The 56,746-nt window shown below is 41.2% G+C and carries 61 protein-coding genes, 3 pseudogenes and 1 other annotated feature (2 of these 65 running past the window's edge); of the genes and pseudogenes, 49 read left to right on the top strand and 15 right to left on the bottom strand.

Annotation, left to right across the window (positions count from 1 at the left end):
- Positions 1–211, top strand: partial view of a CD1845 family protein gene (locus C7E02_RS19820; protein ID WP_242978815.1) — the 3' portion only. Its footprint begins 65 nt before the window's first position; only the last 211 of its 276 coding nucleotides appear in the window; the start codon falls outside the window, past its left edge; its stop codon occupies positions 209–211.
- 73 nt (positions 212–284) lie between these two features.
- Here C7E02_RS19820 and C7E02_RS12420 read toward each other — a convergent pair whose 3' ends face one another.
- On the bottom strand, positions 285–1,748 hold the full coding sequence (locus C7E02_RS12420) for an ATP-binding protein (RefSeq protein WP_330406780.1): 1,464 nt from the start codon (positions 1,746–1,748) through the stop codon (positions 285–287).
- On the opposite strand from C7E02_RS12420, the gene C7E02_RS12415 reads away from it, so the two are divergent.
- Positions 1,729–2,931: a relaxase/mobilization nuclease domain-containing protein gene (locus tag C7E02_RS12415; RefSeq protein WP_105309703.1), complete on the top strand. Its 1,203-nt coding sequence runs from the start codon at positions 1,729–1,731 to the stop codon at positions 2,929–2,931. The genes C7E02_RS12420 and C7E02_RS12415 overlap by 20 nt on opposite strands.
- Positions 2,932–3,272: 341 nt before the next feature.
- Here the strand turns inward: C7E02_RS12415 and C7E02_RS12405 are convergent, their stop codons facing one another.
- Positions 3,273–3,581: a helix-turn-helix domain-containing protein gene (locus C7E02_RS12405; protein ID WP_105309701.1), complete on the bottom strand. Its 309-nt coding sequence runs from the start codon at positions 3,579–3,581 to the stop codon at positions 3,273–3,275.
- 264 nt (positions 3,582–3,845) lie between these two features.
- On the opposite strand from C7E02_RS12405, the gene C7E02_RS12400 reads away from it, so the two are divergent.
- The 11 genes and pseudogenes from C7E02_RS12400 (at position 3,846) to C7E02_RS12350 (ending at position 14,567) form a co-directional block, all read left to right on the top strand.
- Positions 3,846–5,642 carry an ABC transporter ATP-binding protein gene (locus C7E02_RS12400; RefSeq protein WP_005338343.1) on the top strand — a complete coding sequence of 599 codons (1,797 nt, stop codon included), beginning with the start codon at positions 3,846–3,848 and terminating at the stop codon, positions 5,640–5,642.
- Positions 5,635–7,389 (top strand): ABC transporter ATP-binding protein, encoded by a 1,755-nt coding sequence (locus C7E02_RS12395; protein WP_105309700.1) that lies wholly within the window; start codon positions 5,635–5,637, stop codon positions 7,387–7,389. Before C7E02_RS12400 ends, C7E02_RS12395 begins: the two co-directional genes overlap by 8 nt.
- 164 nt (positions 7,390–7,553) lie before the next feature.
- Positions 7,554–8,540, top strand: a complete 987-nt coding sequence (locus C7E02_RS12390) for a helix-turn-helix domain-containing protein (protein WP_105309699.1) — start codon at positions 7,554–7,556, stop codon at positions 8,538–8,540.
- Positions 8,541–8,670: 130 nt separating this feature from the next.
- Positions 8,671–9,279 carry an MptD family putative ECF transporter S component gene (locus C7E02_RS12385; RefSeq protein WP_005338340.1) on the top strand — a complete coding sequence of 203 codons (609 nt, stop codon included), beginning with the start codon at positions 8,671–8,673 and terminating at the stop codon, positions 9,277–9,279.
- Positions 9,279–10,031, top strand: a complete 753-nt coding sequence (locus tag C7E02_RS12380) for an energy-coupling factor transporter transmembrane component T (RefSeq protein WP_005338338.1) — start codon at positions 9,279–9,281, stop codon at positions 10,029–10,031. The genes C7E02_RS12385 and C7E02_RS12380 overlap by 1 nt, the downstream gene beginning before the upstream one ends.
- The gene (locus tag C7E02_RS12375) at positions 10,028–11,488 is read left to right on the top strand and encodes an ABC transporter ATP-binding protein (RefSeq protein ID WP_105309698.1); all 1,461 of its coding nucleotides are present in this window, start codon (positions 10,028–10,030) and stop codon (positions 11,486–11,488) included. Before C7E02_RS12380 ends, C7E02_RS12375 begins: the two co-directional genes overlap by 4 nt.
- Before the next feature lie 48 nt (positions 11,489–11,536).
- Positions 11,537–11,847 (top strand): annotated as a pseudogene (locus C7E02_RS12370) (23S rRNA (uracil-5-)-methyltransferase RumA); the annotation flags it as partial.
- 31 nt (positions 11,848–11,878) lie between these two features.
- Positions 11,879–12,250 (top strand): TnpV protein, encoded by a 372-nt coding sequence (locus tag C7E02_RS12365; protein WP_005338333.1) that lies wholly within the window; start codon positions 11,879–11,881, stop codon positions 12,248–12,250.
- A gap of 322 nt (positions 12,251–12,572) precedes the next feature.
- A complete protein-coding gene (locus tag C7E02_RS12360; protein WP_105309697.1) occupies positions 12,573–13,334 on the top strand; it encodes a helix-turn-helix domain-containing protein in 762 nt (253 codons plus the stop codon).
- Positions 13,335–13,708: 374 nt separating this feature from the next.
- A complete protein-coding gene (locus tag C7E02_RS12355) occupies positions 13,709–14,125 on the top strand; it encodes a YjdF family protein (protein ID WP_005338329.1) in 417 nt (138 codons plus the stop codon).
- A 61-nt stretch (positions 14,126–14,186) separates the two neighbouring features.
- The gene (locus C7E02_RS12350; RefSeq protein WP_105309696.1) at positions 14,187–14,567 is read left to right on the top strand and encodes a DUF4825 domain-containing protein; all 381 of its coding nucleotides are present in this window, start codon (positions 14,187–14,189) and stop codon (positions 14,565–14,567) included.
- 266 nt (positions 14,568–14,833) lie between these two features.
- Here the strand turns inward: C7E02_RS12350 and C7E02_RS20480 are convergent.
- Both C7E02_RS20480 and C7E02_RS12340 read right to left on the bottom strand, forming a co-directional pair.
- Positions 14,834–14,974: pseudogene (locus tag C7E02_RS20480) on the bottom strand (ATP-binding protein); the annotation flags it as partial.
- Positions 14,949–15,662, bottom strand: a complete 714-nt coding sequence (locus C7E02_RS12340; RefSeq protein WP_105309695.1) for a replication initiator protein A — start codon at positions 15,660–15,662, stop codon at positions 14,949–14,951. The gene C7E02_RS12340 and the pseudogene C7E02_RS20480, both read right to left, overlap by 26 nt.
- Before the next feature lie 259 nt (positions 15,663–15,921).
- On the opposite strand from C7E02_RS12340, the gene C7E02_RS12335 reads away from it, so the two are divergent.
- The 6 genes and pseudogenes from C7E02_RS12335 to C7E02_RS12310 all read left to right on the top strand — a co-directional run bounded on the left by C7E02_RS12335 (position 15,922) and on the right by C7E02_RS12310 (position 20,434).
- Entirely contained in the window at positions 15,922–16,461 is a 540-nt protein-coding gene (locus C7E02_RS12335; protein WP_005348545.1) for an RNA polymerase sigma factor, read from the top strand.
- Entirely contained in the window at positions 16,448–17,227 is a 780-nt protein-coding gene (locus C7E02_RS12330; RefSeq protein ID WP_105309694.1) for a hypothetical protein, read from the top strand. The genes C7E02_RS12335 and C7E02_RS12330 overlap by 14 nt, the downstream gene beginning before the upstream one ends.
- On the top strand, positions 17,211–18,095 hold the full coding sequence (locus C7E02_RS12325; protein ID WP_005335539.1) for an ABC transporter ATP-binding protein: 885 nt from the start codon (positions 17,211–17,213) through the stop codon (positions 18,093–18,095). The genes C7E02_RS12330 and C7E02_RS12325 overlap by 17 nt, the downstream gene beginning before the upstream one ends.
- The gene (locus tag C7E02_RS12320; protein WP_105309693.1) at positions 18,088–19,278 is read left to right on the top strand and encodes an ABC transporter permease; all 1,191 of its coding nucleotides are present in this window, start codon (positions 18,088–18,090) and stop codon (positions 19,276–19,278) included. The genes C7E02_RS12325 and C7E02_RS12320 overlap by 8 nt, the downstream gene beginning before the upstream one ends.
- Positions 19,279–19,430: 152 nt before the next feature.
- Positions 19,431–19,784, top strand: a pseudogene (locus C7E02_RS12315) (recombinase family protein); the annotation flags it as partial.
- Between the two features lie 104 nt (positions 19,785–19,888).
- A complete protein-coding gene (locus C7E02_RS12310) occupies positions 19,889–20,434 on the top strand; it encodes a TIGR00730 family Rossman fold protein (RefSeq protein WP_005338316.1) in 546 nt (181 codons plus the stop codon).
- Positions 20,435–20,541: 107 nt separating this feature from the next.
- Here the strand turns inward: C7E02_RS12310 and C7E02_RS12305 are convergent, their stop codons facing one another.
- The 4 genes from C7E02_RS12305 to C7E02_RS12290 all read right to left on the bottom strand — a co-directional run bounded on the left by C7E02_RS12305 (position 20,542) and on the right by C7E02_RS12290 (position 24,839).
- Entirely contained in the window at positions 20,542–21,132 is a 591-nt protein-coding gene (locus C7E02_RS12305; protein ID WP_105309692.1) for a nitroreductase family protein, read from the bottom strand.
- Between the two features lie 327 nt (positions 21,133–21,459).
- Entirely contained in the window at positions 21,460–22,746 is a 1,287-nt protein-coding gene (hydF, locus tag C7E02_RS12300; protein ID WP_105309691.1) for a [FeFe] hydrogenase H-cluster maturation GTPase HydF, read from the bottom strand.
- 95 nt (positions 22,747–22,841) lie between these two features.
- Entirely contained in the window at positions 22,842–23,891 is a 1,050-nt protein-coding gene (gene hydE / locus C7E02_RS12295) for a [FeFe] hydrogenase H-cluster radical SAM maturase HydE (RefSeq protein ID WP_105309690.1), read from the bottom strand.
- A gap of 126 nt (positions 23,892–24,017) precedes the next feature.
- Positions 24,018–24,839, bottom strand: a complete 822-nt coding sequence (locus C7E02_RS12290) for a putative hydro-lyase (RefSeq protein WP_105309689.1) — start codon at positions 24,837–24,839, stop codon at positions 24,018–24,020.
- Positions 24,840–25,078: 239 nt separating this feature from the next.
- Between C7E02_RS12290 and C7E02_RS12285 the strand changes: the two genes are divergently transcribed.
- A complete protein-coding gene (locus C7E02_RS12285) occupies positions 25,079–25,249 on the top strand; it encodes a hypothetical protein (RefSeq protein ID WP_005332490.1) in 171 nt (56 codons plus the stop codon).
- A gap of 3 nt (positions 25,250–25,252) precedes the next feature.
- Here C7E02_RS12285 and C7E02_RS12280 read toward each other — a convergent pair whose 3' ends face one another.
- From C7E02_RS12280 to C7E02_RS12260, 5 genes are all read right to left on the bottom strand, one after another.
- Positions 25,253–25,720: an HAD family hydrolase gene (locus C7E02_RS12280; RefSeq protein ID WP_029731196.1), complete on the bottom strand. Its 468-nt coding sequence runs from the start codon at positions 25,718–25,720 to the stop codon at positions 25,253–25,255.
- A gap of 12 nt (positions 25,721–25,732) precedes the next feature.
- Entirely contained in the window at positions 25,733–26,464 is a 732-nt protein-coding gene (locus C7E02_RS12275) for a phosphate ABC transporter ATP-binding protein (protein WP_005339094.1), read from the bottom strand.
- A gap of 1 nt (position 26,465) precedes the next feature.
- The gene (locus C7E02_RS12270) at positions 26,466–27,299 is read right to left on the bottom strand and encodes an ABC transporter permease subunit (protein WP_105309688.1); all 834 of its coding nucleotides are present in this window, start codon (positions 27,297–27,299) and stop codon (positions 26,466–26,468) included.
- Positions 27,289–28,164 (bottom strand): phosphate ABC transporter permease subunit PstC, encoded by an 876-nt coding sequence (pstC, locus tag C7E02_RS12265; RefSeq protein ID WP_105309687.1) that lies wholly within the window; start codon positions 28,162–28,164, stop codon positions 27,289–27,291. Before pstC ends, C7E02_RS12270 begins: the two co-directional genes overlap by 11 nt.
- 264 nt (positions 28,165–28,428) lie before the next feature.
- Positions 28,429–29,361 (bottom strand): phosphate ABC transporter substrate-binding protein, encoded by a 933-nt coding sequence (locus C7E02_RS12260; RefSeq protein WP_005339091.1) that lies wholly within the window; start codon positions 29,359–29,361, stop codon positions 28,429–28,431.
- A 590-nt stretch (positions 29,362–29,951) separates the two neighbouring features.
- Here C7E02_RS12260 and C7E02_RS12250 point away from each other — a divergent pair.
- The 19 genes from C7E02_RS12250 (at position 29,952) to C7E02_RS12165 (ending at position 48,235) form a co-directional block, all read left to right on the top strand.
- A complete protein-coding gene (locus C7E02_RS12250; protein WP_005339087.1) occupies positions 29,952–30,449 on the top strand; it encodes a DNA-deoxyinosine glycosylase in 498 nt (165 codons plus the stop codon).
- A 276-nt stretch (positions 30,450–30,725) separates the two neighbouring features.
- Positions 30,726–31,529, top strand: a complete 804-nt coding sequence (locus C7E02_RS12245; RefSeq protein ID WP_105309685.1) for a protein-ADP-ribose hydrolase — start codon at positions 30,726–30,728, stop codon at positions 31,527–31,529.
- Between the two features lie 61 nt (positions 31,530–31,590).
- On the top strand, positions 31,591–32,535 hold the full coding sequence (locus tag C7E02_RS12240) for an AEC family transporter (RefSeq protein ID WP_005339085.1): 945 nt from the start codon (positions 31,591–31,593) through the stop codon (positions 32,533–32,535).
- A gap of 221 nt (positions 32,536–32,756) precedes the next feature.
- Positions 32,757–34,328 (top strand): AAA family ATPase, encoded by a 1,572-nt coding sequence (locus C7E02_RS12235; RefSeq protein WP_105309684.1) that lies wholly within the window; start codon positions 32,757–32,759, stop codon positions 34,326–34,328.
- Between the two features lie 61 nt (positions 34,329–34,389).
- Entirely contained in the window at positions 34,390–34,791 is a 402-nt protein-coding gene (locus C7E02_RS12230; RefSeq protein WP_105309683.1) for a hypothetical protein, read from the top strand.
- Positions 34,792–35,073: 282 nt separating this feature from the next.
- Positions 35,074–35,300, top strand: a binding site (T-box leader).
- Between the two features lie 211 nt (positions 35,301–35,511).
- Positions 35,512–38,166 carry a valine--tRNA ligase gene (locus tag C7E02_RS12225; protein WP_105309682.1) on the top strand — a complete coding sequence of 885 codons (2,655 nt, stop codon included), beginning with the start codon at positions 35,512–35,514 and terminating at the stop codon, positions 38,164–38,166.
- Positions 38,167–38,181: 15 nt separating this feature from the next.
- Complete coding sequence (locus C7E02_RS12220) at positions 38,182–40,335, top strand: LTA synthase family protein (protein WP_105309681.1); 2,154 nt, start codon at positions 38,182–38,184, stop codon at positions 40,333–40,335.
- Positions 40,336–41,655 carry a bifunctional folylpolyglutamate synthase/dihydrofolate synthase gene (locus tag C7E02_RS12215; RefSeq protein WP_105309680.1) on the top strand — a complete coding sequence of 440 codons (1,320 nt, stop codon included), beginning with the start codon at positions 40,336–40,338 and terminating at the stop codon, positions 41,653–41,655.
- Complete coding sequence (locus C7E02_RS20100; RefSeq protein WP_005332466.1) at positions 41,649–41,783, top strand: hypothetical protein; 135 nt, start codon at positions 41,649–41,651, stop codon at positions 41,781–41,783. The genes C7E02_RS12215 and C7E02_RS20100 overlap by 7 nt, the downstream gene beginning before the upstream one ends.
- Positions 41,784–41,828: 45 nt before the next feature.
- The gene (locus C7E02_RS12210; protein WP_105309679.1) at positions 41,829–43,217 is read left to right on the top strand and encodes a tetratricopeptide repeat protein; all 1,389 of its coding nucleotides are present in this window, start codon (positions 41,829–41,831) and stop codon (positions 43,215–43,217) included.
- A 422-nt stretch (positions 43,218–43,639) separates the two neighbouring features.
- Positions 43,640–43,951 (top strand): STAS domain-containing protein, encoded by a 312-nt coding sequence (locus C7E02_RS12205; protein ID WP_005332457.1) that lies wholly within the window; start codon positions 43,640–43,642, stop codon positions 43,949–43,951.
- Complete coding sequence (gene spoIIAB / locus C7E02_RS12200) at positions 43,952–44,407, top strand: anti-sigma F factor (protein ID WP_005332456.1); 456 nt, start codon at positions 43,952–43,954, stop codon at positions 44,405–44,407.
- Positions 44,386–45,120 carry an RNA polymerase sporulation sigma factor SigF gene (sigF, locus tag C7E02_RS12195; RefSeq protein WP_022278747.1) on the top strand — a complete coding sequence of 245 codons (735 nt, stop codon included), beginning with the start codon at positions 44,386–44,388 and terminating at the stop codon, positions 45,118–45,120. Before spoIIAB ends, sigF begins: the two co-directional genes overlap by 22 nt.
- Before the next feature lie 128 nt (positions 45,121–45,248).
- A complete protein-coding gene (locus C7E02_RS12190) occupies positions 45,249–45,554 on the top strand; it encodes a hypothetical protein (RefSeq protein ID WP_242978813.1) in 306 nt (101 codons plus the stop codon).
- The gene (locus tag C7E02_RS12185) at positions 45,541–46,215 is read left to right on the top strand and encodes a stage V sporulation protein AA (protein WP_105309677.1); all 675 of its coding nucleotides are present in this window, start codon (positions 45,541–45,543) and stop codon (positions 46,213–46,215) included. The genes C7E02_RS12190 and C7E02_RS12185 overlap by 14 nt, the downstream gene beginning before the upstream one ends.
- A complete protein-coding gene (locus tag C7E02_RS12180; RefSeq protein ID WP_029731209.1) occupies positions 46,175–46,597 on the top strand; it encodes a stage V sporulation protein AB in 423 nt (140 codons plus the stop codon). The genes C7E02_RS12185 and C7E02_RS12180 overlap by 41 nt, the downstream gene beginning before the upstream one ends.
- 108 nt (positions 46,598–46,705) lie before the next feature.
- The gene (locus C7E02_RS12175) at positions 46,706–47,164 is read left to right on the top strand and encodes a SpoVA/SpoVAEb family sporulation membrane protein (protein ID WP_029731210.1); all 459 of its coding nucleotides are present in this window, start codon (positions 46,706–46,708) and stop codon (positions 47,162–47,164) included.
- Between the two features lie 220 nt (positions 47,165–47,384).
- On the top strand, positions 47,385–47,699 hold the full coding sequence (locus C7E02_RS12170; RefSeq protein WP_005339073.1) for a PadR family transcriptional regulator: 315 nt from the start codon (positions 47,385–47,387) through the stop codon (positions 47,697–47,699).
- Entirely contained in the window at positions 47,699–48,235 is a 537-nt protein-coding gene (locus tag C7E02_RS12165) for a DUF2812 domain-containing protein (protein ID WP_022278741.1), read from the top strand. The genes C7E02_RS12170 and C7E02_RS12165 overlap by 1 nt, the downstream gene beginning before the upstream one ends.
- Positions 48,236–48,246: 11 nt before the next feature.
- On the opposite strand, the gene C7E02_RS12160 is transcribed toward C7E02_RS12165, so the two are convergent.
- A complete protein-coding gene (locus tag C7E02_RS12160; RefSeq protein ID WP_105309676.1) occupies positions 48,247–48,774 on the bottom strand; it encodes a helix-turn-helix domain-containing protein in 528 nt (175 codons plus the stop codon).
- Between the two features lie 166 nt (positions 48,775–48,940).
- On the opposite strand from C7E02_RS12160, the gene C7E02_RS20095 reads away from it, so the two are divergent.
- The 4 genes from C7E02_RS20095 to C7E02_RS12145 all read left to right on the top strand — a co-directional run bounded on the left by C7E02_RS20095 (position 48,941) and on the right by C7E02_RS12145 (position 50,187).
- A complete protein-coding gene (locus C7E02_RS20095; RefSeq protein WP_005332445.1) occupies positions 48,941–49,075 on the top strand; it encodes a hypothetical protein in 135 nt (44 codons plus the stop codon).
- A complete protein-coding gene (locus C7E02_RS12155; protein WP_242978811.1) occupies positions 49,072–49,233 on the top strand; it encodes a hypothetical protein in 162 nt (53 codons plus the stop codon). The genes C7E02_RS20095 and C7E02_RS12155 overlap by 4 nt, the downstream gene beginning before the upstream one ends.
- A gap of 253 nt (positions 49,234–49,486) precedes the next feature.
- The gene (locus tag C7E02_RS12150; protein WP_022278735.1) at positions 49,487–49,951 is read left to right on the top strand and encodes a DUF1653 domain-containing protein; all 465 of its coding nucleotides are present in this window, start codon (positions 49,487–49,489) and stop codon (positions 49,949–49,951) included.
- A 20-nt stretch (positions 49,952–49,971) separates the two neighbouring features.
- Positions 49,972–50,187, top strand: a complete 216-nt coding sequence (locus tag C7E02_RS12145; RefSeq protein WP_306418651.1) for a response regulator — start codon at positions 49,972–49,974, stop codon at positions 50,185–50,187.
- Here C7E02_RS12145 and C7E02_RS12140 read toward each other — a convergent pair.
- Positions 50,158–50,949, bottom strand: a complete 792-nt coding sequence (locus C7E02_RS12140; RefSeq protein WP_022278733.1) for a YdcF family protein — start codon at positions 50,947–50,949, stop codon at positions 50,158–50,160. The two genes, C7E02_RS12145 and C7E02_RS12140, sit on opposite strands and share 30 nt — an antisense overlap.
- A gap of 151 nt (positions 50,950–51,100) precedes the next feature.
- On the opposite strand from C7E02_RS12140, the gene C7E02_RS12135 reads away from it, so the two are divergent.
- From C7E02_RS12135 to C7E02_RS12110, 6 genes are all read left to right on the top strand, one after another.
- Complete coding sequence (locus C7E02_RS12135; RefSeq protein ID WP_105309675.1) at positions 51,101–52,339, top strand: threonine/serine ThrE exporter family protein; 1,239 nt, start codon at positions 51,101–51,103, stop codon at positions 52,337–52,339.
- Between the two features lie 92 nt (positions 52,340–52,431).
- The gene (locus C7E02_RS12130) at positions 52,432–53,445 is read left to right on the top strand and encodes a stage V sporulation protein AD (protein ID WP_105309849.1); all 1,014 of its coding nucleotides are present in this window, start codon (positions 52,432–52,434) and stop codon (positions 53,443–53,445) included.
- Between the two features lie 44 nt (positions 53,446–53,489).
- A complete protein-coding gene (gene spoVAE / locus C7E02_RS12125; protein ID WP_005332426.1) occupies positions 53,490–53,846 on the top strand; it encodes a stage V sporulation protein AE in 357 nt (118 codons plus the stop codon).
- Between the two features lie 505 nt (positions 53,847–54,351).
- Positions 54,352–55,122: an ABC transporter ATP-binding protein gene (locus C7E02_RS12120; protein ID WP_227275359.1), complete on the top strand. Its 771-nt coding sequence runs from the start codon at positions 54,352–54,354 to the stop codon at positions 55,120–55,122.
- 32 nt (positions 55,123–55,154) lie between these two features.
- Positions 55,155–56,732, top strand: coding sequence for a COG1361 S-layer family protein (locus C7E02_RS12115; RefSeq protein WP_105309673.1), 1,578 nt, complete (start codon positions 55,155–55,157; stop codon positions 56,730–56,732).
- Positions 56,689–56,746: the 5' end (the start) of an ABC transporter permease gene (locus C7E02_RS12110; protein ID WP_105309672.1), read on the top strand. Its footprint extends 1,379 nt past the window's final position; the window shows 58 of its 1,437 coding nt (coding positions 1–58); its start codon is at positions 56,689–56,691; its stop codon lies off the right edge, out of view. The genes C7E02_RS12115 and C7E02_RS12110 overlap by 44 nt, the downstream gene beginning before the upstream one ends.

Below are 56,746 nucleotides of genomic sequence, written 5' to 3'. Positions count from 1 at the left end.
CTACATATCCAGTCTGGTGCTTGGTCTGCTCAGCACGGTAATTGCTCTGCTTGGCGTGGCTGTGCTGATTACCTATTCCCCGCAGAATGGTGTGATTTTGCTGGTTATGGAATTTTTGATTAGCCCGATGGGGCTATCGCTGGCTGCGATCTGGCTGCTGGGAAAGGTGCAGAGTTTGAAATTTGCGATCCAGGATTGGATGTATGGGTAAATGATGTGAATATAATCTGGAATGAAAAGAAGCAGGACAATGGGAGATGAGACCCAATGCCCTGCTTCTCTGTTTATTCGGAACGAACTGTAATATATTTTTGATTGCGACTTTTAGGTTTATCGGGAATAGTCATTTCTAATTGCCCGGATTCTAAAAGCGGATTGATATGCTTCAAAGTGAAGTTTCTTAAATCTTTGAAGCCGCAAAATACTGCAAGCTCTTTCTTGGATTTTGGTGTTGTGCAAAAAGCCAAAATCTGTTTGGACACCGTTGATAGTTCAATAACTTGGTGGGTAACTTGGTGGGTAACTTGGTGGGTAACTTGGTGGGCGTCACCCTCTAAGTTGTAGTTTACATTTTTCAAGATGACTCTGAAATCTGTTGCTGTTGAGGTAAATTCAGGCTTATATGCCTCTGTGTATCCAGGCAGCTTTTCGGTTTCACTGACGATTTTGCGCAGGCCACTTCCACGGCGTTCCATGTACTTCATGCGGTGGAACAGGTCAGCAATCACAGGGTTTCGTCGCATGGAACGGATACTGTAAATATCGTATTCCTGAATTGAGCCGCCGCCAAACATACCGCCCGGAGATGTGATTTCCACCCGATCATCAAACATATCAATATGGATTTCGCTGCCAAGCACAATATAATCACGATGGATAAGCGCATTGACAAGAGCCTCTGTCACGGCTCGTTCAGCATAATCCGGCTTGTCTACACGATACTGTGCCTTTTTGACAAAACGGACTTTGGAATTATTGCGAATAAATTCACTGCCGCTGTTCAGTAAATAAATCAAATTTCCCTCGTATTCTTTATCGTCCAGCGCATCATCAAAGATAGAGCCTTTTTCCAAGCCATTCCACCGGGTACAGAACATACGGGAGTTATAAACCGTGTGCTGATCGGTCATGAGTTTTCCGGCATTGGTCAGGAGTCCATTTTTATCAGTCAAACCAAAGGAAACATAATCGGATGGCTCAAAGCGGAGACCGGTCCGTTCCAGATAGGTTGCTTCCAGAAGTGTAAAGCTGTAATCCTTTTTTACCGCGTCTGTTGTTAGGGTATCAAAGGACTGATTGGTTCCCTTTAAGATCAATTCATTCACAATGTAATCAGGGGCAATTACGCTTTCATTTCCAACACGGATATATGCTTCCATTACGCCGTCTGCCTTGTAATAATATGGGGTGCTGCGGCCGGGAGAAACCTCCAGAGCTAATAGATTTTTACCATCTTCCTGTAATGGTTTTAAGATAAACTGAGGTAATGGTGTGATTCGTTCTTTGATTAAGCGGCTGATCGCCTCAGCATCCTTTTGAACATCGGACAAGCCGATAGGCTCCCGGTCATCGGAGACTCCGAAAAACAGAGTGCCGCCGATTCCATTAGAAAAGGAACTGACACTTTTTAACCAGCTTTTGGGTTTCTTTATATTATACCCATAAGGAGAGTTTATTTCAACGATAGGACCAGAGTTCAGAGAAAATATTTTGAGAGGAGGGCTTTTTATGGCAACTACAAGAATCATGCCGCTTCATGTCGGCAAAGGCCGCACAGAAAGTCGGGCGATCAGTGACATCATCGATTATGTGGCAAATCCGCAAAAGACTGACAACGGAAAACTCATTACCGGCTATGGCTGTGACAGCCGGACCGCCGATGCAGAATTTGCCAAGCGGTTTACCAAGGGCAATCATGCCTTTGTGGTCTGCACCCACATAGACAAGTCGCACATTCATAATCACATTATCTGGTCATCGGTCAGCTTAGAATATGACCGGAAATTCCGAAACTTTTGGGGCAGCACCAAGGCGGTTCGCCGGTTAAGTGATACCATCTGCATTGAAAACGGACTGTCCATTGTAGAGAATCCGAAACTTCACGGAAAAAGCTATAACAAGTGGCTGGGAGATCAGGCAAAGCCCTCTCACCGAGAGATGCTTCGTGTGGCAATTGACAACGCATTATCACAAAGTCCTGATGACTTTGAAGAACTGCTGAAGCTGTTGCAAGAGTATGGTTGTGAAGTCTCAAAGCGCGGAAAATCGTATCGACTGAAGCTCTCTGGTTGGGAGAAAGCACATACCCCGCGAAAGAAAACAGTCACACAGGCAGAGACGCCGAAGATCAATCTGCTGGTGGACATTCAGGCAAAATTGCAGGCTGGAAAAGGTGTTGGCTATGCTCGATGGGCTAAAGTTTTTAATCTGAAACAAATGGCGCAGACCATGAATTACCTGTCAGAGAACAATCTGCTGGAGTATGCGGTTTTGGAAGAAAAGGCTGCGGCTGCCACGGCACATCACAATGATCTTTCGGCGCAGATCAAAGCGGCTGAAAAGCGCATGGCAGAGATCGCTGTTCTGCGTACTCACATCGTAAATTATGCCAAGACCCGTGAGATCTATGTGGCATACCGCAAGGCGGGTTACTCTAAGAAATTCCGGGAGGAACATGAGGAAGAAATTCTGCTCCACCAGGCTGCTAAGAATGCCTTTGATGAGATGGGCGTCAAGAAGCTGCCCAAGGTCAAAGAGTTGCAGACAGAGTACGCAAAATTGCTGGAAGAAAAGAAAAAGACTTATTCCGAGTATCGGCGTTCCCGCGAAGAAATGCGGGAGCTTTTGACTGCAAAAGTGAATGTAGATCGAGTGCTGAAAATGGAGGTAGAACAGGATGTTGAAAAAGAAAAAGACCACGGCCAGCGGTAAGCTGGTCCTGGTCAAAAGCGTTCGCAGGCACTGGACATCCGGGGGATGTCCGTTTAGTGCCGACCGTAGTGGAACGGAGACCGCGCAGCCACAGAATGAAATTCTGTGTTCAAAGGGGCTTGGGGGCGCTGCCCCGGGCAAGCAAGCGGAGAGGAAAATCACGGAGGGATTTTCTTCCCTGCGGGCCTGTGTGTATTAACACAGGCATTGCTTGCCGGTTTCTCGTACCCTGTATTTTTGCCCTTTCGGGCGGTATTTCTTCAAATGAGAAAAAAGGACGCTTACACATCCTCCTTCTCATCATCCGCATCTTTCAATTTGATGGCTCCGTCAATGACACCTTACACAATGGGCAGATACTTCTCCGGGCAAAGCTGTAATTTGTGGCTTGTCTGCTGGCGCTGCTCACTGCCATCCCGAAGCAGCTCCGGGTTGAAGTAGCGTTCTGCGGGCAGCTTGCAAATGCGGATGAGCTGCATCACAACCGGCACGCTCGGTATTGTGCCGCACAGCTCGATATTTGCAAGATAGCGCGGGTCAATGCCGACCTTTTCGGTCAGCTCCCGGCGGGACATTTTCACAGCTTCACGCGCCTGCTGAACATCTGCTCCGAAGGTTTCAAATCCAGGGCAATCTTTTACATTCGGCATATCACATCACCCTGTTACATTCTATTGTTCATAGGATGTCCTGGGAATGATGTAGTATGCGCTTTTGATTCATTTTATAATTCGTATGTTTTTGTACTTTTTAGATATTGTATATTATTAAAAATTAATTGCACAATGACCGTTTTGGGCAAAAACGGGTATGTTTTGGGTTGAATTAAAATGAAATAACTAATAAGCTATATAGTGTGGTTAGTTTAGTGCAACTATTTTGTACTACCAATTTAAAAACGAGGAGGAAACCTTATGTTAGAGATAAAAGAACAAGATCGCAAAAAAGATCAAGAAGGGCAGGCTGCGATTAAACGTTTGTCCAAACCCATAAAAGTAAGGATACTTTTAGCTCAAATTTTTACAATTCTTTCTGCATTATTGTCTTTCGTTCCATATTTAGCTTTAGTGTGGTTAGGGGATATTTTTTTATCGGCGCAAACCACAGGCGAACAGATTAGTGCAGTACAAGTGCATAAAGTTGTGAATCTTTTAGTTATGGCTTTTCTTTCAAAATTGTTTTTCCATGCACTGTCTTTAATTATCACACATTTCGCGGATATGAAATTGCGTTTCATTATTCGCCAAAGGATTGTAGAACGTTTGAGCCATGTACCACTTGCGTGGTTTAGCCAAACTGATTCCGGTAAAATACGTAACGCTGTACAGGATGATACAAAAACGGTTCATACTGTCGTGGCTCATGCGCCAGTTGATATGCTAAACGGTGTGTTAGCGCCATTAGTACTACTTGTATTTATGTTTGTGATTAATTGGCGTTTAGCACTTATTAGTATCGTGACCATCCCACTATACTTTTTATTACAAGGAATTTCTATGAAGGATATGGGGCCAAAAACTGCTGAAATGAACAGGCATCTGGGGGAAGTTTCTTCTACAATGATTGAACTGGTTGCTGGTATCAAGGTAGTGAAAGCCTTCTCTAAGACTGGAAAAGCCCATCAAAATTACGCCAGCGCAGCAGAAGCTTTTTCTAAATCTTATTGGGATTGGTGTGCGCCATTGATTGGTCTTTGCTCTATAGCAGGAGAACTTATTTCAGCACCGTTACTTTTGTTCGTCAATTTCACCGGTGGCGCATTGGTTATGGGAGCCGGTTTAGCGAGTCTTCCTCAAGTTCTGGCTTGCACTTTAATAGCAATCGTTTTACCTGTTGCAATTAGCTCCGTTGCTAATATTACATGGTCCTATCAAATGGCTGGAGCTGCTGCCATCCGCCTTTGCGATATTATGGATACTCCCGTCATTCCTGAAACGAAATCTCCACAAAAGCCTAACGGACTTGTTCTGCAGGTGAAGGATGTTACTTACTCATATGGAGATACGCAAGCATTAAAAGGGGTTAATCTTACTTTGAATCCTAATACAATAACAGCTTTAATTGGCCCTTCTGGTTCTGGCAAGTCTACGCTTGCTACACTTATCGCACGTTTCGATGATCCGCAAAATGGTTCTATTAGTTTAGGAGGTGTAGACTTAAGAGACATTTCATCGCAAACGCTCTATGACAAAATTGCCTTTGTGCTTCAAGACCCTATGCTCATTAATGCCAGTATCCAGCGGAATATATCGCTTGCAAGACAGGATGCAAGTATAGAGGAGATCCGTAAAGCAGCGAAAATTGCTCAGATTGACGATTTGATTATGTCTCTACCTAAAGGTTATGATAGCGTATTGGGAACGGATTGTTCTTTATCGGGAGGAGAAAGCCAAAGAGTTAGCATCGCTCGTGCGGTTTTAGCAGATGCGCCAATTTTGATTATGGATGAGGCCACAGCTTTTGCTGATCCAGATTCAGAACTGGAAATTCAAAAAGCACTTAATGCATTGATTAAAGATCGTACTGTGTTGGTTATTGCGCATCGTCTAAATGCCATTTTAGGTGCAGACCAAATAGCTGTAATGGAGCAAGGAAAAATAATTGCTCTTGGAACGCATCATGAACTTTTAGATAATGTACATTATCAAGCATTATTAAGACAAGGTGGTTTCAATCATTTGAATGAGAAAGGAGAAATAAGGTATGAATAAGTCAAAATGGCTTTTATCGAGATTTCATCGTTATATGCTTGATAGAGACCAAAAAATGCACAAAAAAGGAACATTATTTTGTATTCTGTCAGGGGGCCTGATCGGTCTTGCACTTGCCATTATGATGCCAGCTACCACAACTCTGCAAACGCAAAGTACGCAGTGGGGAGTATCATTTTGGGGCTGGATGATTGTACTTGCCAGCGTAGCGCTATTGGCTTCTGTATTCTCTTTCTTAGGCACAAAGCTCAGTTATACGGCTGGCCTTGGCTTTATGAAAAATATGCAAACTATCGTGGGAAACAAGGTGGCGCGCTTACCACTTGGTTGGTTTCAAGCAGACAGTGCCGGAAAACTTTCGCGTATGGTAACGCAGGAAATGATTTCTACCGGTCAGACAGCCGCATTCTTTATTGGACAGCTACTAAAAAATGCGTCTGCAGTCGTTGTTTTCTGTATTGCCACATGGTTTTGGAATTGGCAGCTTGGTATGCTTTTAACGCTTGCTATTCCCGTTCTTTTTCTACTTATGAAAATTTCGCAAATTTGTGTGGGAAAAGGGAATAGTCTTGAAGAACCAGCGGAACAAGGAATTGCTTCCCGCGTAGTGGAATTCGCAAAGTGCCAGGGGGCACTTCGCGCCTGCCATGTTGGTGCAGACTACGAAGAACTGAAAGATAGTTTTGTGAACAGTAAAAAGCAATCTGTCCGCGGGCTATGGTGGAGCGCTTTGGGGCAGGTGCTTTCCGGTATGGGAGTACAAATGCTTGTTGCTGGAATGATTACCTTTGTAAGCCTCTTGGGACTTGCTGGAGATATGGGGGCATTAGAAACTGTGGTAATGATTGGCGTTACCTTGCGTTTTACTACACTCTTAAACGACATAGTATCTTCTCTTTTCGGAATGGAAGACCGTCGCCAAATGTTAAATGCTTTAGATGAAGTCGTAGATACTGCTGAAATGCCCAGCGTAACAAAGACCAAAGGTAATCCTAAAAATTCTGATGTTTCTTTAAATCAAGTGACCTTTGCATATGTAAAAGATAAGCCAGTGATAAGAAATATTAGCTTTACAGTGCCTGCCAATAAAATGTTTGCTATTGTTGGCCCTTCTGGTTGTGGCAAAACAACAATCATAAAGTTAATTGCTCGTTTTTATGATGTGAATGGTGGGAATATTTGTATTGGAGACATTGACTTGAGAGATTTTACAACCGAAGATTTGTTTAAGCAAGTGTCTTTTGTATTTCAAGATGTTTATCTTTTTAATGATAGCCTAAAAAACAATATACTTATGGCGAAGCCTGATACATCAGAACGAGAATTAAATGAAATTGCCGATCTTGCGGGTGTAACGGAAATGATTCAGCGACTTCCTGATGGATGGAATACCCTTTGCGGAGAAGGAGGACGAGCACTTTCCGGCGGTGAGCGCCAGCGCGTTTCGATTGCACGAGCTTTGTTGAAGCACGCTCCAATTGTCTTGTTTGACGAAGCGACCTCAGCACTTGATGCTGAGAACGAAACTAATATCGTGCGCTCCATAGAAACTCTCAGGAAAAGGTCTACATTGATTGTTGTAGCGCATAAGCTCGAAACAATTCAGATGGCGGACGAAATTATTGTGTTAAACAAAGAAGGGCATATAGCGGAGGTAGGTAGCCATGAAAAGCTATTGGCTAAAAATGGTGCCTATAAAGAATTTTGGGATAAACGCAACGCCAGTTCTCAATGGAAATTAGCATAAAATTATTCAACAAAATAGAAATAACCGGGCACAGAGCTATATCGCTGTGTCCGGTTATCTCTGTAATAATAGCTTGGGGTGATTTATTCTCTTGTTGACCAGCGCCTCAAAACAAGTTATTATATAGTTAGTTAACTCTAACGCACATTAGGGAGGGGATTCGAATGATACATGGAAGTGATTATCTCAGTAAGCTATATAACGATTTAATAACGAATACGCCTCAAACATTTTCCATGAATATTTCATCTGAGTTTGGGCCAGGTAGAATCGCACAGACTAAGATCAAACATGGTGTTATTCTTTCGGATTGGCAGATGCGCTATCAATCGGATACAGATGTGAACATGCAAGGCCCCGGTAATGACGAATATATGCAAATCATATTCTGTTTGAATGACGGTGTCTCATGGGGAATTATGAATGAACCGCGTTCCATTACATTACAAAAAAATGAATCTTGTATTTATGCAGGGACTGAGAGGGCGGAATATATTTGTTATAAGAAAAACAGTGATTTTTCTTTTAAGACCATAAAAATACCTATTACGTATTTTGCACAATTACTTTCGGAATACTTCGAGGGGCAAGAAGTTACAGTATATAGGAAGAAACTTTTAGAAGGGATTTCTAAAATTCCCGTTACTCCAATTATGGAGCAAATTTTGGCAGAAATGAATCAATTTTCTCAATATCGTGGCAGCCTGGGTTATCTATATTTAGACGGTAAACTATTAGAACTGTTATCTGTCTATTTAGGAGAGGTTCTTGAATTAGACATTTTGATGGGTAAAAACATCACAATGTCTCGGACTGAAAGAACTGCTATTATGGAGACAAAACGAATTATTGACAGCCAGATTGCTTTTGCTCCATCCTGTAAGGAATTATCGCGTCTGGTGCATTTGAGCGTACCAAAACTATCGCGAGGATTTTCATCTCTCTATGGAATATCAATTCATCAATATATTATTGACCAACGATTGGCGCAAGCAGCACAATTACTTTTGGATGGGGACAGGAATGTAAGTGAGATTGCTTCTATTGTGGGTTATGGAAAACCAAGTAATTTTGCAGCAGCCTTCAAAAAAAGATACGGTGTAATCCCTAAGAATTATAGGGAAACACGCTTTAATGGGTCAAATGAATAAAATTAGGTAGCTTTTGGGTAAAAACGGGTAGCTTTTTGGTTGAAATATTTTTTCACAGATGATAATCTATGCAGTGTGGTTAGCATATTCTAACCACACTGCATTTTATTTATAAAGGAGGAATTTCTTCATGAGTACACTTGCAAATTCAAATCAAAAGAAACGTAGATTAGAAGGCAAGGATTTTATCACTATTGGTATTTACACAGTAATCTACATGGTCATTACGACGTTAGTTGCCATACTTGGATTTATCCCCATTTTTATCCCATTGATGGCGGTACTTTGTCCGTTGGTCGGGGGTATTCCATATATGCTTTATGTTACAAAAGCAAAAAAGTTCGGTATGACTGCAATTATGGGCTTTTTGATCGGCTTGCTTAATATATTTGGCGGAAATGGCTATTTAACCATGCTGACAGGACTTGCCGGCGGTCTGATTGCCGATATAATCTTAAAAAAGGCAGATTACAAAAGTTCAAAGAGTGCTGTTTTATCCTGTGGCGCTTTTAGTATTTGGGTATTTGGTAACTTCGCACCCATTTTCTTGAACCGTGACAGCTATCTTGTGATGCTGACAGAGGGATATGGCGCAGAATATGCCACAACACTCAACACCTATATGCCTATGTGGATTGCCCCTATTCTGTTGGTCGCTTGCTTTGTATTTGGTATTGTCGGTGGTGTGATTGGAAAGGCCATTTGTAAAAAGCACTTCCAGCGTGCTGGTATTGCATAATGGCGCGGGAAATTCTTCTCAGCAAAAAAGCAGAAACGGGTCTGCGGCTTGATCCGCGTACAAAACTGTTGCTCATCTTCATCATCAGTATTTTTGTCATGGGAGGGACAGGCGGAGAAGCTATGGGGCTACTCCGCCTTGTTCTTTGTGCCATTCCAGCTTTGTTACTGCTTTGTTCCAAACAATTTGGAAAAGCGGTTGGATACATTGTTATTTTTGCTGCTTTTTATGCTGTTCAAATCTCTGTCTTGCCGCATCTCACAGGAATATTGAATTTTCTTGTGTTGTTTACAACTGGTTTCTTTTGCCGCATTCTTCCCAGCGTTGCAATGGCGGCCTATGCTGTGAAAACAACAACAGTCAGTGAATTGATTTCCGGCATGGAAAGAATCCATATGCCCAAAGAGGTGACGATTCCCTTAACGGTCATGTTCCGCTTCTTTCCAACTGTCTTTCAGGAGTCAGAAGCAATTAGTGACGCTATGAAAATGCGAGGGATTAAACTTGGAGGGAAAAAATCTTCAAAAATATTGGAGTATAAGCTGATCCCGATGATTACCTGCTCTGTGAAAATCGGTGAGGAACTTTCCGCTGCGGCAATTACCCGTGGTCTCGGTGCTCCTGTCAAGCGCACCAATATTTGTCGGCTTAAATTTAATTTTGCCGATGTGGTGCTGATTTTGTTTTGTTGCTTTGTAGTGTTTTGGGCGATTGCTTCCCCGATAATTTCCGCAGGAGGGATTTTGCCATGATAGATTTTCAAAATGTTTCTTTCTCTTATGGTGAAGAATCCCGCGGTGGAGGGATTAGAAATATCAATCTCACCATAAAAACAGGGGAGTTTGTTTTACTCACGGGGGAATCCGGCTGTGGGAAAACAACGATTACCCGTTTAGTAAACGGGCTGGTGCCTCATTATTATGAGGGCAATTTAGAAGGCGATGTCTTTCTGGACGGAAAAAGCGTAGCTGATACGCCACTTTACGACTTGGCTGCTATGGTGGGATCTGTGTTCCAAAATCCTAAAAGCCAGTTTTTCAACGTAGATACGGATAGTGAATTAGCCTTCGCCTGTGAAAATTTGGGCTATCCCCAGGAGGACATCCTGCAAAGGATGGATCGGACAATTTCCAATTATCATATTGAAAATCTGATGGGGCGGAGCGTGTTTGCTCTATCTGGCGGGGAAAAGCAAAAAATAGCCTGTGCTTCATCAAGTGTATTGCTGCCGGGAATTATGGTTCTTGACGAACCATCTTCTAATTTGGATATGGCTGCCATTGATGACCTGCGGCAGGTCCTGAGCCTCTGGAAAAAGCAAGGCAAAACAATTCTGATTGCAGAACACCGCCTTTACTACCTTCACGATCTTGTGGACCGTGTACTATATGTAAAAGATGGGGAGATCGAACAGGAATACACACCTGCTAAATTTGACAGCTTATCGGATGGCACTCGAAAAGAAATGGGACTGCGGCCGTTTTCTCTCTCGAAGCTGAAACCCGCTAATCAGTATCAGACGCATACAGCTAAACAGATGGAACTTCAAAATTTCTGCTTTGCGTATAAAAAGCAAGCACCAGAAAGCCTCCATATTCCAAATGCAAAACTGCCTGTTGGAGAAACGATTGCCATTATCGGTCTGAATGGCGCTGGAAAATCTACTCTGGCCCGCTGTGTTTGCGGGTTGGAAAAGAAATGTGGCGTCTTGCAGGTTAACGGGAAAGCCCTTGATTGGAAAGCCCGGCTTAAACATTGTTATATGGTAATGCAGGATACCAGCCATCAGTTATTTACTGAAAGCGTGACAAATGAAATCCTTCTGAGCATGGACGATGAAGATGAGACTGTTGTGGAGCAAATCCTTGAACAGTTTGATCTGCTGGAATATAAAGACAGGCACCCGCTTTCTCTTTCCGGCGGGCAGAAGCAGCGAGTAGCGATTGCATCTGCCATTGTGAGTAACCGGGAGATCATTGTGTTTGACGAACCAACCAGCGGACTTGATCTCAAACATATGCGGAAAGTTGCGCAGAGTTTGAAGTCACTTGCAGATCAAGGCAAAACGCTTCTTGTTATTACGCATGATCCGGAGCTGGTGATGGCAAGTTGTTCGTATGTGATTCACATGGAAAAAGGTCAAATTAAAGAGAACTACCCTTTGGATGTTAACGGAGCGAAGAAAGTTTTGAACTTTTTTAGAATCTAATTATGAATTCAGGAGGAGTTTATGATACTTCATGCGTCCGGGGAGGACTATCTGGAGACGGTAGTACTGCTTTCCCGCAAAAACCAGATGACACGATAGAGATCGACTTAGACTTGGACGAGCTGGATGCAACCAGTGCAGAGACGAAAGCGGCCTATCAGGAAATCAAAGATTATGTGCTGAAAGAATTTGACTTGAAGGTTTCAAATTTATATATTTCTCAGGTAAAACGCAAATGTGGAATTGAAATGGGAGAAAACTATAATCTTCCAAAATCAGAAAATGCAAGAGTTACACAATGCCCGAAAGAGAAAGAAGATGCTATCAAGGCTGCCCTGAAATATTTTGCGATGATCTAAGGACATCGCTGATTTCAAGGAGGAATAACACATGAAAAGCACATTTGAAAAAATGGGTGGAACCTACACACTTGGCGCAGACGGAATTTACTATCCGAATCTTGTCAGTACAGATGAAGAACCGCATTATGGGAAATATGGAATGATGCGGAAAACATATCTGAAAGAGCATCGTTCGGCAATGTATTCACTGTATATGTTGGAAGACAGACTGACAGAACATCTGAATCTTGTGGACGATGAAGCACAGGAGAGAATGAATATTCTGGTGCGTCAGATGATGGAGAAGCAAGGCGTTACGGAAGAATTGAAAGCTCGTGATCAGATGGAATGGGTCAGGGCGGTAAATAGTATCCGTAATATGGCAGAAGAGATTGTGTTAAAAGAATTGATTTACAGGTAAATAAAGAGCTGAACAGGCAGGAAGAAAACTCCTATTTGTTCAGCTTCTGCATTTGTAAGGATTCAAAGAAGAATCAAATTACAATTCCATATCAGGTGGCCTTTTCTAAGTTCCGGAAGGTTGTTTTTTTCTGCCATGGTTATAAGTTACAAAGATTTAATTATTCCATAGTATGGTTTAAAAATATTCGAGTATAACTTTATAGAAATAATTACAATTGGAAGATTATTTGATGAATTTAGTGTTAATACTCTGCAATTCTACTGCTAGTCGATTGATTTATGTGTACTCCCATTATAATATGTGTGCAGGAGGTGGATGTATGTATCAAATTAGTAATGAAAAATTCGGTTTATTTGTAACCGAATTAAGAAAGAAAAAGAATTTAACTCAAAAGGATTTGGCTGAAAAATTATATGTATCAGATAAAACAGTCAGTAAATGGGAACGTGGTCTTAGTATGCCTAATGTCGTATTACTCATACCAATAGCTGATATATTAGATGTTACCGTTACAGAATTGTTACGTGGAGAAAAAATAGATACACAGAAAAATATTGATACAAAAGAAGTTGAGGAATTGGTAGTAGGCTCTCTCGATATGGCTGTTAGGAATTCTATTCATCAGCATAGAAAAAACTGGATATTAGCATATTTGCTATGCTTTTTAATATCTATTACAGAAATTATTATGTTAGTCGTATCTGGGAATTCAATAGCTGAGATGAAAGATGATATATTGCTGGTTACCGGGGGAATGCTTTTATTTGGTGCATGGTTTTGTTTCTTTGCAAAAGACATGTTACCAACATATTATGATGCCAACAAGATAAATTATGTTTCACAAGGAATTTTTAGAATACATCTAGTTGGTTTATCCTTTAACAATGGAAATTGGATGTACATCTGTACAATTTTAAAAATTTGGACACTTGCAACGGTTGTTCTATATCCTCTTGCAGGTATTATAATAATCAATTGTCTCAATATAGCTTTATGGGATATTTTGAATAAAATTTTCTTAATTATGATATTAGGCGGTATGGTAGTTTCGATTTACATTATCGGGAAAAAATACGAATAATTAAATTACCTGTTATCGTTGTGGATATTACTAATTTACAACATTCTTCATGGGAAATAAGGAATGATGCAGAAGAGATTGTGTTAAGAGAATTAGTGTACATTTAAAACGTGGAAAGCTCCTTCGGGAGCTTTTTTCTGGTTTTTGCTGGGTATCAAGAAAGTATATAGAAAATGCATTAATTATATGGTATGATTTGAACAGAAGTTAATCGTGCCATATGGCTTGATTATAAACGCAAAGATAAAAACGCAACGTACATCTTTGATGTGCCAGAGCCTGTAGGTAGCCAGGCCGTCCTATATAAATAGGGTAAGTAACCTGCCCCTCCGGGTTGTCCATTCTTTGTTCAATCAATTTTAGGAGGGATTCTTATGGACAAAGTAAATGGAAAGCTGACAGTATTTTTTGAAGAGCCGTTTTGGGTGGGAATCTTTGAACGCATCGAAGATGGTAAACTATCTGTGGCAAAGGTAACATTTGGTGCAGAGCCAAAAGATTATGAAGTACAGGAATATATTCAAAAATGCTATTTCAGTTTGAAATTCAGTTCGGTTGTTGAAACTGTTGTAAAGGATATCAAAAGAAATCCGAAACGGATGCAGCGGGAAGTAAAGAAGCAGATGCTGGAAATAGGCATTGGTACAAAATCGCAACAGGCGTTGAAATTACAGCAGGAACAGAACAAGCAGGAACGCAAAGAGAAAAGCCGCAAGAGAAAAGAGGCAGAAGAGCAGCGACTGTTTGAACTGAAACAGCGAAAGAAAAGAGAAAAGCATAAGGGACATTAAAGTCCCTTGGGCTTTTACTCAAATCGAAAAGTGTTGAATAAAGATTTCGGGAGATGTTTCTATGAAGAAAAAAGTACATGCAATTATGTTAGTTGCCGTATCAATAATGTTGATTTCGGCATGCGGAAAAAGAGAAAAACTGTACGAAATTCCTGATTTATCGCAGTATAAGACAGATTATGTAGGAGATTCTTCGAATGTTATAAATATTGTAAGTGGTCAAGCGTATCCGGCGGGATACTCATATGACAGTATAGAGATACAGTCTGAAACAGAGCCTTATGGATTAACAGTTTTTCTAAAAGATGAGCCGTCTGCAGCCAAACTTGAAGATGAATTGCAGGTTAATGCAGATATGACATTTGACTTGATTGGTAATTTGGGAACAATTGATTATAAAACAGCAGATAGCAAAGAAATTATTGCATCGTATGAACGGTGATATATTTTTAGTCAACTTTTAGACAATTTGAAGAGTAGAATATAAAAAGGCGTATGGAAGTTTTAAATCCATACGCTTTTTTGGGAAAAACTCATTTTTGAACAAGAGATTTGTAAGAACATATTATCTATTCAAAGACGGTTACAATTCCATATCATATGACTTTTCTTAGTTCGAGCAGGCTGATTTTGCCGCATTTCCTGTTCTCTCTGATATTCAAGTTCCCATGCACGATGGGAGAAAACATCAGGGTATTCCACATTGAGATAGTCATAGAGTGCTTTATCCTGTAATCCGCTGGTTTTAAGATGCTCTATTTCCATTTGTTTTTCATGAAGTTTTCTCTGGGCTTCTTCCTGCTCAAAGATTTCCTGCTGGCATTTACAGCGGATGGAAGGAATAAGAACCGTAATTTCTTTGCCGGGAAGCAGGATGATCCTGTCTTGCCCAACTGATGATGGTAGCTGCATGGTTCTGATATTGCTTTCCGGTAGAAGCCATATAACCGGATAAGCGTTCAATATAATCCTTCCAGTCAGGGATTGTCTGCCGGATATCTTCCAGCTCTTTCTCTGACAGAAAAACATTTTGAAATTTTCCATAGGGTGAGAGTGGATCCTTACTCCCTCTTATTGCTAAATTGTTCTTTTTTATCTCTTTCTTATTACCAGACAGTTTTCTGTCTGTATCAGGGAAAGAATCCCGTCTGTCAATAGGACAGTTTTCTGTCTGTCTTAGGGAAAGAAATCCGTCTGTATAGTGGATGGTTTCTTTTGGGAGTTTTACATAAATCCGATTAGGCTGTCCGGGACCCTGCCGTTTTCGGAAGATAAGCTCCTGTTTTTCCAGTACTGCCAGAGCAGTTTTAACCGTCATCTGGCTTTTGTGGAGAACTTCTGCCAGTGCTTTAATTGTAAAGTAAATGAACACATGACCATCAGCATCTGACCAACCCTCGTTTTTCTGGGAAAGTCTTGCTCGGTCAAGCAGGATAATATAAAGCATTTTGGCAGTTTCGTTTATTTCCATGTCCAGAAGAAAACGGGGAAACATCATATAAGATGGCAGGTTTGTGTTGCGGATATTGTTCTGCATGGTTTATCCCCTCCTTTTTAGGTGCATCTACAGCAATGATTTTTGTGTTTCTGAGTTCTCGCATAAAAAACCTCCGTTTTCGTATTGATAAATAAATTTAGATACTAACTTTTTTGTCGTTTTGGTTGTTAATTATATTAAAAGTAGAAATATTTTGATAATGAAAGTGTGGGAGAGAAAATGAACAAAAGAAAATCCTAACTTTTTTTATAGTAGGATTGTTATATTATTTAGAAAACAGAGGGAGGCAAATTTGCGAATGGAATACAAAACTGATTCTTTGTTAGTACATCTAGCAAGAGCAGGAGATGAAGATGCGTGTGAAAAACTGGTCAAAAAATATTACTCAAGTATATATCAATATTGTTTGCTACATATCAATGATCCATATGAGGCAGAGGATTTGACACAAGAAGTGTTTACACGTTTCTTTTCCAATTTATATAGATATAAAGAATATGGAAAAGTTAAGAATTATCTTTATACAATTGCCGGAAATACCGTTAAAAATTATTACAAAAAGAAAAAAGATATTCCATCAGAGGAACTGCTAAAATCAGAGGACTGTAGTAAAAATCATGTAGAAGAGCTAGGAGTCCGATTAACTATTGAACAGGCAGTGAGAAAGTTACCGGAAGAAATTAGAGAAACGGCAGTTTTATATTTTTTTCAGGAATTGAAGCAAAGAGAAATTGCAGAATTACTTCATATCAAACTTTCTCTTGTAAAATATCGAATCGGAAGAGCAAAAGAACTTTTAATGAAAGAGTTGGAGGTGAAAAAAGATGAAGAATTATAAGCAACAAATAAAGGAATATAAAGAGGAGATTGAAGAAAAGTATGTAAGGGCTGAAGCAGAGAACAAAACAGTAAAAGCATGTCAGAATATTTTGTCAGAGTCGGTTTTATCGAAACAATCGCATAGAACATCTTATTTTGAATTTTTGTATGAGCAGACAAAATTCATAAAAAAAAGATGGTGGATTTTACAAGGTTGTGTTCTTATGTGTCTATGGATATGGTTGAGTAATTATACGTCAGACATAAAAGATATGATGAGGATTATGGGAATATCTGCCACAATATTTGTGGTTCTGATTATCCCGGAAATTTGGAAAAACAGAAGAAATGGTGCGATTGAGATTGAGCAGGCGTCTTATTACACACTGCGTCAGATTTGTACAGCAAGAATGTTAATGTTTGGAGTAGTGGATCTGGTGATCGTTATGGTGTTTTTGGCAATTACATATCAAACAACAATACTCTCGTTAAGTGATTTGGTGGTTAATTTTTTGCTTCCGGTAAATGTTTCATGTTGTATATGTTTTCGTGTATTGTACAGCAGATGGGAAAAATCAGAATATATAGCAGTGCTTTCTTGTCTGGTATGGGTTGGTTTATGGATGATGATTGTTGCAAATGATGTTATTTATCAGAAAATTGTAACTCCGGTATGGGTGGCTATGCTGATATTGACTTTTGTATATTTTATTTTTTGTGTTCAGAAGTCATTAGTATTTGATGAAAAAATTTTGGAGGATTACACGTATGAAATTAGAATTTAAAAATGTAACAAAACAATACGGAGAAGTAAATGCTGTTAATAAAGTGAATTGTGTTATGGAAAAAGGAATTTATGGACTGCTTGGAGTAAATGGAGCAGGAAAGACCACATTAATGCGTATGCTTTGTACGATTGTTCAACCATCAGAAGGACAAATATTATGGAATGGTAAAGATATATGGAAACTAGGAGGTGAATACCGAGAAGTTCTGGGATATTTACCACAGGATTTTGGATATTATCCAGATTTGACCGTATATGATTACATGATGTACATTTCTTCTATAAAAGGGTTAAAAATACCGTTTGCCAGAAAAAAAGTGAAACAATTATTAAATCAAGTAGGAATGGAAAAATTCAGTAAAAGAAAAATGAAGAATTTGTCTGGAGGAATGGTTAGACGTGTAGGAATAGCACAGGCGATGTTAAACGATCCGCAAATTCTTGTCCTGGATGAACCTACCGCTGGATTAGACCCGAATGAAAGAATACGTTTTCGTAATTTAATTAGTGAATTGTCGGAAGAACGTTTGGTGCTCTTGTCTACACATATTGTATCGGATATTGAGTACATTGCGAATAACATTATGTTAATGAAAGATGGAGAACTTTTTTATGCAGGTACTGCGGAAGATTTAGTATCTTCTATGAAAGAAAAGGTATGGCAATGTAATGTTTCGAGAAGTATGATAGACAAATATATGAATGAATATTTGGTTGGAAATATAAAAACAACAAAAACCGGAGCAGAGCTTAGAATTATTTCAATAGAAAAGCCAACAGAAGATGCTGTGGCTGTAGAAAAAAATTTGGAAGATGCATTTCTATTTTATTTTGGAGAAAAATCGGAGGAGAAACAAGATGCTTAAATTAGAATTAAAACGAATTTTTTCAAAGAAAATTAATGTATTTGCAATCGGATTGGCATTGATACTTGCTGTCATTTTTAGCGGATTTGCAGTTACAAGTAATCGCTATGTGGATGAGAATGGAAATGCTAGTACTGAAATTATGGCAACAAGAAAACTTACAGATAACAGACGAGCATGGAAAGGTACATTGACAGAAGATGAACTTGGAAAAGTTATAGAACAAAATAAAAATGCGATGACACAATCCTCAGAAGAAAATGCTATTTACGGAACGACATTACAACCGATAGATGATATTAGGAGTTTTATAATATCGGTATTAACACCGGATGCAGAATATGATGAAAGTGTTCTGAATCAAATGACAGAAGAAAATATACAAGAGTTCTATGACACTTATCATAAAAATATGGAAAAGATGGCAGAAGAATATGGAAAGACTTCTGTACAGAAAAAATACTTGGAAAAGAAATATAATGAAATAAAATTACCAGTAGAATACGAATCTTATAGTTCATGGGATACTATGATTATGTATGTAGAAACGTATTCTATTATTCTGGCAATCATAGTTGGTTTTATTTGTGCTGGAATATTTGCAGATGATTTTCAGACAAAAGCAGATGCAGTATTTTTCTCTACAAAGTATGGACGTACAAAAGCTGTTAAAACAAAAATACTGGCAGGAATAGCTACGACAGTTATGATTTATTGTATGGGAATTATATTACTTAGTGTGATTTGTTTTGGAATTATGGGAACCAGTGGTATGAATACACCTTATCAAATGTATCAGGCATATAGTATTTACATTATGTCATATGGACAATACTATTTGTTGACAGTTGTATGTGGATTTATAGCCAGTATGCTGGCGGCTGTAGTGTCTATGTTAGTAGCGGCTAAAATGCATACAATTAGTGTCGCTGTTTGCATTCCGTTCTTTTTATATTGCTTATTGCCATTTATAGGACGGGCACTTTCTGGGTATACAACGCTTTTCAATTTGATACCAACAATTTTGACAAATGTACAGGCAAGTGTAAAAGTCCCACTTATTTATCAGATTGGGAATTGTGTATTTCGACAAATTCCGCTTGTAATGGTAATGTATACAGTGATGGCAATAGCCTTACTGCCTTTTATTTATAAGAGTTTTCGCAGATACGGAAATAAGTAAAAATTGTATTCATACTCATGAAAAACAAAGTAAGTAAAATATTTTCTGGAAAAATCAAAGCATAATTTAAAGATTTACGGCGGGCAAGTTGCCCGCCTTAAATTTCTGTCCTGTCTGCGGTGGCAGAGATCGAACGGGAGAATATCCTTGTTCAGACAATGGAGACACGCTTATATCGTCTGTATGATGAGATTGAAGGCGTGGAGAACAGTATAGAAGAAGTCAAGAACCGCCTGCTGAATATCCGGCAACAGAAAATAGAAGAAAACGTCTATCAATTTCTTTTATGTTTTGATAAACTATATGATAAGTGCACCGATTTGGAGAAGAAAGAATTTCTTAACAGCTTTGTAGAACAGGTGGACATTTACGAGCAGGAGCAGCCAGATGGCAGATTCCTGAAGCACATAAAGTTCCGTTTTCCGGTGTATTTTGGAGACAGGGAAACACAGGAACTTTGTTGGGACAACGAAAGCACCGTTGAGACGGTTATTCGCCCCGACTAAAATAAAAGCAGGATGAATGCAGAGGGTATTTTTGAATTCACAGATAAAGAAAAAGTGCGGAGTTGAGGTTGGAAAAATACTTTTTTACAAAGGAGAAAAATGAAATGAATATTACAGTATATCTTGGTGCAAATGAGGGTAACAATCCGTCGTTAAAAAGGGCAGTCAAAGAACTGGGAACCTGGATTGGAAAAAGTGGCAACGCACTTATTTACGGAGGCTCTAAAAGCGGTTTGATGGGAGCATTAGCCGATAGTGTATTGAGTGCAGGCGGTAATGTTACGGGTGTTGAGCCACAATTTTTTATTGAAAATGAATTTCAGCACGAAGGAATTACAAAACTGATCGTAACTAAGGATATGTCGGAACGAAAAAACAAAATGATTGAACTTGGCAATGCATTTATTGCATTTCCTGGAGGAACAGGTACTTTGGAAGAAATAACTGAGATTATGTCAAAAGTATCACTGAAGCAGTTAAATGCACCGTGTATTGTATATAATCTTAATGGTTACTATGATGGCTTAAAAGCAATGCTTAAACATATGATTGACATGGGATTGTCATCAGAGGAAAGACAAAAAGGAATATATTTTGCAGAAAGCCTGGAGCAAATAACAGACATTTTATGCTCTTTGAAAGAGGATTAGCAGAAACCAGATTCAAATGTTGGGATAGAAATAAAAGCAACAGCAACGGATTCTTTAAGTCCCTTCCGATCTAAATCATAGAAAGGAAGGGGGAAGTGCATATGTACTTATCGGTATTCAACAATATCTGTGAATGGCTTCCGTGGTCTTTTAGCTGGAGCTTCATTTGCAAATCCAACAGCAACAATTCCGGTTAACTGGTTGTCTGTTTTGATAAAATCTACAAGTTCATTATACGCAAAACACGTATTTGCAATCCATAATGTACCTAATCCATGTTCTGTTGCTGTCAATATCATGTTTTCAATAGCAGCGCCTATGGATAGTGAATCGCAAATTTCCACGATGCGTTTTTCATTTTCAATACCTTCAAATGGAGTTTTCTGATTTGTGTTAAGCACTGCTATAAGACATGGCGCCTCTTCCATAATTCTGACAGTATTCTCAGCATCTGGTATGGCAAACGCCCATTCTTTCATAAGTGCGTGCGTGATTTTTTCTGAATTTATACCCTGGAGCATAACATCAACCAATTTCTCTTTTTCTTTGCCTTGATATACAATAAACTTCCAAGGTTGCCTGTTTTTGGCAGACGGAGCAAGAGTCGCACTATATATTATATCTTCAATTAATTCCTTGTTAATTTTATCCGCTTTATATTTTCTTATACTTCTTCTGTTTTCAATTTCCTGAATCATAGATATCCTCCTGCAATTTATCATCTCTACGCCTTTTGGCAATATCTACATTATAGCCTCTGAACTATCTTTTTTCCACCCAGTATCACTTGCTGTTTCGATGAGTTTTGTGTGAAAAGATGCACTATATGACTTGCACCTATGGTATACTTAAATAGTATGAAACTATTGAGAAAGGTGATGAGTAAAAATGTGCAAAAAAGATGAGTTGTTGGAATATGTGATACAGGATATAAATAGCATTTACAGTGACTATTCCTTGCAGAAAAGCACCCAAAGGTGCTTTTCTGGTGAAGGATGAACATACAATGTAGTCCGTTACAAGATTTAGATTTCCTTTAAGTCCAACGTGTCTCGAAAGATAGAGATGCTCCGGTTCAAGATTCCGTTCATATAAGCAATCGCAGTTCCATAGTTTGTCATAGGAATGTGTGCATCTTCGGCACATTTTAGACGATATTTCATTTCTCGTTCATTTAACATACAGCCTCCGCAGTGGATAATGAGCTGGTATTCGGAAAGATTCAGTGGAAATTCAGTTCCGCTTGTAAATTCAAATTCAAAATCTTTTTCGGTGTATCGGCGAATCAGATTTGGAAGCTTAACAGTTCCGATATCACCACATTGGCGGTGATGTGTGCATCCTTCGCTGATCAGAATTTTGTCACCTTTTTTTAATTTGTCCAGTGTATATGCGCCATGCACTACTGTTTTCAGATTTCCTTTATATCTTGCAAATAGTATGGAAAATGAAGTTAATGGTACATGTTCAGGAACAATGGCAGATACTTGTTTGAAGGCCTGACTGTCTGTGATGACCAGATCTGGATTGCGACCGAGTTTTTTTAATGTATCAGCCAGTTCTGTTTCTCTTACAACAATGGAAACGGCACCGGACTCCAGAATATCACGGATGGTCTGCTGCTGTGGAAGAATCAGTCTGCCTTTTGGTGCAGCAGAATCGATTGGCACAACAAGAACAATCAGGTCCATTGGTCGGATCAGGTCGCGTACGATATACCGGTCATTATCAGAAGAAGGAATGAGCTTTCCGATTAATTCCTTCAGTTCCTGGATATTGCTGTGATCCTGTGCACTGACCCACAAAATGTGTTCTTTTGCAATCTGGCAGGATCTGGCAATTTGAGTTGTCATGGAATCCAAAGGTTTGCAGACATCAGAATCAGACTGGTTGCCTGGACAGACGTTGGAGACAGCCAGATCAGCTTTATTCAATACAACAATATAAGGAATCTTCTTATCCTGAATGTGGGTAAGAATTTTTTTATCTTCTTCAGTCATACCGACAGTCCCGTCTATAACAAGAATTGCAATATCTGTTTTATTTAGCATCTGATAAGCTTTTTGAATACGCAGTGTGCCAAGAACATCGGCATCATCATCAAGTCCCGGAGTATCGATGATGACGACTGGACCCAAAGGTAAAAGCTCCATAGATTTTAAGACTGGATCTGTCGTTGTGCCTTTGATATCAGACACAATGGCAAGATTCTGCCCAGTCAAAGCATTAATAACGCTGGATTTTCCAGCATTTCGTTTTCCAAAGATACCGATATGAAGCCGCTCGGCAGACGGTGTATTATTTAAGCTCATAATGGAACTCCTTATAACAAAGAATGTGCCAAAGCACATTCTTGAATAGGTATAAAATAGTGACGTTGTAAATGATTTTGTACGTGTGTTCAACTTTAAATATTAAGTGAGTCTCCTCTGGAAGTCACCACCTGGTATCCGACAGATGCCATGCGGCGTTCCAGACAGTGCCGGCATTGTGCCGATTCGTCACCGGTACAGATTTTATTATCGTAGAGAAGATAATCCTTTCGTACTTCTGTCGGTGACAGGTTCGGCATAACAACATTTGCACCTGCAAGGATTCCAAGCTCACGGCCTTTCGGGTGAATGGTTCCAAGCGCGGTCGTAGCCGGAAGCAGGACCTTCGGCAGCATTAGCCGGATCAGGCCAAGCATAAAGAGCGTAAGCTCTAGTGTACCAGCAGGCTGGTCTGCAAATGGTGTATCATGATGCGGAATGAAAGGTCCGATTCCTACCATATGAGGATTAAGTTCCTTTAAGAATAACATATCTTCCGCCAGATATTCTGGTGTCTGATAAGGTGCTCCAACCATAAATCCGGTTCCGACCTGATATCCGATATCTTTCAAATCCCAGAGACACTGCTGTCTGTGAGCAGCACTTAAGATTGGCGGGTGGAGCTTAGCGTAGTGTTCAGGATTGTAAGTCTCATGGCGCAAGAGATAACGGTCTGCGCCAGCATCAAAGAATGCCTGATAACTGTCTTTTTTCCACTCTCCAATGGAAAGAGTGATCGCACATTGTGGAAAATGTTCTCGGATTCGTCTGATAATGTGGATAATCCGCTCTTCTGTAAAATATCCATCTTCTCCACCTTGCAGGACAAATGTGCGGAAACCAAGATCATAGCCTTCCTGGCAGCAGCGAAGAATGGTATCCTCGTCCAGACGATACCGGTGTGCTGCTGCATTACTTTTTCGAATACCACAATAGAGGCAGTCGTTTCGACAATAATTTGTAAACTCTATCAGACCACGGACATAAACGTCATGCCCATAGTATTTGTGGCGTTCTTCTCTGGCAAGTTCGAAAAGGTACTCGGAAAGTTCCGGCGTGCGATTCTTAATCAGTTCGGTCCACTCTTCAAATGAAAGCTCCTGATTTTTATGTAATTTGTCAATAAGTTCCTTCGGTCCGGTCATAGTACCTCCTGCATGTAATTACCATATTTGTAAAAACTGCCACATAGCTGGTGTGGGTTGAGAAAGAATGCTTCTGTAACGTTATTTTCAACCATCTTGTAGCAGCATAAAAGTTTATTTCAAAGTCTATTTATTTTTCTGCGATTCCAGATAATCATTCAACTCAGAATTCAGGATATCTGTAATAAACATATGTCCCGGTGCATGTGTGATTACGATTGGAAGTTTTGCATTTTCGATGGCAGCCTGAGGTGTAACTCCGCATGGCCAGAATACAGGGATTTCACCTTCGTAAATGTCAACGGCTTCGCCGTAATCCGGTTTCATGACATCCATAACACCGACTTCTTCCGGATTGCCCATCTGTACCGGAGCACCGTGTACATTTGGCATCTTCACTGTAATATCATAAGCTTTCTGTGCATTTTCCGGAGTCATCGGGCGCATGGAGCATACCATAGGACCGGAAAATGGTCCAACAGGAACGGTTTGGATATTCGTCTTAAACATGGGTACGTTACGTCCCTGGGAAATGTGACGGATTTCGATTCCTTCTTTGATCAATGTCTCTTCAAAAGAGAAAGAGCAGCCAATCAGGAAGCCGACATAGCCTTCTTTCCAATAAGAAGATACGTCAGTCAGTTCTTTTGTAAATACGCCGTTTTCGTAGATACGGTATCTTGGAATATCAGTGCAGATATTACCGCCTTCGCCCATGGCGTGTGTGTCGGGCGTTCCTTTGATGATTTCAAGAATCGGACAAGGAAATGGATTCTTTTTTGCAAATTCTTCGAAATCTGTTGCGTATTCCGGAGGCAGGATTACAAGGTTCGCCTGTGCGTAACCACGGCACATTCCTGCGGTCGGGAAGTCAATAACTCCATCTCGGCAGAGTGCCCGAACCTCCGCTGGTGTTTTGTCTACATAAGGTGTGATGTCAAATGCCATGATGATAGTCTCCTTTCAATTTTGCAAAATTATTATATAAGATTCAGCATCTTAATTCTGTTCAACTATATCTTCTATTGTAACAAAATAAAGACATGGGAGCAATAAAAAGAGGAGATTGATATTTTATAGATATTCTTTTATTTTGTCCATTAACAGATGTCAATTTCATGGTAAAATGATAGTGGGACAAGGAATGATTTATGTATTTAAACTTGAAGTTGTAAAGGAGAACGAAGATGTTGGAATGTGATTATATTGTAAAACAGATTGATGGAGATTATGCACATTTGCAGAGAGTGGACCAGCCGGAGGCAGAACTCAAGCTTGTGGCGAGGGCACTACTGCCGGCTGATATATATGAAGGCTGTGAACTGCATTATGCGATGATGCAGTATTCTATGAAGTAGTATTTATCCTCTTAAGGTTGCGACCAGTCTCTTCGGCAGCATCAGAAGATCCAGTGCATCGGCTATGGAAGTTGTGCAGACATCGCATTCTGAAAGCAACTTTCCGTAAGCCCCTTCAGTACCCATCACTGCGATACTTAAGGCAGCGGCCTGACACATTGGTACGTCATTCCGTCCGTTGCCGATGGCGATACAGTGTTCGGCACCCAGTGAGCTTAGAATACGAAGCTTCTCATCCATGGCGGAACCGGAAGGAAATGTCATAATTTCCAAAGGAAGTCCGTCGCACATGGCAGCCGCAGTGCCGTGAGTGTCTGCGGTCAGTACATAGATTTTAAATGAATCTCCGAGCAGGAGTAGCCGCTCTTTGATTGCAGGTGGAATCAGCCCGTCAACGGCAATGGTTCCGTTGTAGTCAAGGACCAGATAGTCAAGGCCCAGTGTTTTATAGCCTGGAATTTCGATGATCATATAAGTTTCCCCTTACATATATTGAATTTGTTCGCGGGCAAGTTCTGTAGCCGGTGAGTCAAAGAAAGTTCCTTTGTCAGTAACTTCCAGTATCTTTCCCTGATCCATGAAAATAATCTGGTCAGCGATGCGCTTTGCCTGTCCAAGATTATGTGTAACAATGACAAATGTGTACTGACCTTTGAGTTCCATAAGGGTTTCTTCAATTGCGATTGTATTTTTCATATCCAGCGCGGAGCAAGGCTCGTCGAGAAGCAGGATTTCAGGATTTACACAGAGACTTCTGGCAATCGCAAGGCGCTGCTTCTGCCCGCCGGATAACTTAAGGGCAGATTTTTTTAACTGATCCTTTACTTCCTCATATAATTTTGCTTTCTTCAGACTTTCTTCTACTTTTTCAGACAGAACTTTTTTATCCCTGATACCATAATATTTTAACACATAAGTCAGATTCTTCTCAATACTGTGTGGAAAAGCAATCGGCTGCTGGAAGACCATGCCGATACGGCTTCTTAAAGTTTCTTTCGAAATAGATTTGATATCTGTGTTACCAAGAGAAATCTTTCCGGTTGTATATCCTTGTTCCTCTTCCACCATACGATTTAAAGTTTTTAAAAATGTTGTCTTTCCGCAGCCGGATTGTCCGACGATGGCAGTAATCTTTTTATCTGGAATCGTCACAGAAATATCATGAAGAATTTCATGCTTTCCATATCCGCAATTTAAATGTTCGATTGTTAACATATTAGTTTCCCTTTCTCATGTAAGTAACAAATTTGCAGATCAGTTGAATGATCAATAGTAAAAGCATCAGTACAAATGCTGTGCCGTAGGCATAGTCCAAAGAGAATCCGTTGTTTACCAAAGTATATAAGTGATATGGCAGGGACATGAACGGATCTGTCAGTTTCGAAGGAACGCCAGCCTGCATCACTGCACCTGTGTACAGAATCGGGGCAACTGCGCCCATTCCGTATGCCATTCCAAGTGCAACTGTTCCAAGAAGTTCAGGGAAGCAGACTGGAAGAATCATTTTTCTAAGAGCATATTCTCTGGAAAGTCCAAGACTGATGGAATTAGTCATATAGGAAATTCCCTTTTCTTCAAAGACTTTGCGGGCGCGGATCGCAACAAATGGCACAATCATGGCAGAGACGCAAAGTGATGCACACAAAAGACTCCGGCTGATGCCAAAACCATAGATCAGGAGTGTGTAACCCACCAGACCAAATAAAATAGACGGGATACCGGACAGTCCTGTGATTGCAAAATTTACAATGCCGGACACATATTTGTTTCTATGGTAAAAAACAAGGTATGCGGAAGCACCGATTCCAAGGATTCCTCCAATCAGTGCGGCAAGTGCACCGAGATAAAGAGATCCCATAAGAGCCGGGAAAATTCCACCGGCAGTTCCGATTGGTACACCGGCAGGTTTGTCCAAAATGAAAGAAAGGCTCATGACAGTTTTTCCATTCCAGAATACGTACAGGAAGAGGAACAGTGTAACGTCAATGACACTTAGCCCAAGCAAGATCAGAACAATGCGGATCAAATATTTGGATACCTTAGAATTCATGTTTTGCGAACCTCCTCTTCAAAAGAGAGCCGATTCCCAGTACGGCCAGCAAAATGACCAGTAACACAATATTTGCAACATAAAGTGCGGACAGATGGAGACTGCCGTACTCGATACTTCCCATTTCCAGTGCAGTCAGGGAAGGCAAGGTCTGACCACGACCGAAAAGTTTCGGGAAGATCGGAGAATTTCCAATGACCATCATAACTGCCATAGTTTCGCCAAGTGCACGCCCGAAAGCCATCATAGCTCCGGCAACGATGCCTGGGCGGATTGCCGGAAAAATGATTTTGACCAGAGTTATTTCCCGGGAAAAGCCGAGTGCAAGTGCTGTCATTTCATATTGTGTACGTGCAACGCGAATAGATTCGTGACAGGTCGAGATAACGAATGGCAGCAGCATGATTACCAGTACAATCCCGGCAGCGAGAATACATTGTCCGGCTGCCATATGAAATTGTGTGGCAAAACTTTTTACCAGGACAGTAAGTCCGATTAATCCAAAGATCACGGAAGGAATTCCGGCAACCAAGTCGATAAAAGCCAGAAAGACAGCGGCTATTTTTTCTGGAAGATAAAAATTCAGAAAGCATGCGCAGGCAACGCCGAAAATCAGAGCCAGGACTACTGCAATGAACGATACGTATAAAGTTCCTGTAATCGCAGGCAGTAGTCCAAATTGTGGGTTTGCACTGACAGGCCGCCATTCCGTAGAAGGGAGAAACATTTTTATTCCCAGTTCTGAAAAAGCGGGAATGCTTTCTTTTATGATATGGATCAGCATAATAGCCATCAGTGCGCTAACTCCAAACGCAGTGAGGTAAATAAGGAATCTGCTGATTTTATCTGGTAGTTTTCTTAACATAAGATATCCTTTCTAATTTGTATAGAGAATAGACCTTGGCATATTAAAACGCCTGTGATTGATACCTGTAACATTTTCATTATAAGATGTTGGGGCGGACCTCAAGGTCTTTCATCCACTTATGAGCAAGCTCATGTGGATTTAGACCTTTTGACTCTGGTATCATTATAAGCTACCATGCGTGTTATGCAAGAGACATTCATATATAAAGAAGAGGGTGTGCATGTGACACACCCTCTTTGGATTGAATTCAAGTCGAAAATCTTAGTTCATAGGAATGAATCCCATATCTTCTACAGTTTTCTGACCTTCGTCTCCAAGAACTACGTCTAAGAATGCCTGCTGAACAGCTGTAGGTTCACCGGAACCAACTAACAGCAGAGGTCTCTGAATGATGTAAGAACCATTGATGATATTCTCTTTTGTAGGCTCAACACCATTTACTTTCATAGTAACAACTTTTCCGGCATTCTGGTTAGCAACACCGAATGATGCATAACCGATTGCATATGGATTGTCGATGATATCCTGAACAAGTTCACCCATGGAAGAAGCCTGGATAGCATCAGATTTCACTTCTGTATCGCCCATGATGTTCTTCTGGAATACTTCATGGGCACCACCGTTAATGTCACGAGTGATAACTACGACTTCCTCATCTGGAAGAGAAGCATCAAGATCTTTCCATGTTTTATATTCACCGGAGAACAGGCTTACAATCTGCTCTGTAGAAAGGTCATCAATAATTTTAGTTACAGGGTTCTCAGGGTTTACAGCGATTGTAAGAGCATCGATACCAACCTGATATTCTTTCTCGTCTTTGATCGCCTTTTTCTCTTCATCTTTTACACTTCTTGCTACCATACCGAAAGTAGATGTACCATCGATAACAGCTTTTGTTCCTTGTCCGGAACCACCTGCGGAAACATAAATTGCAATATCTTCATCTGGAAGAGAGGAATCATAAGCTTTCCACGTTCCATATGTATCGAAGAAATTCGTTGCGATAGAAGTAATAACCGGAGCCAGTGTAGAAGAACCATTGAACAGAATCTGGTTGCTTTCCCCATCAGCAGATGCCTCTGTTTTTGTGTCGTCTTTTGCGTCTGTGGACGCTGATTTGTTAGAGCCGCATCCTACAGCCATGGACATTACCATAGCGGCTGTAAGGAGAATTGATAATACTTTCTTTTTCATTAGAAATACCTCCCGATCACTTTTTAAAGTTTACGTGGATATTATAGCTTTTTTACAAAAACTTTACAAATAGATAAAGTTAATAATAAACATATAATTATAGACAAAATCGATTGAAATGTAGAATTAATAGAAAATATGCGAAAAAATGTGGATATTCTCAATTAATACATTCTAAAATAAAGAAAAATTAATAAAAAATATAGATGAAAAACTCAAAGTAAGTGTATTTATGACAAGCCGATGAAACGAAATGTGAATAAATTGTTAATACAAATCATGCAGACGAAAAAACAAACAACATACAAGTAACATATGGATAAAAAGGAAAACAGAGTGACTGGTACAAGAAATTATGCTATGATTAGGGACGAAAAAACGTAGATTTACAGAGGTGCGCAGTAGAACTATGTTATACATTTGCATGATATAGCCTCCGGCAGGGAGCACATTGTCCGGTGGACAATGGTTTTGCGCCGACCGAAACGGAGTGTAGACTTGCAGAGGTGCGCAATAGAAGTATGTCATGCAATTGCATGACGCGCACCTCGCAGTAAAAATGTCAGAGTATGCGTAAATGGAGTTGGATTATGGAAGTAGAACATGTAACACATGAATTTAAACCAATTTATAATAAAGAATCTAAAGTTTTGATGCTTGGAACGATGCCATCCCCAAAATCCCGGGAAGTAGGATTTTATTACGGGCATCCAAGAAACCGGTTCTGGAAGGTATTGTCAGATGTATGTGGAGAGGAAGTGCCGGAGACTAAGAAAGATAAAATTACATTTGCCTTGCGCAATCATATCGCAGTATGGGATGTACTGGCAGGCTGTGAGATTCGGGGAGCAGATGACAGCAGCATCCGTAATCCAAAACCAAATGACATGAATCTTATCCTAAAAGAAGCACCAATACAGGCAATTTTTGCAACAGGCCAAAAAGCAGCACAACTGTACAGACGCTATTGCTACAAAGATACGGGCATTGAAATCATCTGCCTGCCTTCCACAAGCCCTGCGAACTGCCGGGTGAGCTACGAAGAACTATATGAGGCTTATTCAGTGATACAAGAATACATTAGATAGATAATTATATATAGGTACAAAATGAAAACTTACTATTCAAGTCGAACATCCGTGAGACTTGGCGCGTGATTCTGGTCAGAGAAGCTGACATATTCCTATCAGAATCACTGCGCATCCTCGCGGAGCGTTTATCTCAGTCGGAGACCTAACTCCCACTGAGACAAATTTGCTATTACTCACCACCTGAAGAGGTGGGAGTCTTCTCGACTGAGATAAACAGGCTAAGGTAGATTTGGAATTAGGAGGTTGAATATTTATTTTAACAGGAGGAAGCTTATGACACGTGAGCAAAAAGTCAGCACGTTAATACAATATCTGAAACAGGAAAATCAAGGCTATGCCAGTATTCCGGATCCAATCGATGAGGGAGAACAAAGACGTCTTCTTCGAAGCCTCATGAATGTCCGTTATCCGGGACATGCATCAGCAGAATATGAAAAATTGCAAGATGAACTTTTACAGGAAGAAGCAGAGGAAAAAGGAATCGTGACATGCAACGATATTCCAGTAATCGAGCAGGAATATCCATGCTCAGAGATCAAGAACAGTGACCGCATTTCCCTGTGGCGCGGTGACATTACAAGACTAGGCGTAGATGCAATAGTAAATGCAGCGAACAGTCAGCTTCTCGGCTGTTTTGTACCATGTCATGGCTGCATCGACAACGCCATTCACTCGGCGGCAGGAATTCAGCTTCGTAATGAATGTGCAGAAATCATGGCAGAACAAGGACACGAAGAACCGATAGGAAAAGCAAAGATTACAAAAGGTTACAACCTTCCGGCTAAACATGTCATACATACAGTAGGACCAATTGTCGGACTGGCAGTAACAGAAAAACAAAAAGAGCAGCTAAAAAACTGCTATCTCAACTGCCTGAAAGTGGCAGAAAAATCAAGTTTAAAATCCATAGCATTTTGTTGTATCTCAACCGGAGAATTCCATTTTCCCAATAAACTGGCAGCAGAAATCGCAGTAGACACGGTCGACCGGTTTTTAACAAAAAACAGCATCGAACGTGTGATCTTTAACGTGTTCAAAGAGCAAGATTTTAATATATACAAGAAACTTTTTTGTTAGCGGTACCGGGGTTTTTTTGAAAAAACCCCGTCCCCAATTGGATTTTATCTGGAGGTTGTAGATGGATAATTTATTTTTTTGTTTAAATGCGACAGGTCCTATATTCTTAATGATGATCCTGGGACTTTTTTTTCGTCATATAGGCTGGATGGATGAGGAGTTTGCCTCGAAAATGAATAAATTCGTATTTAAAGTGCCGTTGCCGTTATTATTATTCGGGGATCTTGCGACAGTAGATTTTTCGGAAGTCTGGAATGTAAAATTTGTTATATTCTGTTTTATGGTAACCTTGATCTGCATTATAATTTCAGCGGGAATTTCCTGTCTTTGGAAGGATAAGTCTATCCGTGGGGAATTTATTCAGGCTTCTTATCGAAGCAGCGCGGCGCTTCTTGGTATTGCATTTATCCAAAATATTTATGGAAATGCGGGTATGGCGCCAGTCATGATCATCGGCAGTGTCCCGCTTTATAATATTATGGCGGTTGTTGTGCTGTCCTTTTTCAAACCGGGACAGAGCAAGATTGATAAAGAGGTACTAAAGAAAACATTAAAAGGAATTATTACCAACCCGATTATTATTGGAATTGTGATTGGACTTCTTTGGTCGGCATGCCGTCTTCCATTTTCCGGAATCCCGGCGAAGACGGTGACAAGTATTGGAAACATGGCAACTCCGATGGGACTTATGGCAATGGGAGCGACCTTTGATATCCACAAAGCTTTCGCGAAAGCCAAACCGTCTATTGTGGCGGCTGTTATGAAGCTTGTCGGATTTGCGGCAGTCTTTCTGCCAATCGCAGTCGGGCTGGGATTTAAGAATGAAGAAATCGTTGCAATCCTTGTTATGCTCGGATCTGCGACGACTGTAAGTAGTTATGTTATGGCAAAAAATATGGGACATGAAGGTGTCCTTACTGCCAGTACAGTAATGCTTACCACTATGTTCAGTGCATTCACATTGACCGGGTGGCTGTATATATTGAAAACTTTAGGAATCGTGTAATAAAGAAGCTGAATTTCGCTCATGAACATTCCGCGCACGAAACATTCCGATGAGCCGAAAACAGTAATCATATTCAGCAAGTGCCGGCAGGCAAGAATACGCCTAAGTAGCGACCGCTCCAGAGTACCTTCTAAGGAAATATCTCATTTTTAATATGTTTGTGTTTTAGGAGAAGATAGGGTACAATTAAGATTAACAACGAAGAATTGGAGGGCTTTTGTATGGGGATTTATTTGAATCCGGACAGCAGTAAGTTTGAGGAAGCTGTGAATTCAGATATCTATATAGATAAGACAGGATTGTTGACTTACACCAATTCTGTTTTGCATACGATGCAAAAATACATTTGTATTAGTCGTCCAAGACGCTTTGGGAAATCTATTGCGGCAAATATGTTGACAGCATATTATAGCCGTGGCTGTGATGCAGAACAATTGTTTTCACAGTTTGAAATTTCAAAGGATATGGATTTTAAAAAGTATCTGAATCAATACGACACGATTTCTGTAAATATGCAGGAGATTTTGAGCAGGAGCCATAATGTCTGTGAATTGATTAGCCGATTTGGCAGACTTATCATTCGAGATTTAAAAAATGAGTATCCGGATGTGGATTATTTTGATGATACAGATGTTATAGAGTGCATGCAGGATGTATACGCGCAGAAAAAACAGCCATTTATCATTATTATAGATGAATGGGACTGCATTTTCCGAGAATATAAAGAAAATAAAGAAGCTCAGGAAAAATATCTCGATTTCCTAAGAGATTTGTTAAAGGATAAGGCGTATGTTCATCTGGCGTATATGACAGGAATTCTTCCGATAAAAAAATATGGAACTCATTCAGCTTTAAATATGTTTGATGAATTTTCTATGATAGATCCGGGACCGTTGGCGAGATATGTTGGATTTACGGAAAATGAAGTGAAGAAACTGTGTGAACAGTACCAGATGGATATGGCAGAGATAAAGAACTGGTATGATGGATATTCCTTTGAAAATGGAATCTCTATTTACAGTCCGCGTTCCGTGGTAAATTGCATGCGATTTGGAAAAATCGGAAATTACTGGAATCAGACAGAAACATTTGAAGCGCTGCGAATTTATATAGAGATGAATTTCGAAGGGCTAAAAGATGATGTCATAAGTATGATTGCGGGAAATGCAGTACCGGTAAATACAGGAAGCTTTGCCAATGATATGTCAACATTTCACACAGAAGATGATGTCCTGACACTTTTGATACATTTGGGGTATGTATCGTATGATTATGATAATAAGACTGTAAAAATTCCAAATGAAGAAGTAAGAACTGAGTATGTGAACAGTATATCTGCTTCAACATGGGGTGAAGTATCAAAGGCATTGAAAGAGTCAGCGGACACATTGGAAGCAATCTGGCAGAAACGGCCAAAGCAGGTAGCAGAAGCCGTTCGGCAGGCACATTTTGAAACTTCTCACATTCAGTACAATGATGAAAATGCATTAAGTTATACAATTTCACTCGCATTGTATGCTGCAAGAAATTTTTATGTGATTCACAGAGAGTTGGCAGGAGGAAAAGGATTTGCAGATCTTGTTTTTCTTCCGCGAAAAAAATTTCCGGAAAAACCAGCAATTGTAGTAGAACTAAAATGGGATAAAACTGCAGAAGGAGCCATTGCACAGATAAAGAATAAGGAATATTGCAGAAGCCTTGAAGAATATGAAGGAAATATTTTATTGGTAGGTGTGAATTACAATAAGCAGACAAAAGAACACGAATGTGTCATAGAAGAGTATGTAAAATAATTGTGGAAGCATAAAGAAAGCTAAAGTTGTAGACAGCATAAAATCCGGGGAGGGATACCTTATGAAGAAAATAGCATTTATCATATGTTGTATTTTAACTTTATCCTTAGCAGCTTGCAGTAACAGACAGGAAAATCCCCAGATTAGTAAGTGGGATTGTTCCGTCAACTGTGCAGAACAATCAACTTCCAACAAATATGTGATTACCTACTCTGATGAAAAATTAACATCACAGACAGGAGCACTGACCTTCTATAATGGCAATGAATTTGAAATTACCATACATCTTATTAATAACGGCGAAGAAGAACGGAGAGAAACAATCCCGGCAGGCGGTTCAACCTGCTTAAAACAACTCAAAGAAAATATAGAGTACATCGTAGGAATACACGCAGATGTCACAGAAGATATGCCTATTAAACTGACAGCTTATGACGGAGAAAAGACGGACGCTGAACCATAAAATGATTATATGATACATTTTTAAGGTAGTAATAAAAGCTTTTGCATAACAGATTTTTGAAAAATAATGGATTTACTATTGAGTAGTGGGTATCAAAAAAAATAAAGCATCAAAAGAGTCTCAAGAAAGCATTGAGTTATTTTCGCAACAATAGAAAACACTCAGCTTTCGAGAGCCCCTTTTGATACGGTCTCTTAAGGTTTTCTGAAAATTCCCTAAAAACCTTGACAAACAGGGCTTCTGTGGCTATGATATTTTGTAGTTTCATGGTTGATAAACCAGTTAAATGCGTTGAAAAAGAGGAGTATGCATAAGTCGTTCTGACAGAGAGAGATGCCCATTGGCTGCGAGGCACTTGAGAATAGAGATGCAGAAGGTAGCTTTGGAGCAGGAACGCTGAAGTCACAGTAGGCGGTCCCGGAGTCGTTCCCGTTAAAGAATAGGATGAGATGTATAGAGGAGTTTCTTCTATATAATAAAGGTGGTACCGCGAATCAATCGCCCTTTGTGAGAATAAAGGGCGTTTTTTTATAATTAAGAAATGCATTTCCTAACTATAAAAAAGCCTCCGGCAGGATGCGCACTGCGGCGTACAATGATGGTACCGCAAGCGGCCGCCGCAGGCTCCAGAATGTGCTGGGGCACATTCTATATTTTGCCCTGAAATGCGAAAAATGTGTGAAAACACGAACCAGGAAACACATATTTGAGGAGGAGACTATGAGTCAGAATTTGGAGAAAACTTACAATCCGAAAGAGATTGAAGACAAACTGTACCAGAAGTGGTGCGAAAATAAGTATTTCCACGCAGAAGTGGACAGAAGTAAGAAACCATTTACAATCGTAATGCCGCCACCGAATATTACCGGTAAGCTTCACATGGGACATGCTCTTGACAACACGATGCAGGATATCCTGATCCGCTACAAGAGAATGCAGGGATACAATGCACTGTGGATTCCGGGAACAGACCATGCGGCTATTTCTACAGAAGTAAAGGTTACCAATCAGTTAAAAGACGAAGGTATTGATAAAAAAGAACTTGGCCGTGAGAAATTCTTAGAAAGAACATGGCAGTGGAAAGAAGAATATGGCGGAACTATCACATCACAGCTTAAAAAGATGGGTGTTTCCTGTGACTGGGACAGAGAGCGTTTCACAATGGACGAGGGATGTTCTGAAGCAGTTGAGAAAGTATTCTTGAACCTTCATAAAAAAGGATTCATTTACAGAGGGTCCAGAATCATCAACTGGTGTCCGGTATGTAAGACTTCCCTGTCTGATGCCGAGGTAGAGCATGAAGAGCAGGACGGATTCTTCTGGCACATTAAGTACCCAATCGTAGGAACAGACCGTTTCCTTGAGATTGCAACAACACGTCCGGAGACTCTTCTGGGAGATACTGCAATTGCAGTTCACCCGGATGATGAGAGATATAAAGATATCGTTGGAAAGATGTGTAAGCTGCCACTGACAGACCGTGAAATTCCGATTGTTGCAGATTACTACGTAGACAAAGAGTTCGGAACAGGTGCTGTTAAGATCACACCGGCACATGACCCTAACGACTTTGAAGTTGGAAAACGTCACAATCTGCCAGAACTTAACATCATGAATGATGATGCTACGATCAACGAGAAGTATGGTGGAAAATATGCAGGCATGGATCGCTACGAAGCAAGAAAAGCTATGGTAGAGGATCTGAAAGAGCAGGGATATCTTGTAAAAGTTGTTCCACATTCTCATAATGTAGGAACTCACGATAGATGTCATACAACGGTAGAGCCAATGATCAAACAGCAGTGGTTCGTAAAGATGGAAGAGCTTGCAAAACCAGCCATTGAGGCGATCAAGAATGGTGAGCTTAAGTTTGTACCAGAGCGTTTTGATAAGATTTACCTGCACTGGCTTGAGAATATCCGTGACTGGTGCATATCCAGACAGATCTGGTGGGGACATAGAATCCCAGCCTACTACTGCCAGGATTGTGGAGAAGTCGTAGTAGCTTCCGAAGCACCGGAAAAATGCCCACATTGTGGTTGTACACATTTTAAACAGGATGAGGATACGCTGGATACATGGTTCAGTTCTGCGCTTTGGCCATTCTCAACACTTGGCTGGCCACATGAGACGGAGGATCTTGACTATTTCTATCCAACGAATGTACTTGTAACTGGATACGACATCATTTTCTTCTGGGTTATCCGTATGGTATTCTCAGGATATGCACATACAGGAAAGGCACCATTTAACACAGTACTGATACACGGACTTGTTCGCGATTCTCAGGGACGCAAGATGAGTAAATCACTTGGAAATGGTATCGATCCTCTGGATGTTATCGATCAGTACGGCGCAGACGCACTTCGTATGACACTGATTACAGGAAATGCTCCTGGAAATGATATGCGTTTCTACAACGAACGTGTAGAGGCAAGCCGTAATTTTGCAAATAAAGTATGGAATGCTTCCAGATATATTCTTATGAATATGGAAGGAAAAGAGATCACAGAGCCACAGGCAGAGGATCTGGGACCTGCAGACCGCTGGATTTTATCTGCATGCAATAATGTGGTAAAAGATGTAACAGAGAACTTAGATAAGTTCGAGCTTGGAATTGCACTTTCCAAGATTTATGACTTTATCTGGGACGAGTTCTGTGACTGGTACATTGAACTTTCAAAATATGCAATCTACCACGCAGACGAGAATCCGAAGAGTGCGAACGCTGCACTTTGGACATTGAAGAAAGTTCTTGGTGACGCACTGAAGCTTCTTCACCCATACATGCCATTTGTTACAGAGGAAATCTACAGCAAACTGGTTCCAGAAGAAGAGTCCCTGATGATGTCAAGCTGGCCGGTATATGAGGAAAAATGGAATGACGCAGAGAATGAAAACATTCTGAACCATTACAAAGAAATCGTAAGAGGTGTCAGAAACATTCGTTCCGAGATGAATGTTCCAAATTCCAGAAAGGCAACGATCTACGTTGTATGCGAGGACGAGAAGCTCTCAGCCGGTCTTGCAGTATTAAAAGAGTCTGCAATGATGATGGCATCTGCCGGAGACTTCATTGTACAGGCAGACAAGAGCGGTATCGCAGACGATGCAGTGTCTGTAGTAGTTCCGGATGCAACCGTTTATGTGCCGCTTGAGGAGCTGATCGATTTTGAGCAGGAAAAAGAGCGTCTTACAAAAGAAGAGACTCGCCTGAATAAAGAGATTGCACGTTCCAACGGCATGCTGAATAACGAGAAGTTTGTAAGCAAAGCACCGGCTGCAAAGGTACGGGAAGAGCGTGAGAAACTGGAAAAATATGAGCAGATGCTTGCTCAGGTCAAGGAGCGTCTTGCAGGATTACAGAAAAAATAAATGTAAGGGGATATTATGAAAAAGCTGCGAAAGGAAGAGGTTATAGCATACTGGAAGGAACGTAGAGAGCGAAGGGCAAAAATACTGGAAGAGAGAAGAAATGGTGCATTTGCGCAGAAGATGAAACCTGTCTATCAGTTTATGAACCGGTTTTCTCTGATATTTCACGCGCTTTTAGCATGTCTGATCAATTTTGCAATTGAGGCAATTTCAAGACATTCACTTGTTCAGGCATGGAGCTATATGACACAGACACCACTCGTCTTCCTTTACAATGCATTTATGATATTTATGACATTTACGGTGGTATACCTGTTCCGGCGAAGGGTGTTCACAAGAATCATTATCGGTGTACTTTGGATGATTCTTGGAATCTGTAACGGTTACATGCTGATGAAGCGAGTGACACCGTTCAATGCCCAGGACCTGAAGGTAGCAACCGATGCGGTCAGCCTGATCAACAATTATTTCAATGGATTTGAGATCGTGATCGTATTGGTGGGAATTGCAGCGGTCGTTATATGGCTGATTTCCATGTGGCGCCGCGGTGGTCAGTATGGAGGGAAAATGCACCGGCTTCTGGCAATTGCCGGAGTGGCTGTATGTGCCATGCTATTCAGCTTCACAACAGATCAGGCAATTGATAAGCGAGTGCTTTCCACATACTTTGGAAATATTGCATTTGCCTATGAGGATTACGGACTTCCGTACTGCTTTATGTCCAGTGTATTTAATACAGGAATCGATGAGCCGAATGATTATAATGAGGAGACTATTGATCGGATTACGAATAACGGAGAAATGGCCGAGAATAAAACAGGGCGTGCCTCTGATGATCTTCCGAATATCATTGTGGTTCAGTTAGAGTCCTATTTTGATGTAGATGAGGCGGAATTTTTCACAACAAGCGAAGATGCATGCCCGAATCTGCATGAGATGTACAAGAATTATTCTTCCGGATATTTCAAAGTTCCGTCTGTAGGAGCCGGAACCGCGAATACAGAGTTCGAAGTGCTGACAGGAATGAATATGCGTTTCTTCGGACCTGGAGAGTATCCGTATAAAACAGTTGTCAAGAACCAGCCATGTGAGAGTGCTGCAACAGCTCTCTCAGCACTGGGATACGGTACTCATGGACTGCACAATAACGGAGGTAACTTCTACAGTCGTGCAAAAGTCTATGATCATATGGGATTTGATAGTTTTACAAGTAAAGAGTTTATGAATATTCTTCAGCTTACGCCAAATGGATGGGCAAAGGACGAGGTTCTGGTAGACAATATTATGGAAGCTATGGATACGACCGAGCAGCAGGATTTCGTATTTACCGTCAGCGTGCAGGGACATGGAGATTACCCGGAGGAGCAGCTGATTGAGAATCCGAAGATCAAAGTAGAAGGTATCGATGACGAAGCAAAGAAGAATAAATGGGAATATTATGTAAACATGGTCTATGAGATGGACCAGTTTGCAGGAGATCTTGTGAAAGCAGTGGAAGATCGTGGAGAACCGGCAGTTGTCGTATTCTACGGAGACCATTTACCGACTATGGGACTTACCGCAGAAGATTTAAAGAGCCGTTATCTCTATAACACAAATTATGTGATCTGGGATAACATCGGACTGGAACAGCAGGATAGAAATATTCCGGCTTATCAGCTAATGGCGGATGTGATGAACCGCCTGGATATTCATTCCGGAACATTGTTCAATTATCATCAGCAGAGACAGAATTCCAAGAATTACCTGTCAGACTTAGAGCTTCTCCAGTATGATATTCTGTATGGCAAGCAGTATGTTTACAAGGGAAATCCGCCGATTACGGAAGGTCATATGGAAATGGGTGTGAAGGACGTTACGCTGACGAACATCGTTCCGTATCTGGAAAAAGGCTACAGCCTGTATGGCGAGAACTTTACGAAGTCAAGTAAGGTTTACGTCAATGGCGAGAAGCAAAAGAGTACATTTTTAAATAATACACGAATCGTTCTTCCAAGCACAGAGCTTAGCGAGGGAGATGTTATCACTGTCAGCCAGGTAGGATCCAGCAATACAATCTTCAGAACGACGGACGAATACATTTACCAGGGCGGACAGCTTGTAAGGCAGGAAGGAACAGGAACGGATACAACAAAATCCTGGACAGAACAGGAAAACGAGGAAAAATAAATGAATAGTAAGCCTGTTAACTACAAGGAGGCAGTCGAGTATATCGAAAGCATTCCGAAGTTTACACAAAAGCACACGCAGGAGCACACAAAAGAGTTCTTAGAGCGGCTTGGCAGACCGGCATTTGACCGGAAGGTGGTACATGTGGCAGGAACCAATGGCAAAGGTTCTGTGTGTGCATATATTCAGGCAATCTTAGAAGCTGAGGGGAAGAAGACGGGATTTTTTACTTCCCCTCATCTTATATCTATCAACGAGCGGATTCAGATAGGAAGAAAGCCGATTGACAACGAAGAATTTTATCAGGTCTTTGAGCATGTCTATGATGTCGTGAAAAAAATGGAAGAAGAGGGAATTCCGCATCCATCTTATTTTGAATTTTTATTTGGCATGGGACTAAGTGCATTTGAAAAATCTGATGTAGAATATATTGTTCTGGAGACAGGACTGGGGGGAAGACTGGATGCAACCAATGCATTTCCGTGTCCGGCGCTGACAGTCATTACATCGATCAGCCTGGATCATACCATGATCCTCGGGAATACAATAGAGCAGATCGCAGCAGAAAAAGCAGGGATCATCAAAGAAGGAACGCCGGTGATTTTTGACGGAAATGATGAGGCAGCTGCCGAGATTATCCGAAATACGGCGAAAGAGCATCATGCGCCATGTCGGGAAATCGGGAAAAATGCGTTCGAAATCCGGGAAGTTACCCGCAAACATATTGCATTTTCACGAACAAATGCTTATCATAAAGATGTTATCTGGCAAGTGCCGATCTGTGGTATCTATCAGGTGAAAAATGCAGAGATTGCAATCGAAGCAGCCCAGTGTCTGCTTGGGAATAAACCAGAGCATGAAGAAATGTGGCGCGATGCCGTTGCTAAAATCCAATGGCAGGGACGTATGGAAGAATGCGCAGACCATTTTATCATTGACGGAGCCCACAACCCGGGAGCAATCGAAGCGTTTGTGGAAAGCGTTCGTGCACTGAAAGAGGAAGAACCGCCGATTCTCATATTTTCAGCGGTATCTGATAAAAAATATGAGCAGATGATAGAATATCTTTGCAGACATTTGCAGACGAAAGCGTTTGTTGTGACAGAGATTGAAGATAAAAGAAGAGTTCCGGCTGGCGAACTGGGGGAGATTTTTAAGCGATATGCAAGGTGTCCGGTGTATGTGAAGGCTGATGTAAAAGATGCCGTAGCATGTGCCGATGAGATGCGTACCAAAGAGACATACATTTACTGTATTGGTTCTCTTTACCTGGCAGGAATGGTAGAAAAGGCGCTACAGGAGGTGGAGACGTCATGTTAAATTACGAAGAAGAACTGAAAAAATTCCAGCCAAGCCTGGAAGTTGAAGATATTGAGGAAGCAGTATACAGAGAAGACCTGACGGATATGCAGGACATTATCCGCGAAGCAGTAGAGCAGACGAAGTAGTAATGAGTCGCGATACAGATAGAAAATAAGAGGGAATATAAATATATGGACTACACAGTGAAACTAGCGTACCAGTCTAACTACTGGTACAATGACGGACTGGCAAAAGCCCAGGTAAGGGATATGTCCGGTGCGATTACATCACTGAAGAAAAGTCTTCAGTATAACCGGTCGAACCTGGCCGCCAGAAATCTTCTGGGACTTGTCTACTACGGGCGTGGAGATGTGATCGAAGCGCTGGTGGAGTGGATCCTCAGCAAGAATTTTCAATCAAAAGACAATATAGCCAGTTATTTTATCAGCAAAGTACAGGAGACGCCGGGAGAACTGGAAGAGATCAACCAGGCAGTCAAACGATACAATCAAAGTCTGGAATATGCAAGACAGGGTGGAGAAGATCTTGCAATCATCCAGTTAAAAAAAGCAGTAGCAGCACACCCGACTTACGTCAAGGCATACCAGCTTCTGGCATTGCTTTATATTAAGACCGAGCAGTATGCCAGTGCGAGACAGATACTCAGGAAAGTACACAGACTGGATGCAACAGATGAAAAGACAATCCGTTACATGCATGAACTTACCGAGATAAGAAAAGAACGTCCGATGAGTGTCAGGCAGTCTGCAAAAAATCAGCAGAAAACGGTTAAATACCAGCTTGGAAATGAAAGCATTATTCAGCCGGTGCCGACCGGGATTAAAGAAAAGGCCAGCATTCACACGGTTGCGAATATTGCAGTCGGTGTATTGGTCGGTGTTGCAGTGATGTGGTTTTTGATCATGCCGGCGATTCATTCGTCAGAGAAAAAAGCATTGAATAAGCAGACCGTTTCATTTAGTGATCAGATCGCAGAACAGAAATCCCAGATCAGCGCACTGAAGACAGAACTGGAAACTTATCGGGCCAGCAGTGAAGAGACAGAAAATGCACAGGCAACTGCAGCTTCAACACAAGACAGCTATGAAGTCGTCATGAATATTGCAGAGCATTATAAATCCGAAGATATGAGTAATGCTGCCATGGCAGAAGAACTTATGAAAGTCAATGCAGATTCTCTTGGAGCTGTCGGAAGAGCAAAATTCGATGAACTGACCGGAAAGATTTATCCGGATGCCTGCAAAAAGCAATATAGAGCCGCAAAAGAAGCTTACGATTCAGGTGAGTATGATACAGTGATTTCCAGTCTCGAGACAGTTATGCAGATGGATGAAAGCTACAACGATGGTGCAGCGATGCTCCTTCTGGCACAAGGTTACGAGAAAAAAGGTGATCAGGATAAGGCCAACACGACTTATCAGAAAATCATTGAAACCTGGCCGGACACCGATGTAGCCACCCAGGCACAGCAGGCGCTCGACGCTCAGAGCGGAAATACTGACAACAGCGACAGCAAAAAATCCGGCGACACCAAAAAAAACAGTGACAACGATAATTAAGAAATAGCTTTAAACAATTAGAAAAATAACTAAATAAAACCAAACTTACAAGAGAGGATACGTTAACCCACGTACCCTCTTTTTTGACATTTTTGATAATTATTATAGGCTGCATATAGAAATTGCGACTGTGCGGATTCCTATAAGGCAGCTAAAGCTTCACACACGTAGAGGCAAGAAAATATGTTTTTATAAAGCTAAAGTATATTCGCGATTAGCCAGTACATTCAGCACCTGAAAATCATATAGTTCACAAAAAGGTACTCTGGAGCGGCCGGTACTTAGGCGGTGTCCTTTGGCGCCTTATGTACCGCTGCCAGCGGAAGGTAGTGCGAACGTGCCTTTGGTGAACTATATGATTTCCAGGTGTGTAGAATGGAAAAAGTATAGAAACAAGATTTATAAAAAAAGGAGGCCGAAAATTGAAATATCAAGTACAGGAAAACTGTCTCACAATTTTTCTCCCCCACGAACTGGATCACCACAATGCGGAGGAAATCCGCCGGGAATCCGACCATCTGATCATACGAAATCATATCCGTTACATCATATTTGATTTTGCGGAGACAGATTTTATGGACAGTTCGGGGATTGGAATGATCATGGGACGTTACAGACAGATTTATATGCTGGGCGGAGAAATCTGTGCAGCCCACGCAAATGAGCGTGTCAAAAAAATATTAACCATGTCCGGTGTGACAAAAATAATGGAAATCATAGAGGAGGATCAGTAAATGGATCACACGAATGAAATGCAACTTATCTTCGACAGCCGTTCCAGCAACGAATCATTTGCCAGGGTGACGGTAGCAGCATTTATGACATCGCTTAATCCGACAGTGGAGGAAGTATCTGATGTAAAAACAGCAGTGTCGGAAGCTGTGACAAATGCAATCATACATGGATATGAAGGAGAAGTACATAATATCTGTATCCGGTGCAGAACGAAAGAACAGACGCTTTTTGTGGAAATTGAAGATTTTGGAAAAGGTATCGAAGATGTTGAAAAGGCAATGGAACCACTTTTTACAACAAAAGCGGAAGCGGAACGATCCGGCATGGGATTTTCCTTTATGGAAGCATTTATGGACAGTCTGGAAGTGGAATCAACGCCGGGCAAAGGGACACTTGTAAAAATGTCGAAAATCATCGGAAAAGGAAGGAAAATATGGACCACACAATCGCTCTGATTCAGAGATCCCACGAAGGAGATGAAGAAGCAAGAGCACGATTGGTGGAGGAAAATGCAGGACTTGTCTGGTGTATAGTGAAACGTTTCCATAACCGGGGTGTAGAAACGGAAGATTTATTTCAGATTGGAAATATCGGTCTGATTAAAGCAATCGACAAATTTGACCTGAGCTACGATGTGAAATTTTCAACTTACGCTGTGCCGATGATTTCCGGTGAAATCAAACGTTTCTTACGGGATGACGGCATGATAAAAGTCAGCCGTTCTTTAAAAGAACTGGCGTACAAAGCATATTTGTTGAAAGAAGATTTACAGAATCAGTGGGGGCGTGAACCGACTGTGAGAGAACTTTCAGAGCGTCTGGGAGTCGAGCAGGAGGAATTGGTCATGGCACTGGATGCAGGCGGAGACGTCGAGTCCTTGCATAAACCTATTTATCAAAAAGACGGACAGGAAATCCGTCTCATGGACAAGCTTGAGGAAAAGAGCGAAGAACATGAGCAGGTTCTGAATCATATAGTTCTGACGGAACTTCTTGGAGTGTTGAATCAGGACGAAAAAAGACTCATTTATCTGCGCTATTTTGCGGAGCAGACCCAGTCCCAGGTCGGACGCGAGCTTGGAATTTCACAGGTTCAGGTCTCAAGAATGGAAAAGAAAATACTCGGACAGCTTAAAAATGCATATTTTCATGGAAAGCCGACATACTAACATTTAAATAAAGAGTTTCGCAAATATTTCATTTAGCATAGGGAAAGAGACGACGATAACTGCAATGGATCCAGTGTGGAAATGAATGGAACTATGGCGAAAGAAAGTGTAAGAAAGGTGTGAAAAATGTGCAGGAACAATTAGAAAAAGCGAGAAAAAGACTTAGAATCTGCCTCATTGCGGTAGTGATTCTGGCAATAGTGGCAGGCTGTGCGTATTATTTTGGCGATTTTGGCAAAGAGCGAGACGTGACGGAAGGAACGCTGGTGAGAGGCGCGCAAGATGCACAGGGAGATGTAAGGGTTCTATATAGCTCCAATACGACTAAGATAGATACATCTATGCCATATAGTGAAAATATGTCAAAGACAGAGGACTGGGGACGGAATTTAACAGCTGGGGTGTCGGGAGGTTCTGTATATGGCTGCCAGTAAAGAGACTGTTTATATAAAGGCAGACCGGAATGTGGAAGTCACGGATCCGTGTGTAAAATTAGGGGATATTCTGTCCATGGAATGTGCAAATCCGACAGTTCTGCCGAAGCTTAAGACAATCAAACTTCTGCGGTTTCATGGAGTTGATAAAAAGACACAAAATCGTGTCGCGGTTTCCATTTTGAAAGTTATCGAATGTATACATGCAGAATATCCGGAGATTGAAGTTCAGAATCTGGGTGAGCAGGACTTTATCATCACTTATGAGGAACAGCAAAGCGTGGGCGGTGTCTGGCACATTTTAAAAACAAGTCAAGTTGTACTGATTAGTTTTATGGGGGCGGCGTTTTCCATTATGGCATTCAATAATGACGTCGGTGTGACAAAAATGTTCAGTCAGATTTATGAACTGGTAACAGGAACAAAAAGTGATGGATTTACAGTGCTGGAATTTACGTACAGTATCGGAATTGCCATTGGAATTCTGACATTTTTCAATCATTTTGGAAAGAGGAGATTTTCCGTAGATCCAACTCCGATAGAAGTGGAAATGCGTCTGTATGAGAATGATCTTCAGACGACTTTGATTGAAAACATTTCCAGAAAGGAGCAGGAAGTAGATGTGGGCACAAAATATCCTACTGGCAGTCATCGGTCTTAGTGCAGGTGTGATCGTAGCCAGCGGACTTTTTTCATTTGTCATTGAATTAGGTGTTGTGTCCGATTTTGCAGACCGCACCCACACAGGCGAACACATTTTGCTCTACGAGGACAGCGTGGCGCTGGGTGGAATACTGGCGAATATTTTCTGGGTGTTTCACATATCCATACCCGGTGGGAATATATTGGCAGCAGTGTTCGGGATTCTTAGTGGAATATTTGTGGGATGCTGGGCGATGGCACTTGCAGAAATGTTGAATGTATTTCCAATCTTCATCCGGCGTATGAAGATCATAAAAAGCGTACCATATCTCATACTTGGAATCGCAGTCGGAAAGACTGTGGGTGCGCTTTTGTTTTTTGCAAATCACTGGGGACAGTAATAATGCCGAGGCATTCTTGAAAGAATACTTTGCCGTTCAAAGGCAGGGACGAATCGAAAAAAGCGTTCATTGACAGGAAAGTCATGTGGAAAAAGAAAGGAGAGGAACATGGATAAACAAAAGCAACAGGAAGCATATAAGAATTACGTCAAGCAGAAGACGCCGGTACACAATCTGCCACTCAATATGCTCAAAGCATTTATTACAGGAGGCATTATCTGCACAATTGGACAGGGCATTTTGAATTATTGCAGGCACCTTGGAATAGAAAAAGACATCAGCGCAGGCTGGACTTCCATGATTCTGATTCTCTTAAGCGTCTTGCTCACTGGATTTAACATTTATCCGCAGATCGCAAAATGGGGCGGCGCAGGAGCGTTGGTTCCGATTACCGGATTTGCAAACTCCGTGGCGGCACCGGCAATCGAATATCAGAAAGAAGGACAGGTCATGGGAATCGGCTGCAAGATATTTACCATAGCAGGTCCGGTGATATTATATGGAATCTTTTCAAGCTGGGTACTTGGAGTGGGGTATTGGATATGGAAGATTTTGAAAGTGGTGTGAAAATTTTTTTAGATAGCGGACAGCAAGTCTCCAAAAGGAGCCGATAAAGGAGCTAAAAAAGAGCCAAAAAGGAGCCAAAAAGGAGCCGATAAGAGAAGTGTAAAAAGATGATAAGTTATGGGGAGTAGAAATGCTCCTCGTTTTTTTATTGACACATATATCACGGTGCGATATACTAACTATATCGAAGTACGATGTATCGCACTGAAAGGATTGAATTATGGACGCACATATTAAAAAGGTTTATGTTCCGATGACGGAGACAGGATTTTACATCTTGTTATGCCTGCGCTCTCCGAATCACGGGTATGGAGTTGTACAGAAGGTAAGAGAAATGACAGACAATGAAGTGGTACTCGGTCCGGGAACCATGTATGGAAGTTTGTCAAAGATGGAAAAGGACGGATTGATTGAATTCGTAAGAGAGGAAGATAAGCGCAAGATTTATCAGATTACGGAGCTTGGAATGGAAGTACTGGAACTGGAGCTGAAACGGATTCAAAGATTGTATCGCAACGCACAGGAGGTATTGTAATGAGTGAGACAAAAAAGGAACTTCGCTGGTTTTCAATTATGGATTATGAAAAAGAAGCCCGTTATCTGAGCAGAATGCATCAGAAAGGCTGGAAATTCAAAAGAGTAACAATGCCTGGAATCTATACATTTGAAAAATGCGAGCCTGAGAAAGTGATCTATCAGTTGGATTATAATCAGGAAGGCATGAAAAACCAGATGGAATATGTGAAAATGTTTGAAGACTGCGGCTGGGAGTATCTTCTGGAATTTGCAGGATACAGTTATTTCAGAAAACCGGAAGCACAGATGTCCAGGGAAGAAGAGATATTCTGCGATGATGAATCGAGACTGGATATGATGAACCGGATCTTCCGGGGAAGAGTAATTCCACTGATTGTGATTTTCTGCTGTTTGGTTGTGAATGGATACAATGCTATGGCAGGACACGGAGGATATGTACTTGCAAGTGTGTTTAGTATATTAATGATTTTGTACATTGTTACCTTTTTACAATTCACATTAAAATACATTTCATTTCGGCGGAAGATAAAGTAGATGTATAGTTCTTACTTTCCATGTTTTTTCAACCGTTCTTTTTCTTCCCGCAGCAGTGTGACATTCAGATCATTTTCGCTGGCGGTTTTATCCACCCAGAGATTCAGGGAATCTACGGCGAGGGAAATCTCATCCAGCTTCTGGCTGATAAATGCGAAATCTTTAATCTCGTCATCGGAGATTTTCCCGTCTCGGGCAATCTGGATCAGTTTGCCGGTGAGTGGATTGATTTCATTGAGACAGGCAATTGTCTCCAAGATAATATTGGAGAGTTCGCCGACTTCCACTTCCGGAACGTAGCGCTGCCCGATGGCACATTTATGGGAGCAGTAGTAATTGCAAAGATCCGGGCGTTTGTAGCAGTCCGCCATCTGCACGACGTCGTAAGGAGTCGGCTCCTGTGTTTCGTATTCAATTTTTTCAATCCGGGAGGAAGAAACTCCTGCCATCAGCTCACTTGCTTTCTCGCGGGTGAGTTCTTTTTCTTCCCGGCATAACTGATAGATTGTCTTATTTTCACGCGTTGATTGTTTCCCCATAATTTATATAAATCCTTTATCAAAATTTGTGATGAGTCCATATTTCCCGAAATACGCAGAATATCAATATTTATTACTCTTTATTGAATATGTATCATCATGTCTTAAGTTATTATACTGGAATCATCGAAAGACAGCAAGAACAAGTAATTAAGGCGGTGTGTAAATGAATGCAGAACACAGAATACGGCTGATACGGGTGATAGAAAAAATAGAGAAAAATCCAAAGTTCAGCAAAAAAATTGGTATCAAAGATAAGACAAAAGAAAAATTACAGGAAAGACGAGGAGTAAGAGTATGAAGAAAAAAATTAAGATTGGATTTGTGGTGTTAGTTTTCATTGTGGTAAGCGTATGTGGAGTGTCTGTTTACAGGCATTTCACAGCGCCGAAAAAGGAAAGTGTTCCGCTTGAGACGGTGATTCGGAATTCATCGGATCTGATAACGCAGAAAATGTAGTACACAGCCTGTATGATAACATTGTAGATGGAAGAAAAATTGTGGTAGAGTTTAAGTAAAAAAAGAAAAAATCCCCTTGTTTTGTGGTAAAATTACGATATATGATGTCAGCACGAAGAACAAAGTAATTTGCAGGCATTGTAATGTAAAATTGAGCTACAAAATAAAGGGATTTTTTTCGTGAATAAATTTTTCAATCATTACTGGATTATGGTTGCGGAATTAAAGATTGATGAAAAAAGGAGATTAAAATATGCCAAGAGTAAGAATTATTAAGAAAAATGATGAGTATTCTTCCGAGTACGACTTGGGAGATATTTTTGAAATCACAGGAACCTGGTACGGTGGTGTACACATTGAGGGAAAATCCGGGGTTCCGGTTTCGTTGGACAAGGATGAATATATGGAACTGGACACAGAACCACAGGAGCAAAAAAATCCGGCAGTAGGAGAAGTGCCGGAGCGGGACATTCTTGTAGGAGATATTGTGCAGCATTTTAAACGGGAGTGGGTGTCTTCTGAAACTTCGGAATACTTATACAAGGTTCTGGCATTTGCGCAGCATACGGAGACGGGAGAGAAGCTGGTCGTTTATCAGGGGATGTATCCGCCGTTCAAGATATGTGCCAGACCGTATGATATGTTTATGAGTGAGGTGGATCAGGAAAAATATCCAAAGATCCGGCAAAAATACCGATTTGAAAAAATAAAATTGTAGGAGAGTAGCGCCAGAGAAGCGTGGATATTCAGATGCCGGTCATGGATGGCTACATGGCAACGAAAAAGATCCGAAGTCTGGAAGATTCGGATCTTGCAAATATTCCAATTATTGCACTTTCTGCAAATGCATTTGAGGAAGACAGAAAAGCATTGACCGATGCCGGAATGAATGGACATCTGGCAAAACCGGTCAATGTATCAGAATTATTGAAAATGCTTTGTAAGTTGTTTTAGGAGAAATTTGATTTCTGCAAAATATTCCCGGAACATATTGTTCGGCAGATATACTTTCGTGGAGCCGCAGGAAATACCGTAAGCGTTTGGTATCTTCTGCGCCCGAGCAATCTGCATAGCGCGGAACATATGAAAATCATTGGTCAAAATTCCAACGGTATTCGTTGTGTTGCTATCCAGTGCGTGATTTATCGTATCTGCAGAAATCAGTTTCATGCTGTTAGTCAGATTCTGGGCAGTGGTGGTTGATTTATCCTCCAGAATAATGCGCCCGGAATCAATTCCGCGCTTCACCAGATAATCTGCCATGCAGCTTGCCTCTGTAAAGGGTTCGTTTGATCCCTGGCCTCCGGTGACAATGCATCGGGTTTCCGGATTTGCAGACAGATATTCATAAGCCTTGTCCAGTCGAAATTTTAGAACCGGGCTTGGACCATTTTTATAGACTTGTGCACCTAACACGATAAGATAGTCCAGATTATCAGGACCCGCTACATGCATCTGGCTTATGATTAGTCCTTCAATAATAAGGAAAGATGCCAGACAACCGGCCAATATAATGACAATTCCTTTTTTTAGAATATCAGGGAACATTTTCCATAGATTAAAATGAAATCCAATAGCAACGCATATAAAAAAGACAGCCAGAACGAACCAGACTGCGAAAAATGCTGTACCAGAGCCAATAGCGCGGACTGCAATGCCGTATGTGCCACATACTAAAGCCAGTATAATGCATAAAAGAAATAAAAAAGTGTGCATGTAAATGATAAACCTTTCTACAAATTTATTTACATTCTATCATAGATTGGTAAGAAATACTACCTTTTTACATTGTATCGAAAATAGGAAAGCTTTATAATGGAACGATAGAAATTCGAATGATAAATGTTGATAAAAAGGGGATAAGCAGATGGATTATAACCGGATCGTGCAGGAAATATTAAATATTGGAGAAGAGCTGTTGAAAAGCGGGGCAGAAATATTTCGTGTGGAGGACAGTCTGTATCGCATGTGCAGAAGTTATGGATTTGTGCGAAGTGATGTCTATGCTTCGCAGATCAATATTCAAATGACGGTGGAGACGCCCGAAGGAGAGATTATCACACAGATTCGTTATATTGAAATGACAAGTCCTCATTATGATAAACTGGATCAGCTTAATGACTTGTCCAGATATGTTTGTGCCAATACTCCGAAACAAGCAGAGATTCAGGAACGTTATGAAAAAATTGCAAAAAGTAAAGTACTTGCATTTCCACTTATGATGCTGGCACAGATCGTAAGTGGAACTTCATTTGCAATTTTTTTCGGAGGAGGACGAAATGATGCAATCGTAGCCGTTTTTGCTTCGGCCGCAATGGCACTTACCGGATACTGGATTGGAAAACAGGAAAAGAATCCAATGATTTATAATCTAGTCCTTGCATTTGTAACAGAGATGGTGATACTTTTAGCAGAAAAAATGGGAGTTGCAATTCATTCGGATCGTATTATGATCGGGATTGTCATGGTGCTGATCAGTACTCTTGGCGTGATCAATGGACTGCGTGACGTTGTTCAGCGAAACTTTACTTCCGGAGCTCTGGAGATTATGAATTCTGTGCTTGGAGCCCTCGGAATTGCATTTGGAATTGCTTTAGCAATGAAAATGTTGCATGGCGGTGGAAATGTGGGAGGAGCAGTGCTGAACTCCAATATATTTGTGCAGGCGGTTTCGGTGTCAGTCGGAAGTATCGGACTGGCTGGAATTTATCAGATACGCGGCAAAAAAGTTATTTATTCAGGGATCGGAGCATTTCTGACATGGACAGTCTATCTGATCGTGAGACAATTCGGCGGCAGTTATTTGTTCGGAATGCTTCTGGCATCTGTATTTGTGGGAATGTATGCATTTGTAATGGCCAGAATAAATAAAGCGCCGTCCACAATCTTTCTGACAGCATCTGTATTTCCGCTGATGCCGGGAGCCAATCTTTATTATATGATGTACGGCTGTGTGAAGCAGAACATGACGCTTGCCATAGAACATATGATTCTCCTGGTGGAGACCTGTCTGATGATCGTATTTGGATTTTTACTTGTGGATATTGTATCGAGAATCGTGATGCGGATTTTGGGACAGGAATATCATATTGGAAAGATTCAGTAATGGAGAAAAAATAATCGGATCAGGGGAATATTTTGCCAGAAAAAGAAACATACTACTTGTATTCTTTGAAAAAGAAAAGGGAGTTGGAATACATGAAATTAGTAAAAGGAGCGCAGAGTATAGCATATGACCGGGCGCCTTATCTTATCAGCAGTGCATCTGTTGTCGGGAAAAAAGAAGGAGCAGGGCCGATTGGAGAAATGTTTGACCTGGTCGGAGAAAGTGATTTGTTTGGAGAAAATACGTGGGAGGAAGCGGAGAGCACGATGCAAAGGGAAGCCTGTCTGCTTGCCATGGGGAAGGCACATGTCAGCCAGAATCAGGTACGGTATCTGTTTGGCGGGGATCTTCTAAGACAGGGAATTGCAACGAGCATGGGAGTGGAAAAACTGCAGATTCCGATGTTCGGGCTTTACGGGGCGTGTTCAACATCGGGAGAAGCATTGGCATTGGCATCTATGAGTGTGGCAGCAGGATATGGCGAATATATACTTGCAGTGACCTCCAGTCATTTTGGAAGTGCGGAAAAAGAATTTCGTTTTCCACTAAGTTATGCGAATCAAAGACCATTGTCTGCACACTGGACTGTGACTGGAAGTGGAGCGTTTCTTGTGGGGAAAAAGGAGAGCCATGTGAGGATAAGTGGTCTGACAGTGGGAAAAATTGTGGATTACGGTCTGAAAGATTCGCAGAACATGGGAGCGTGTATGGCGCCGGCGGCCTGTGATACGATCTGGCAGAATTTACAGGATTTTGGAAGATCGCCGGAAGATTATTCCCGGATTATTACAGGAGATCTCGGATATGTGGGACAGAGCATTCTTTTTGATCTGCTGCTTGAAAAAGGTTATGATATCCGTGGAAAACACCTGGACTGTGGCATGACGATCTTTGATCAGCAGACCCAGGACACCCATGCGGGAGGCAGCGGATGCGGGTGCGCGGCAACGGTACTTTCAGCATATATTCTTCCCAAAATCGAACGGGGAGAATGGGAACGTGTGTTATTTGTGCCTACAGGAGCACTCATGTCTACGGTCAGCTACAACGAAGGTGCAAGTGTGCCGGGGATTGCCCACGCGATTGTGTTGGAGCATGAAGCTTAGAATATAAGTGGATCTTTGGTTTTCGAAATGGAGAGGAGACAGATATGGATTATATAAAAGCATTTATTATAGGCGGAATCATCTGTGCTCTGACGCAGATTCTGCTGGATAGGACAAAACTAATGCCAGGGCGTATCATGGTACTTCTAGTGTGCAGCGGGGCAGTTCTTGGAGCGATTGGAATCTATCAGCCATTCCAGGATTTTGCCGGAGCTGGTGCGAGCGTACCATTGTGTGGGTTTGGGAACCTTCTTTGGAAAGGGGTCCAAGATGCTGTAGATCAGGAAGGATTCATCGGAGTGTTCCTGGGAGGATTCAAAGCCAGTGCAGTCGGTATCAGCGCAGCATTAATATTCGGATATCTCGCATCATTGATATTCAGTCCTAAAATGAAAAGATGACTTTTTATATCGCTCAGATTAGACAGGATTTTATATGCCTGCTGCGTCATATATTACAGTTTTCTCCGCAAACTCGGCTCAGACAGTGCTCCGAAAACTGAATTATACTCGCAGGCATAACGAAAATCCTGCCATTAATCCTCGCGATGTAGAAAGTTCAGGCGGAAGTTGTGTGCGGGGACTTGGTGTGTTCGTTCCTGCGAAAGCCTCACTATAGTCACCAAGAAACTGTATTTTATGAGGCAGAAAGTCTGTTTAATATTTTGAGAGAGTAAGTGAGTGTTAGCTTATAGAGGAAATTTTAATGAGGAAGGAGAGGGAGAAACAGTATAATATATCTTCCTGACAAATTAAACATGAAACATAAAAATTAAGAAATACTTCATAATTTCTACCGGAAGTATTTCTTTTTTTATGTTTTAATGAACGTATGTAATATATAATTGAGAAAATCTGTATAACAATGTATATAAAGGAATTAAACATAAACCAAGAGGGAGGGTATATGGAAAAAGTCATAGAGGTAAAGAATCTGTATAAACTCTACCGCGTGGGTGATGAAGTCGTGCGTGCCTTAGATGGCGTAGACTTTAATATTTATAAGGGCGAGTTCTGCGCGATTGTCGGAACATCAGGATCTGGTAAATCGACCCTTCTGAATATGCTGGCAGGGCTTGAAAAACCGACAAAAGGCGAGGTCATCATCAGCGGCGAGCATATCGAAAAGAAGAACGAAGAAGAGTTGGTAAAGTTCCGGCGGGACAATGTAGGATTTATCTTTCAATCTTTTCACCTGCTGGGGACTATGAATGCGGTGGAAAATGTAGCTCTGCCGTTGAGCTTTCGAGGAGTCCCGAAAGATGTAAGATTAAAAAAAGCGGATAAGATGCTGGATCTTGTAAATCTTGGAAAGCATAAGAAACATATGCCAAACCAGATGTCTGGCGGACAGCAGCAGCGAGTCGGTGTAGCGAGAGCGCTTGTGGTAGATCCGAAGATTATTTTTGCGGATGAACCAACGGGAAATCTGGATTCCCATACATCGGAAGAGGTCATGGAACTGATGCAGCAGGTAGTAAGGCAGCAGAAGAAAACATTAGTCATGGTAACTCACGATAATCATCTCGCGACCTATGCGGACAGAGTGTTCCATATCAGTGACGGTAAGATCATCAAGATAGAAGATCATCGGTCAGGAACTGAACATACAGAAGATAGAGATAAAGCGATTTCGGGAAATATGAATCCACAAGATACAGAGTATTTAAAAAGATAGAAAGAATGGGAGTAGTAAGGAGGAACAGGAAAATGACAAAATCAAGGAGAGTAATGGCAGTCATTGTAGCGGCGCTATTGATTGCAGCGATGATATTACCGGGGCTTGCGGTGAAGGCTGAGGCTGCTGCAGAAGGAGAAGGAACCGGAGAAGTTGGCCGTGCGACCGCGAAGGTGACGATTGAGTCCAAGGATAATAAAACACTGCAATATAAACCGGGAGAATCCCAGAAGTGGACACTGGTGATTACCAATAAGACAGGACAGGATTTGAGTAATTTATCTGTATCGCCGGATATGGGTGGTGAAAATGCAGATGCATGGCCGTTCAAGACGGATTATCAGAAATATGAGCAGAAAATTGATACACTGAAAAATGGAGAGAAGGCAGAGATTTCTTTTGATTTTTTGCAGAGAGACGACGCCGGAACACGCAGATATGCCATTCCGTTTTCTGTGTATACAGGTGATAGTGATGAGCCAATCGCAACCCATAAATTATATGTAAACACGACAGAGAAGCCACAGGCAGATAATTCCCAGAATCAAGGTGATGCAGGAAATGGCGGCGGTTCGGGAAGTGGTTCTGCTGATGGAGGTGCTATGACAGCTTCTGTTGGCAATGACGAGCCGGCAGTCTACAGTGGTGGCGGCAGTGGAAGCAGTGGAAGCAGTTCCGATGGATCTGTACCGAGAGTTATCGTAACAGGATTTGATACCAATCCGGCAGAGGTACATGCAGGAAGTGATTTTACACTGACGATTCATTTGAAAAATACATCGAAGAAAACAAAAGTCCAGAATATGTTGTTTGAGCTGCAAGCTCCGACGGAAGGTAGTGATGAGCAGACAAGTGCGCCGGCATTTCTTCCAACTTCCGGTTCGAATTCTATTTATCTTGATGGAATTAAAGCTGACGGTACCGCAGATATTTCTATTACATTGAATGCGAAAGCGAATCTGCTGCAGAAGCCTTACAGCATTAATTTGAGCATGAAGTACGAAGGTTCACAGGCAACTCAGATTGAGTCTTCCTCATCGATCTCTATTCCGGTAAAACAGGACGCAAGGTTCGAATTCAGCGAATTTGAAATCAGCCCTCAGACCATTGAGGTCGGCGGCGAGGCAAATGTTATGTGCAGTCTTTATAATCTGGGAAGAATTAAACTGTATAATGCAAAAGCCAGATTTGAAGGAAATGGAATCAAAAAACAGGAGATTTTCATCGGAAATGTGGAAGCTGGTGCAACCGGTTCTATTGATGCCATGCTGAAAGGCGAAAAAGTGACGAATGGAAATTCTAAGATTACCATGACTCTTTCTTATGAAGATGAATCGGGAAATATATCTGAAACTACGAAGGATTTTGAGCTGGAAGTCACTGAAGCAGTAAATGACTCTGATATGCATATGAATACAGACGGTGATGTAGAGGCAGGCAGCAGCGGATTTCCGGTTGTTCCGGTCGTAGTTGTAATCGCGATCATAGCCGGTGCAGTGGCAGTGGTAGTATTTGTAAAGAAAAAGAAGAAAAAGCAGATGTTAAATGAAGAGGAGGAGCTGCTGGATGAGTTGGATAGATCTTCTGAGGATGAGCGCGAGCAACCTTAAGAGACGAAAGCTTC

Source organism: Dorea sp. Marseille-P4042, from assembly GCF_900290215.1.
Classification (GTDB): domain Bacteria; phylum Bacillota; class Clostridia; order Lachnospirales; family Lachnospiraceae; genus Dorea; species Dorea formicigenerans.
Note: the sequence above shows the minus strand (reverse complement) of the source record. Positions and strands in the feature narration are given on the sequence as shown.

Excerpts from the sequence above, each read along its gene's own strand:
- C7E02_RS12290 (WP_105309689.1), bottom strand. The coding sequence starts at position 24,839 with ATGGCATTTGACATCACACCTTATGTAGACAAAACACCAGCGGAGGTT.
- C7E02_RS12280 (WP_029731196.1), bottom strand. The coding sequence starts at position 25,720 with ATGATCATCGAAATTCCAGGCTATAAAACACTGGGCCTTGACTATCTG.
- C7E02_RS12275 (WP_005339094.1), bottom strand. The coding sequence starts at position 26,464 with ATGTTAACAATCGAACATTTAAATTGCGGATATGGAAAGCATGAAATT.
- C7E02_RS12375 (WP_105309698.1), top strand. The coding sequence starts at position 10,028 with ATGATAGATTTTCAAAATGTTTCTTTCTCTTATGGTGAAGAATCCCGC.
- sigF (WP_022278747.1), top strand. The coding sequence starts at position 44,386 with ATGGACCACACAATCGCTCTGATTCAGAGATCCCACGAAGGAGATGAA.
- C7E02_RS12170 (WP_005339073.1), top strand. The coding sequence starts at position 47,385 with ATGGACGCACATATTAAAAAGGTTTATGTTCCGATGACGGAGACAGGA.
- C7E02_RS12355 (WP_005338329.1), top strand. The coding sequence starts at position 13,709 with ATGGACAAAGTAAATGGAAAGCTGACAGTATTTTTTGAAGAGCCGTTT.
- C7E02_RS12210 (WP_105309679.1), top strand. The coding sequence starts at position 41,829 with ATGGACTACACAGTGAAACTAGCGTACCAGTCTAACTACTGGTACAAT.
- C7E02_RS12220 (WP_105309681.1), top strand. The coding sequence starts at position 38,182 with ATGAAAAAGCTGCGAAAGGAAGAGGTTATAGCATACTGGAAGGAACGT.
- C7E02_RS12285 (WP_005332490.1), top strand. The coding sequence starts at position 25,079 with ATGTTGGAATGTGATTATATTGTAAAACAGATTGATGGAGATTATGCA.
- C7E02_RS12140 (WP_022278733.1), bottom strand. The coding sequence starts at position 50,949 with ATGCACACTTTTTTATTTCTTTTATGCATTATACTGGCTTTAGTATGT.
- C7E02_RS12120 (WP_227275359.1), top strand. The coding sequence starts at position 54,352 with ATGGAAAAAGTCATAGAGGTAAAGAATCTGTATAAACTCTACCGCGTG.
- C7E02_RS12400 (WP_005338343.1), top strand. The coding sequence starts at position 3,846 with ATGTTAGAGATAAAAGAACAAGATCGCAAAAAAGATCAAGAAGGGCAG.
- C7E02_RS12185 (WP_105309677.1), top strand. The coding sequence starts at position 45,541 with ATGGCTGCCAGTAAAGAGACTGTTTATATAAAGGCAGACCGGAATGTG.
- hydF (WP_105309691.1), bottom strand. The coding sequence starts at position 22,746 with ATGAGCTTAAATAATACACCGTCTGCCGAGCGGCTTCATATCGGTATC.
- C7E02_RS12320 (WP_105309693.1), top strand. The coding sequence starts at position 18,088 with ATGCTTAAATTAGAATTAAAACGAATTTTTTCAAAGAAAATTAATGTA.
- C7E02_RS12380 (WP_005338338.1), top strand. The coding sequence starts at position 9,279 with ATGGCGCGGGAAATTCTTCTCAGCAAAAAAGCAGAAACGGGTCTGCGG.
- C7E02_RS12325 (WP_005335539.1), top strand. The coding sequence starts at position 17,211 with ATGAAATTAGAATTTAAAAATGTAACAAAACAATACGGAGAAGTAAAT.
- C7E02_RS12230 (WP_105309683.1), top strand. The coding sequence starts at position 34,390 with ATGAAGAAAATAGCATTTATCATATGTTGTATTTTAACTTTATCCTTA.
- C7E02_RS12305 (WP_105309692.1), bottom strand. The coding sequence starts at position 21,132 with ATGATTCAGGAAATTGAAAACAGAAGAAGTATAAGAAAATATAAAGCG.
- C7E02_RS12260 (WP_005339091.1), bottom strand. The coding sequence starts at position 29,361 with ATGAAAAAGAAAGTATTATCAATTCTCCTTACAGCCGCTATGGTAATG.
- C7E02_RS12240 (WP_005339085.1), top strand. The coding sequence starts at position 31,591 with ATGGATAATTTATTTTTTTGTTTAAATGCGACAGGTCCTATATTCTTA.
- C7E02_RS12270 (WP_105309688.1), bottom strand. The coding sequence starts at position 27,299 with ATGAATTCTAAGGTATCCAAATATTTGATCCGCATTGTTCTGATCTTG.
- C7E02_RS12385 (WP_005338340.1), top strand. The coding sequence starts at position 8,671 with ATGAGTACACTTGCAAATTCAAATCAAAAGAAACGTAGATTAGAAGGC.
- spoVAE (WP_005332426.1), top strand. The coding sequence starts at position 53,490 with ATGGATTATATAAAAGCATTTATTATAGGCGGAATCATCTGTGCTCTG.
- C7E02_RS12180 (WP_029731209.1), top strand. The coding sequence starts at position 46,175 with ATGTGGGCACAAAATATCCTACTGGCAGTCATCGGTCTTAGTGCAGGT.
- C7E02_RS12245 (WP_105309685.1), top strand. The coding sequence starts at position 30,726 with ATGACACGTGAGCAAAAAGTCAGCACGTTAATACAATATCTGAAACAG.
- C7E02_RS20100 (WP_005332466.1), top strand. The coding sequence starts at position 41,649 with ATGTTAAATTACGAAGAAGAACTGAAAAAATTCCAGCCAAGCCTGGAA.
- C7E02_RS12340 (WP_105309695.1), bottom strand. The coding sequence starts at position 15,662 with ATGCAGAACAATATCCGCAACACAAACCTGCCATCTTATATGATGTTT.
- C7E02_RS12225 (WP_105309682.1), top strand. The coding sequence starts at position 35,512 with ATGAGTCAGAATTTGGAGAAAACTTACAATCCGAAAGAGATTGAAGAC.
- C7E02_RS12420 (WP_330406780.1), bottom strand. The coding sequence starts at position 1,748 with ATGATTCTTGTAGTTGCCATAAAAAGCCCTCCTCTCAAAATATTTTCT.
- hydE (WP_105309690.1), bottom strand. The coding sequence starts at position 23,891 with ATGACCGGACCGAAGGAACTTATTGACAAATTACATAAAAATCAGGAG.
- C7E02_RS12310 (WP_005338316.1), top strand. The coding sequence starts at position 19,889 with ATGAATATTACAGTATATCTTGGTGCAAATGAGGGTAACAATCCGTCG.
- C7E02_RS12165 (WP_022278741.1), top strand. The coding sequence starts at position 47,699 with ATGAGTGAGACAAAAAAGGAACTTCGCTGGTTTTCAATTATGGATTAT.
- C7E02_RS12395 (WP_105309700.1), top strand. The coding sequence starts at position 5,635 with ATGAATAAGTCAAAATGGCTTTTATCGAGATTTCATCGTTATATGCTT.
- C7E02_RS12415 (WP_105309703.1), top strand. The coding sequence starts at position 1,729 with ATGGCAACTACAAGAATCATGCCGCTTCATGTCGGCAAAGGCCGCACA.
- C7E02_RS12150 (WP_022278735.1), top strand. The coding sequence starts at position 49,487 with ATGCCAAGAGTAAGAATTATTAAGAAAAATGATGAGTATTCTTCCGAG.
- C7E02_RS12405 (WP_105309701.1), bottom strand. The coding sequence starts at position 3,581 with ATGCCGAATGTAAAAGATTGCCCTGGATTTGAAACCTTCGGAGCAGAT.
- C7E02_RS12135 (WP_105309675.1), top strand. The coding sequence starts at position 51,101 with ATGGATTATAACCGGATCGTGCAGGAAATATTAAATATTGGAGAAGAG.
- C7E02_RS12175 (WP_029731210.1), top strand. The coding sequence starts at position 46,706 with ATGGATAAACAAAAGCAACAGGAAGCATATAAGAATTACGTCAAGCAG.
- C7E02_RS12360 (WP_105309697.1), top strand. The coding sequence starts at position 12,573 with ATGTATCAAATTAGTAATGAAAAATTCGGTTTATTTGTAACCGAATTA.
- C7E02_RS12215 (WP_105309680.1), top strand. The coding sequence starts at position 40,336 with ATGAATAGTAAGCCTGTTAACTACAAGGAGGCAGTCGAGTATATCGAA.
- C7E02_RS12160 (WP_105309676.1), bottom strand. The coding sequence starts at position 48,774 with ATGGGGAAACAATCAACGCGTGAAAATAAGACAATCTATCAGTTATGC.
- C7E02_RS12130 (WP_105309849.1), top strand. The coding sequence starts at position 52,432 with ATGAAATTAGTAAAAGGAGCGCAGAGTATAGCATATGACCGGGCGCCT.
- C7E02_RS12115 (WP_105309673.1), top strand. The coding sequence starts at position 55,155 with ATGACAAAATCAAGGAGAGTAATGGCAGTCATTGTAGCGGCGCTATTG.
- C7E02_RS12235 (WP_105309684.1), top strand. The coding sequence starts at position 32,757 with ATGGGGATTTATTTGAATCCGGACAGCAGTAAGTTTGAGGAAGCTGTG.
- C7E02_RS12250 (WP_005339087.1), top strand. The coding sequence starts at position 29,952 with ATGGAAGTAGAACATGTAACACATGAATTTAAACCAATTTATAATAAA.
- pstC (WP_105309687.1), bottom strand. The coding sequence starts at position 28,164 with ATGTTAAGAAAACTACCAGATAAAATCAGCAGATTCCTTATTTACCTC.
- C7E02_RS12350 (WP_105309696.1), top strand. The coding sequence starts at position 14,187 with ATGAAGAAAAAAGTACATGCAATTATGTTAGTTGCCGTATCAATAATG.
- C7E02_RS12330 (WP_105309694.1), top strand. The coding sequence starts at position 16,448 with ATGAAGAATTATAAGCAACAAATAAAGGAATATAAAGAGGAGATTGAA.
- C7E02_RS12335 (WP_005348545.1), top strand. The coding sequence starts at position 15,922 with ATGGAATACAAAACTGATTCTTTGTTAGTACATCTAGCAAGAGCAGGA.
- spoIIAB (WP_005332456.1), top strand. The coding sequence starts at position 43,952 with ATGGATCACACGAATGAAATGCAACTTATCTTCGACAGCCGTTCCAGC.
- C7E02_RS12390 (WP_105309699.1), top strand. The coding sequence starts at position 7,554 with ATGATACATGGAAGTGATTATCTCAGTAAGCTATATAACGATTTAATA.
- C7E02_RS20095 (WP_005332445.1), top strand. The coding sequence starts at position 48,941 with ATGAATGCAGAACACAGAATACGGCTGATACGGGTGATAGAAAAAATA.
- C7E02_RS12365 (WP_005338333.1), top strand. The coding sequence starts at position 11,879 with ATGAAAAGCACATTTGAAAAAATGGGTGGAACCTACACACTTGGCGCA.
- C7E02_RS12155 (WP_242978811.1), top strand. The coding sequence starts at position 49,072 with ATGAAGAAAAAAATTAAGATTGGATTTGTGGTGTTAGTTTTCATTGTG.